Raw genomic sequence first — 57,273 nt, 5'->3', positions numbered from 1 at the left:
ACCCCTCCTGCCCCGGACCCCTCCTCCCCCGGACCGCGAAAGGTGAGTAGTGAGCAATGTTCGTTGGAAACATTGCTCACTACTCACCTTTCGCGGCGTCGGGGCGGGGCGGGGCGTGGCGTGGCAGTGCAGGGCGGGGTTAGATCAGCCCGGCCGAGAGGTTGTTGGGCGTACCGAAGCGGTGCGCCGTGATACTGACGGCCTGCTCGTGCAGGAACGGCAGCATCTCCACGCGCCCGGCCTCGGTGACCTCACCATGGTAAATGGCCAGGTCAGGACGGCCGTTGCTTGCCTCGTACACCGCTGCAGCGTCCCCACCAATGAGGCGGATGCGCCCGGCACCGAAGCGCTGCGCATGAGCCAGCCACTCGGAATCGTTCTCGGCGGTAACGGCAATGCGCAGGCTCAGCAGCAGCGCCTTCAAAGCGCTGGGAAGTTCGACGCCGGAGGAGACTTCCGGAGTGGCCCCGGCGAGGAGTCCTGCCGCGAGTACGCGCATGAGCTCGGCCATGGATCCGCCTTCGGCCAGACGAACCAAGGGGTTTAGCGGCAGGTAACGGAACACGTTGCGCTCGGCCGACAACGCCGAAACATCACGGGCTATGCCGAACTCCTGGGCCCATGCCGCGGCGTCGCTGTGGAGCGCGCGCGTCAAAAACCCCAGCTCGTCGGCGGACAAATCCGAGGCCGCGTTCAGCATCTTGCGGGCAGAGTCGCCCAACAGTGCGGTGGCCTTGGATTCGGCCGAGGTCCAGGAACCCAGGCCCACCAAATAGTTGGGTCCACCAGCCTTGGTACCCGCACCAACAGCGGACTTCTTCCAGCCCCCGAAGGGCTGACGCTGCACAATAGCGCCGGTGATACCGCGGTTCACGTACAGATTTCCGGCTTGGACGGTGTCCAACCAGAGGCCAATCTCAGCGGAATCCAGTGAGTGCAGACCAGAGGTGAGCCCGTAGTCAATGGCGTTGACCGCGGCAATGGCGTCTTCGAGCGTCGCGGCCTCCATGACACCCAGCACCGGGCCGAAGAACTCGGTCAGGTGGAAGTTGGAGCCAGTTTTGACACCTGTGCGAACACCAGGTGACCAAAGCTGGCCGGTTGCGTCCAGCTGACGCGGTTCAAGGGCCCAGCTCTCACCGGCGTCCAAAGTGGTCAGCGCGCCCAACAACTTGCCGGAGGCCGGTTCAATGATGGGCCCCATCTGAGTGGTGGCGGTTTCCGGATACCCAACAGCGAGGCTGGCGGCCGCGTCCATGAGCTGGTTGCGGAAGCGCTTGGACGTGGCTACGGAGCCCACCATGATGACCAATGATGCTGCCGAGCACTTCTGGCCCGCGTGGCCGAATGCCGACTGCACAACGTCCTTGGCGGCCAGATCCAGATCGGCGCTGGGGGTGACAATGATGGCGTTCTTGCCGGAGGTCTCGGCCAGCAGGGGAAGATCAGTGCGGAAACTCCGGAACAGTTCCGCTGTCTCATAACCACCTGTGAGGATAACCCGGTCGACGGCGGGGTGAGACACCAGGGCCTTGCCAAGATCGTTCTCGCCAAGCTGCACCAGGGCCAGCACCTCACGGGGCACACCGGCATCCCACAGGGCCTTGACCATGAGGGATCCGCTGCGCTGCGCCTGCGGTGCCGGCTTGATGACCACGGCGGAACCGGCGGCCAGCGCGGACAAAGTGGAGCCTGCCGGGATAGCCACGGGGAAGTTCCACGGCGGGGTCACCACGGTTAGTTTCGCTGGGACGAAGGACGCGCCGTCGACCATTTCCAAGTCTTTGGCCCTCTCCGCGTAGTAGTGGGCAAAGTCCACTGCTTCACTGATTTCGGGATCGGACTGGTCCAGGGTCTTGCCGGTCTCGGAGGCCATAACCTCCATGAAATCGGCGCGACGGGTGTTGATGAGATCCCCGGCGCGGTGCAAGATTTCTGCGCGCTGCGCACCGCTCATGGCACCCCAGGCTGCACCGTGCTCAAGTGCGGTGTCCACAATGGTGTTTAGCTGCTCCAGCTCGGTGACAGTGGTCTCGGCAACCACGTCATTGCCCAGCACCGAGCCGGGGATGCGGGCCAGGATCTCCTTACCCCAAGCCTGGTTAGGCACCAGCGAAGGGTCGGTATCCGGAGTATTGGCGAATCCGGCTGCCGCTGCAACAGCAGGGAGGTTGCGGTCCTGGATGCGGTTGGTTGGCGGAACCGTGGTGTCCAGATCGGCCAGAGAAGCCAGGAAACGCTCCTGCTCGCGCGTGAACAGGGCCTCATTCTCGGACAGTTCAAAGACGGCCGACATGAAGTTGTCCTGACTAGCCCCTTCCTCGAGGCGCCGGATCAGGTAAGCGATGGCGACGTCGAATTCGCCCGGGTGAACCACGGGTGTGTACAACAGCAGCGATCCGACATCCTTGCGGACGGCTTCGGCCTGGCCGGTGGCCATGCCCAGCAGCATTTCAAACTCGAGCGCTCCCATGGTGGTATCGATGCCGCGCTGCTTGGCGAGGAGCCAGGCGTGGGCCACATCGAAGAGGTTGTGCCCGGCAACGCCAACGTGGACGTTGTTGATGTGCTCGGGGGTCAGCGCGTAATTCACGATGCGCTTGTAGTTGGTGTCGGAATCCTGTTTGGTACCCCAGGTGGCCAGTGGCCAGCCAAAGACCGAAGCCTGAACCTGTTCCATGGGCAGGTTGGCGCCCTTGACGATGCGGACCTTGACGGCGGCACCGCCCTCGGCGCGGCGGGTGGCGGCCCACTCTTGCAGATCGATCATGGCGGCGAGGGTGTCCGGCAGATAGGCCTGGAGCACAATCCCGGCTTCGAGCTTCTTGAACGCGGGCTTGTCCAGGATGCGCTTGAACACCGCGATGGTCATGGTGAGATCCTTGTACTCCTCCATGTCCAGGTTGATGAACTTGGGCTTGGCGAAGGAGTTGGCCAGCGTGTAGAGCGGGGTGAGTTTCTCAACGATGTGATCGACGGCGTCGTCGAAGGCCCACGGAGAGTGGGGTGCCACGGTGGAAGATTCCTTGATGGAGACGTAGTCGACGTCGTCCCTCGCCAGGAGCTTCAATGTCCCCTCCAAGCGGCGGGCGGCTTCATTTTCGCCCAAGACGGCTTCACCGAGAAGGTTTACGTTTAAATCAACGCCATCCTTGCGGATCTTAGCGATGGCCGGGCCTAGCTTGGCGTCGGTGGCATCGACAATGAGGTGGCCCACCATCTCGCGGAGCACCCTGCGGGCAATGGGAATGACCAGCTGCGGGAGGATCGGGGCCATGACTCCACCGAGGCGGACGGCACTGCGCATATACCAGGGCAAAAAAGCCGGAACTTTGGGGGCCAGGATGGCCAGGTTGCGGGCTGCAACTGACAGATCCTCAGGACGGACCACGCCGTCAACAAAGCCAACCGTGAAGTCCAGCCCATTGGGGTCCTTCAGGACACCTGCCAGACGCTGGGCTGAAACATCAGCCGGGAACGTGGCGGCCTCGCTCAGCCAGTGCCGGACAAGAGCAACGGTTTCCTGAGCAAGATCATTGCTGGGAACCGGAATGGTCGCGGCGGTGGCCGCAGGGACAGTGCTTGTCATAGTTGTTGTGTGCTTCTTTTCTGCTGGTGTCCAATAAGCTCAGGTGGCCGCGCGCACCGCATCTTGCGGCTGTGATTCGCGTACCCTTCAGCTCCAGTATGAGACCAATGTTCAATTAGCAAAAGTGGTGTTTTATGATGATTACTCAACACTTTTTCTTAACAAATCCGGAGGGGCGATGCTCGAGCTAAAACGGCTCCGATTGCTGCGCGAATTGCATATTCGCGGAACCTTGGCCGACGTGGCCGCAGTGATGCAATACAGCCCCTCTGCCGTGTCCCAACAGCTGGCGCTGCTGGAGAAAGAGGTAGGTGTCCCACTGTTCCGCAAGGTGGGCCGCCGCGTGCAACTCACAGCACAAGCAGAAATTCTTGTGGAGCACACGGCCGAGCTTTTGGAAACGCTGGAACGCGCTGAGGCCGATATGTCCGCTTCTTTAACGACCGTGACGGGAACCGTGAAGCTGGCCGTTTTCCAGTCGGCGGCACTAGCCCTGATCCCGGCCATGCTCACCTCCATGGCGCACGCCTACCCGGATGTCCGCATTGAGATGGTTCAGCGGGAACCCGAAACTGCATTGCATGAGACCTGGGCTCGGGACTTTGATCTAGTGGTTGCCGAACAATATCCCGGCCATGCGGCGCCCCTGCATCCGGAACTGGACCGGGTGGTACTGACCACCGATGCCATCCGCCTGGCAGTCCCCGCCGAAGGTGTCAGCGGCGGCATGAGCCGCTTACACACCGGGCCCATCACCAGCATTGCGGACACCGCGCAGCTGCCATGGGTCATGGAACCACGCGGCGCGGCATCGCGACATTGGGCCGAACAAGCGTGCCGGCAGGCCGGTTTCGAGCCGGATGTACGGTTCGAAACGGCGGATCTGCAGGCTCAAATCAGGCTTATTGAATCGGGCAATGCTGTGGGACTCATGCCAGATTTGATGTGGACGGGGCGCCCTACACCCGTTGCCCTGATCGATTTGCCCCAAGCACCCCGACGCACCATTTTCACATCAGCCAGACGGTCCAGCCGCCGTCGTCCGGCCCTGCTGGCCTGCCGAGACTTACTCCAGCAGACAGCCGAAGAGCTCGCCGCCGAGAATCGAAGCTAACCGTGAAAAAACTGGTAGCCGCCTCGGGTCCGTCCGCGATGTTCCTTGCAGGACTACTTCTGCTCGTCACTGGGATATTGAGCCCGGCGTCAGCACTAGATCTGGCTTCCCGCACGGTGCCGATCTTGCTCTTTGTCGTTGCCATGACAATCGTGACGGAATTGGCGGAATTGGCAGGGCTCTTCCGATTCGTCACCGCCAGAATGGTCCGCTGGGGTGCCCAGTCAACATCGGCGAGGCCCTCCGGTGGGCGCGTCCTTGTCCTCTGGCTGCTGGTGGTTGCGCTGGCTACTCTCAGCACCGTCTTTTTGTCCCTAGATACGACGGCGGTGTTGGTCACCCCGGTGGTGGTGACACTGGCCCGGCATGCCCGCATCCACCCTCTGCCATTTGCGCTGACCACCGTGTGGCTGGCCAATACGGCGTCGTTGTTCCTGCCGGTATCAAACCTGACCAATCTGTTGGCCCAGCATCAGCTAGACCTTCGCCCACTCGGATTCATCGAGCTACTGTGGGCTCCGGCTGTGGCGGGAATTGTGGTGCCCATGCTTTTTCTGTGGCTGTTGTTCCGCAAAGATCTGCACGGCAAGTACCAGGCACCGACAGTTCCGCCGGTGACAGACAAGCGGATTTTGGTACTCAGTGCCATCACCGTGGCGCTCCTGTTGCCCGCGTTGGTGTCAGGTATTGCGGTGGCTATTCCGGCCAGCATTGCGGCGATTTTCCTGCTGATTGTCTTCATGACCCGGCGCCCCTCGGTTCTCCGGTGGTCCATGGTGCCGATCCAACCATTATTGCTGACAGTTGGCCTATTCATGGTGGTTGCTGCCTTCCACGATCATGGCTTGTCGCAGGCTCTGGGCCCGGTGGCTGGCACAGGGAACGGATTCCTGAGCCTGCTCCAGCTCGCTGGGACGGGTGCGTTGAGCGCTAACGGCGTCAACAACCTGCCCGCCTACCTGGCTTTGGAGCCACTAGCCGATACCCCGCTCCGACTCGCGGCGCTGCTGATCGGCGTCAATCTGGGTCCATTGATCTCTCCATGGGCATCGCTGGCAACCTTGTTGTGGCATAGCCGCCTCAAGGCCATGGGCGTCAACATCTCTTGGGGCTCCTACGCACTTGCCGGCCTGTGCTTGGTGCTGGTTCTGCTGCCCACGGCTGTCCTGGCGCTGTGGCTGAGCGCTGGTTTACCCAGCTAAACCGGGCCACGATGGCTAGGCCACCTCTAGTAGCTCCCCCACCTCACACTCGAGCGCACGACAAATAGCCACGAGCGTGGAGAAGCGAATAGCTTTGGCCCTGTCATTTTTCAGGACAGAGAGGTTCACAATGCTGATATCAACGAGCTCCGCAAGCCGCGTCAGTGTCATGCCGCGCTCGGCCAGCAGCTCATCGAGGCGGCAGTGGATCCCGGATTCTTCCTCGTCTGCCATCAGATGAGCCCTGCCGTATCCTTTTGGACCTTACTGCCCTGACGGAACAACTCAGCAAGCACCATGAGCACCAGGCCTATTCCAATGGGCCAGAAGTTGAATTCCCAGGAGTAGGCGATTTGTGGCAGGCCGACGATGTTGTGGATGTCGGTCCACTCGATGGTCTCTCCTGACATGCCCCACGCTGTGGCACCGAGGACCTCATTGGCAGCCATGGTGCCGCCAAAAAGCTGAGCAATCTGCCACACCATTCCACCGATCATGACGACGCCGGCAACCTGCTGAACGCCTCTGACGAGTTTTGCTCCAAAGAGTGTCTTGTTCATAACGGAGGAGCACATTCGAATAATGACAAGCCCGACGACGACAAACAACGCGGTTTGCGCCAGCCCTGCGACCATCAGCATGATGCGCGTCTGCATCGCCAGTCCGCTCAGGCTCACGTCGGCCCCTGTAAATCCGCCACCCTCCACCACGGCCAATGGATTTTGTACCTCCACGGATTCCGGCAGCGACGGCCAGAACTCTTGCACAGGTAACCGCACAGTGACGGCGTCTCCCCACACAATGGTTGCGGCAGTGCTCAGCCCACCCACCACACACGCGGCCACGTAAAGCCAGGCGATGCGCCGAGTGGCCCGAACCATCACGCCTCCCGCCACAGCCTCCGGGTCCTTTACGGTGCGCCTGCCCATGAACAGGATCATGGCCACGACTGCCAGAACCGCCACCACAATCAACCATGACCACCCTGTTGAAAAGACCACCAGAACACCCCAAACTTAACGTTGATCGATAATAACGATAAACGTTAAGCTATCAGTTGCTGCCCACATTACCAAGCCCTTCCCAGCACTGCATGCGACCATGGATCCATGACCACCACACACCAGGGCCCCATCGCGGTCTGGGATGCTGGCGCCCCGTATTCGCTGGCCCAGACGTTGGGCATCATTGGGCGCGGCCCTGGCGATCGGACCGTGCGGATCGCTCCGGACAACGCATGGCTGGCCTTCAATACCCCCGCCGGCCCTGCCACTTTAGGCATTTCTCAGCGAGGCACCGAGTTGCATGCGCGGGCTTGGGGTCCGGGCGCCGGCCATGCTCTGGATTCTGCCCCGGCGCTGCTGGGTGCCCAGGACGACTGGTCCACTTTTGACTCCCCTGCCGTTACCGAGACGCTCCCTCTCCGCGTTCGGGAAGCACGACGGTGGCACCCGGCACTGCGCCTGCCTGCCACTGGGCGCATGGTTGACGCCCTGGTGCCGGCCATTTTGGAGCAGAAAGTCACGGCACTTGAGGCCCGCCGCGGCTACGCGATCCTGTTGAAAAAGTTCGGCTCGGCAGCCCCCGGCACTGGAACAGATGCAGCGGTCCCCGCCGATTTGATCGTCGCGCCGACACCTGCCCAATGGGCCGCCATTCCATCCTGGGAATGGCACAAGGCTGGCGTTGGACCACAGCGTTCGGCCACGGTTCAGCGGATGCTACGGTCGTCGTCGGGCTTGGAGCGTTTGAGTGCCCTGCCGGCAGCAGAGGCTGGCAGCAAGCTGCAAAGCATTCCAGGCATTGGGGCTTGGACCGCAGCGGAAGTCACCCAGCGCACGCACGGCGATGCCGACCACGTGGCGGTGGGCGACTACCACCTTGCCGCTTATGTGGGCTGGGCACTGGCCGGAGAACCAGTGGACGACGCGGGCATGCTGGAACTTCTTGAACCGTGGCGCGGGCACCGCCAGCGCGTGGTGCGGCTGCTACAGCTCAGCGGTTTCCGCAAACCCACATTCGGGCCGCGGATGAGTATTCAGGACCATCGCGGACACTAACTCGCTGTTCGGAAACAGTACTGCGGGCGTTCATAGAGCGGAACAACTTCCCGCCCGAACCCTCGTATCGCCTAGGCTGGTTGCATGAGCGAGATCATCAACCTACAGGCCACTTTTATCCCCAACGAGGGCGAATTCTTCCGTGTGAAGCTTGCATTGGACATCGCTATTGAGCAGGTCGTCGAAGAGACTGGCTGCATCCAGTATGAAATCACCGAGGAATCGGAAGAGAAGATTGTTTTGACTGAGCAGTGGGCCTCCGAAGAGGACCTGACCAAGCACAGCAAGGGCATTGCCGTGCAGGACCTCAATGAATCCCTCAGCGCCCTGCTGGTAAAGCCGGTAGAGCTGGTTCGCACCTAGAGATACAGCCTTCAGAAACAGCATCGACCCGTGAGTTAAGGCTGCTTAGACGAATCTAAGCAGCCTTAACTCACGGGTCGATGCTGTTGATGGAGGTTTCAGGGCCCGACAGCGGACTGTTACTCGGCGGCGGTACCTTCGGCGGCCTTGGCGGCGACGGCTGCATGAACTTCGCTCATGTCCAGAGCCTTGACGGCGTCAATGACGGATTCCAGTTCGGTACCGTTCAAGGCGCCGGGCTGGGCGAACACCAGCACCTTTTCGCGGAACGCCATCAACGTGGGGATGGAGGTGATGTTGGCTTCGGCGGCGAGTTGCTGCTGCGCTTCCGTATCCACCTTGCCGAACACAACGTCGCTGTGCTTTTCGGAGGCAGCCTCAAAGGTGGGCGCAAAACGCACACAGGGCTGGCACCAAGAAGCCCAAAAATCAACGATCACAATGTCGTTGCCCTCAATGGTGGGGCCAAAAGATTCCGTGGTGATTTCTACTGTAGCCATGCCTTAACCGTACGGGATGAGCCTCCCGTTTGGCTGTGGTTTCGCTCACCGCGTGAGCACTAAGCGGTCATAGTCACACATCTGGGACCGTTCCGTGCGGGCAGATTCATGGAGCCGTGAACCGAAAGTCACACTCAGTTCACAGCTTATTCATCTGGCCCGTGCAAGCTTGCGGTATTGAGTAAGTAGATAAGGAAGCAGCGATGACTTTCACACCAGGAGAACCCATGACCCGCCGCATGCACCACCGAGCCTTTATTAATCCTGAGAACCACGATGTGTGGCCCGCGTTGCCCAAGGATGCACCGGTGGCCCTGATTAACGATCGCGGCTGGCGATTGTCGGGCCGCGTGGAGACCATTTCCCACGACCGCCAATGCCTGTGGATCCAGCTTGACGCCGGCATGGGCCGCCAATTGATTCACCATCAGGATGGTTTTGTGTTGGAAAGCGACAACGAGGCCCTCTGATCCTCACCGCTGACAGCAAAGTGCCCGGCCCCACAGGGACCGGGCACTTCTTTGATGCGCAGCGTTAGAGCGTGGCTCTAGACCTTTGACTTGCGGTAGCCGGCCTTCTTGGCGGCAGCCTCGGTGGTGAAGCAAATCTCAGGAGTGGTCTTCGCGTAGAACCGCTGGTTCTTGAGGTGGTAGATCTTGCTCGGCGCGTTGCCCTTGATGGGGGCCCATGACGGGCAGTTCCACTTGCTGGCGGGCTTAGACGACGTCGGTTTGGGAGCCGGCACCACCTTGACCACACGTACACTCGTGGACGATGTCTTGTAACTGCCCTGAGCCGGGAGAGTTACGGACCATTTGCCGGTAACCGTGGCCACTGCGGCCGCTTTGAATGAGCCCGATGAATTGGTCTTCAGCGTGCGGACCAGCTTCTTAGGGGCAGAACCATCAGCGTCAAAGTAAACCTTCACCGTAACGGCTCCGGTCTTGACCCAGGTCTTACCGGAGGGGCGCTGCACCAGGCCGGAATAGGTGATGCTCTTACCCTTGACAACTGTGGCAGGACCGGCCGTGAAGTTGGCAATGCGGGTGGTTGTCGTGGCAGCCGCATGAGCCGAAGTCGGCGCAACCAGCAAGGGCAGCACGACGGCCACCGCAGCCAGAACAGCGAACAGGAAATAGCGCAGCTTTCGCGAGCCGAGGCGCATGGAAATGTTCAAGCACTCCCCCAAGGGATATGGCCGGGAGAATACCCTTCCGGCAGATAATTTATAAGACGCTTGCCAAACATTATCCAAGACTGTCCGTTTGGTCATACTTGTGCGCACATATGACGCGCCGTCCCTGCTTTGAGACGAGATCCACGCCAACCAGTGCTTAGTCTTCTGGGCCAATCATCGAGATGAACTCCTGCGCATCCGCCACCCCAATGTCGGCGTGATCACGCAGGAGGCGAGCAGCGTCGTCGTACTTTCCGGATAGCGCGAGTTGGCGAATCTGGGCGTAAATCTCCGCATTCAGACGCGTGCTGACCACCTCACGGACCTCATCACCTTGCGAGACAATGGCGCGGTACCGGTAACTGCCCGCGGCAGCAATAGGCTTGGCACGTGATTCCGGCTTGAGCTCCGGGGATGAACTTGCCGGCGTCGCTTGCGTGGCGGGGCCTGCGTTGATGATGTCCTCCACGGTCAGCGGCCCTTCCTGAATGCTGGGCTCAGGCTGCGCGGCGGACCCGTTGTTGGGATGTTCGACGGCGGTCGCGGCGGCCGGGCGCTCGGGCGTGGGTTGCGGAAATTGGGCCAAGGCGGCCACAGCTTGCGCTGCGTCACTGAGGCCCAGACGGGTCGCCTTGCGGTATTCCTTGACGGCGTTAAGCACCTGATGCCTTGCGATCAGAGCGTAAACACTCCTGTGCTGTTCCGGGCTCAGCCTGGCACTGGCTTCCTGCGCGTCTTCCCGCGTGATTTCACGGCGCGATCGCTTGTTGGCGGCCACCTTGGGTGCAGTGCCAGCCCCAGTTGCCTCTACTGTGGCCCGTGGCGGCTGGTTGCGCCGTCCCACAAGCCGGGATCCAACAACCACAGCAATGACAATGGCAAGCACAATGAGCAGCGGCACGACGTATTCCATGCCTTAACTGTAGTTCGCCTTTGGCAGCCAAGCCGTACCGGATTGGCAGAGCCTGGTCCGAAATCGGCGCCACCGGAGCCCACTCCCGCTCAGTGAGGCTCAGGAAATGAAAAAACCCGGAACCTTGCGATTTTACTCGCGAGGTTCCGGGTTTCCCGTTTGGTGGCAGATACTGGATTCGAACCAGTGAAGGCGTTGCCAGCTGATTTACAGTCAGCCCCCTTTGGCCGCTCGGGTAATCTGCCATGGCCAAACCGGACCCAAACTTCGGGTCCGACTTTCGCTCCCAACAAGTGGAAGCAGTAAAACTGTACAAGGAATTTGCTCAAGAATCTAATCGAGAGCACCAAGGTGCCAAAATTGGCGTCAATCACACTACATTCGGTAGACAATTCGGCCCCAGCGGGACCCGCCTTGTCGCCCCAAGAAGGCCCGCCGGTGAACGCCTCAGACGTCGCGTTGGATCCGTTTGACTAACTGGCTTTCCAAGAACGCCGCCTGCTCAGCCGTAATCTGATGCAACTCCACGGCTCGGGCCATGTCTTCCTGAACGCCAGCAATCCGAGTCGGCGCGGAATTTGGCGGGGACCCGATGATGCTTCCGGGTTCAAAACTTGAGGATGATCCGCCAACCAGAGCGGGTCCGCTCAAGACAGTCACTGCGGCAAGAGTTACTGCTGCAACGGCACTTCCCACTGTTTTCCGGCTTGGCTTGTGCCTCGCGTCGGAATGACGGGAGGCTACTGAGCTGCCGGCCGGGGACTCAGCGGTAGGCGGTGGCACGGGGTCTTCATCTAGTTTCATGGGTCCTCCTCAAACTGACACTCTTTCCACCTTCTACAGTGCACAGCCCACATGTGCGCTTGCCGCGTGATCGCTCGGAGGACACTGTGAGCGGCACGATGCAGCGCAAAACGGGCACTCTGGTCACTGGCCAGCTAGGCTAGGAGGCAAATCAACCACTCAAGTTTCCAAGCCTATGGAGGAATCATGGCCAGCGAGTCAACGTTCGACGTCGTCAGTAAAGTCGATAAGCAAGAGGTCGCCAACGCCCTGCACCAGGCCCAGAAGGAAGTAGTCCAGCGCTACGACTTCAAGGGCGTGGGTGCCGAGATCGATTTCAGCGGCGAAAAGATCTTGCTGAAGGCCAACTCCGAGGAACGTGTCATGGCCATCATGGACGTCTTCGAATCCAAGCTGATCAAGCGCGGCATCTCCCTGAAGTCCCTCGACGCTGGTGAGCCCTTCGCCTCAGGCAAGGAATACCGTCTCGAAGCCGAGATCGTCGAAGGTATTGCTCAGGACATCGCGAAGAAGATCAACAAGCTCATCCGCGACGAGGGCCCCAAGGGCGTCAAGTCCACCATTCAGGGTGATGAACTGCGCGTGAGCTCCAAGAGCCGCGACGATCTTCAGGAAGTCATGGCCATGCTGCGCAAGTTCGAGGACGCCGATCTGCAGTTCGTCAACATGCGCTGATCCCCAGATCCTCCTCCGCAATCACAAGAGGCGCTGACCTGCGGAATGTTCCCAAGAGAGTATTGGAAACATTCCCCCGGTCAGCGCCTTTTTGCTCTTGTCCGCAGCCCTCTGACCGGCATAGTCTTCCCTTGACCCTAGATCTATCCCTTAGCAAGACAAGACGTATGGAGCTGCCATGAACTCTCAAGAAATTCCCGCCGGAGCACCGTGCTGGATTGATCTGATGACCTCCGACATCGCCAAGTCGCGAGATTTTTATGCTGCTTTGTTTGGCTGGTCCTACGAGGTTGGGGATCAGGAAATGTACGGCGGTTACACCATGGCCTTCAAGAACGGAAAGAGCGTTGCCGGGCTGATGCAGAGTCAGGAAAATGGCGAGGGATACCCTGATATGTGGACAACGTATCTGCGTGTTGATGACATCGAGGCCACCATGGCCGCAGCCAAGAACGCCGGTGCCATCGCCTACATGGAGCCCCTGAATGTCCCTGAACAGGGCAAAATGGCCATGCTCGGCGACCCTAGCGGTGCCTCAATCGGGTTGTGGGAGTTCGGCGGCCACACTGGTTTCCAATCGCACGAGGAAAACGGCGCCGCCGCTTGGCATGAGCTCCACAGCAAGGATTACCCGGCTGCTGTGAGCTTCTATCACGATGTGTTCGGCGTGGAAACCTCAGTCATGAGCGACACCCCCGAGTTCCGCTACACCAATCTGGTGGACGGCGACAAGGAGCTGGCGGGCATCATGGACGCTGCCGGGTTCCTGCCGGACCAGATGCCATCCAACTGGCAGATCTACTTCCAGACGGACGACGTCGATGCCACCATCGCCACGGCCCTCACCTTGGGTGCCACCATCATCAACGCAGCTGAGGATTCCCCTTACGGCAGGATTGCAGGTCTGAGCGACTGCACCGGCGCCATGTTCAAGCTGGTCCAGCCCCAGGCCTAGCTTCAGGCACACAAGCAAAACAGCCCGCAGCCACGGCCACACTCCTTGATGAAAAGGGATGGGGCCGCTGCTGCGGGCGCTCTTGCATGAGGGTCGGTTACAAGCCCAACTCGGCCATGGTCTCAATGGACGCCGCATCCATCAGGCCCATTGCCACGACAGGGCTGGTAGTCAAGCCCAACCATTTCTGGTTGCTGCCCGTGGAGGTGTTGTACAGAATCGGTAGCCGGGTTGACCGGTTAAGGTCAAGGGACCGGCTCGGCGTAGCCACCGACGTCAAATGTCCGTCGGTCAGGTACGTCCACCGCTGCGTGAGGTTTGAGGTCTCACACGCAGACGGGCGGCTGGGATTGCTGCTCGTCAAGCACAGCTCTGGATGGGCGCCGTTGTGGACTGCACCGCGTACATCCATGAACCATTTCTCATCCGCGGCCCCCGTGCACTCGGTGGCCACAGTGGCAGCTGTGGGGACGCGGGCTTCCAGCGATCCGTCGTCGTTCGTGAAGAGCTTGAGACAGTATCCATCCGCAACTCCAGAATTGCCACGATCAACCTTGATGACGGAGCCTTCCGGCACCACCTGGGTATCCACGGAAGCCAGCAGTCCTGAACTCTTCAGCAGCCCTTTGAAACGTGCCTGCGTGGCCTCCGTGGAAACCGTGTCCTGGTAGTAGCGCAGGAACTTACCCGCGTTGCCCGCAGCCGTCTGATGCTCCAGAATGGTCTCTGCCACGGTCTTGGCAGCCGGGCTCAGGAGATCTAGGCTGTCTTGCCAGGAGTCCAACGCCGTGTTCGAGGACTTACTCAGCAGCGGCAAGTCGCTTGACGCCAGTGCCTCCAGCTCGGTTTGCAGGGCAGGCAACTCAGCGTCGCGCACTGCCGTGTAACCGGCGTCCTGACCAATGGTCACGGCTGCCGCCATGGCGGGCAGATCCGTGGCAATCGTCATGCGATCACCGTACTGGGACACCACGCCGTCCTGCTTGCAGGAGAGCTGAGCCGCTGTGGGCTTGTCAGCTTGGGCAATATTGATGTTGAACTGCAGCGCGTTAGCCACGGGGACACCGGCTACGCCGCCGCTGAGCGCGAACTGCGTTGAGGTGCCATCAAGAAAGTCAACGTCCATCCAGCACACACGATTAGCCGGCGGCCCGTCGAGAACCGGCGCAGGGTAGTTGAAGGCGTTTCCGTAGTTGGAGCGGAATGCTGGGTAGAGCACTGCCTTCGAGGCATTAGCAGGGACGTAACCACCTAGTAATGTCACAACGGGCACCCCCACCGCAGTGGGACGGAGTGCGTTGAAGGACGCGTTGACCGCCTTGGCGTCAAGGTAACTCTGCGTTGCCGCATCCCAGTTGCGGTATCCGCTGGGGTAGTCCAAGTCTGGGACAACGGTCTTCCATGATTCCTGGATCCGGTCTGCGCTATAGCCGGTGTGGAAGGTGTAGTTGGAGTAGTTTCCCTCTTGCCAACCTCCGGACATGGCATCCTTCAAGTAGTTGTAGGATCCGGCAAAGGTCTCCTTGAACGTGACACCGTTGATGCCTATGCCATCCGGCTTGAAACTACCCATTTGGAGGTTGGTGCGCATAGCGTCGCGGTAGGCATTCCAGCCCCAGCCGGACTCGGAGTGGTGCGTGGTGTTGATGATCGCGGCGTCGCCCGTGAGTGAATTATTCTGTCCCGGGTAGTGCCCCAATCCGTAAGAGTGACCCAACTCGTGGCTGAGTTCATTTCCGCTGGATGCGTACAGCGTAGCCATGCCGTTGCCGCCCGAGAGGCCGTGTTCGGCTCGTCCATTGGCGTAGAGTCCGGCCGAGTGGTGGATGATCCGCTGGTTGTACAGGGACGGCTGCTGCTGGTTCATGGGCCCGGAGGTCTGGCCAAAGTTGGCCAGGTTGATGCCCGTGGAGACCTGGGCCTTGCCCACGTTTTCACGCATGTCCCCCGAATACACATCGCCGTTGCTCACGGAGGGGCTGCCCGGCGTGTAGATGTTTCCATTGGCCACAATGACCTTCTCCAGCTGGACACTTTCATACTTAGCCATGATCAGCTTGGACACCGGGATGGTCTGGAAGTAATCCGCTGCCGATTCTGCTGGCTTGTTAATGAAGGCATGGTCGCCGTTCATATTGGGCGTGGTCAGCATGCCCAATTCAATGTTGTTGATGACTAATTCTGCTGGCGGTGCCATGGTGATGTTCGACGCCGGAAGGGTGCCGTTTGCGCCGCTAGCGTCAGTGAAGCTCAGCTCAAGTCCGGGGACAACCACATCCCAGGGCAGGTCAACGCTCCACGCCCGCTTGGAGTACACCACAGCCGGGCGCCCGGCCGGGAAATTCGCATCGGTTTCGGGCAGGGCGTCGGGGGCATTCAGCACAAACACGCCCTTGGCGACGCCCTTAACACTGGCGGTGACGCTGACTGAGCTGGTGGCTGCGGTAGGCGTGAAGAGTAGCAAGGCTGCACGCTCAGCCACCAGATCCGGCATATCGGTGGCGTCGTTCCCGGCGGGATTGATGGTGTGACTCTGTGCGAACTCCGCCATTCCTGTGAGGGCTCCGGCAGACAGATCGTTGCGGATGACTCTCGGACCCCCAGTCTTATCAACATCGTGGAAGCCCAGCCCACGGTCGGGTCCGCCAGCGTTGAGGTATCCGGAGAAGGGATCAGCCAGCGGCGTACCCAGTTTGGCGGCGTCAGTGGTGATGGTGCCGCTGGTGGCCCCAGCTTTCCACGTGCTGATCGGCTGGAAGAACCCCGAATCCAACTCCTCACGAGTCACGGTGTGCCTGGTTGTGGTGCAGCTGTAGCTGGCACCGGCCTTGAGGTTAATGAAGCGGCAGTTTCCGGCACCGTCGGCCGGAACGAAGGGGGCAAATGGCCCTGATTCGGGGGTCACCGTAACAGTTGTGGTGCCATTATTTTTGACTGTGAAAGTGTAAGGCAACGCCTCAGCCGGAACGTACGGATTCGTCGCCGTGTTGCGCTGCGGGTTACTGGGCGTGCCGGAAATACTCACCTGCCCCACGGAGGTGTCGACCTTTGCGCGCAAAGCAACGGGCGCCGTCGAAAGCGTTTTGCTTTCATTGCCAACCCTCCACGTTGTGGCCGTCGCAAAGCTGCCGGCAGCCAGATCCGCTGCCGTCACAGTGTGTTTGGGTGTCGCGCAGGTATAGTTGGCTCCTGCGCTCAGCCCGGCCCAACGGCAGTTGCCAGCGCCGTCGGCAGGAACAAAGGGGGCAAAGCTACCCGAAACCGGCACCACTGTCACGGTTTGTGAGCGGTTGTTGGCAACCTTGAAGCTGTAGGATATTTCCTCCCCCACGGTGTAGGGGTTGATCAAGACGTCACGGCTCGCATCACCAACCTGGCCGCTGATGGTCAGTCCGCTGAAGTCGAGCTCAGCGGTTCCTGCGGCCAGCACGGACGCTGCCGCATCGAGGGGAATGGTAGGGGCGGCCAGTGCTGGTGTCGTCATGACGCCCACTCCTGCGAGCATAACGGCCAAAACCGCACCTGCCACGGCCGTACTTTTTCTATTTGCGCCGCCAAATGGCGAGGTTCTCTTCACGGAGTTCCTAGGTGTCGGGGGTACACAGTGCCCGTTGGCACGGCACCCGGCGTAGAAATCGTGGCCCAAAGGACACTGTCCAGATAGGACAAAAGGATCTGTCGCGAGCGCAAGGACACCGCCCACAGCTGCTGCCCCCGTTGCGCCACTGTGAAGAAATTAGCACTTTTGTAGCAAGGCCACCGCGAAATGTCGCCTAAAGTTATCGGTAACACAACAAATTGCACCTTTGGTGCAGTCCAACCGAGGAACACTGCCCAAAGAGACAGTCACGCAAGCCAGCATCAAACTCCGTGGCTCAACTGCCCGGTTCCACCAACCCGGTATCGTAGGCAAGCACCACGGCTTGAACCCTGTCGCGGAGATCAAGTTTGGCCAGGATCTTGCTGACGTGCGTTTTTACCGTCTGCTGGGCAATGAACAGTGCAGCGGCGATTTCCTGGTTTGATTGACCCCGGCCAATCAACGTCATGACCTCAAGCTCCCGTTCCGTGAGACCTTCGAGCCGCTCTTGGGAAAGCTCCGGCCGTGCCCGTGAAATGGCAAACTGCTCGATCAGCCGCTTCGTCACGGAAGGAGCGAGCAAAGCCTCCCCGGAGGCCACAATGCGGACAGCTGCCACCAACTCCTCCGCGAGCGCATCCTTGAGGAGAAAACCACTGGCCCCCAATTGCAGCGCATCGTAAACGTAGTCGTCCACATCGAAGGTTGTCAGCATCAGCACATGAGTGGCCTCTGATTCAGAGGCATCGGCGAGGATTCGGCGCGCGGCCTCTAATCCATCCATGACGGGCATGCGAACGTCCATTAGCACCACGTCGGGGCGGTGCGTGGCCGCCATCTCCACGGCCACAGCACCGTTCTCGGCCTGCCCCACAATCTCAATGTCGTCTTGGGCGCCAAGCAACGCGGCAAACCCTTCACGGACCATGGCCTGGTCATCCACTACTAACACTCTGATGCTGACGCTCATGCTCGGTTGCCTTCTCTGCCGTTAGTGGCGATGAGTGGCAGTTTCGCCGTGACGGAGAAGCCACCGTCGAGAGTTGGCACACACACCACCGCACCGCCCACAATGGCAGCACGCTCCCGCATTCCGATCAGGCCCTGCCCCACGTGGGGGCCCTTATCCAGCTGCGCCATGACGGCCCCTATGTCCGAGCTGGAGTTGATCACGGAGATGCTCAGGCTGCCGCTCTTCATGGAAAACCTCACCTGTACCTGAGCACCGGGTGCGTGCCTGATGACGTTGCTCAGCGCTTCCTGCACAATCCTGTAGGTGGTCAAGGCGATGACCTCGCCAATGTCGTGACCTTCGACGTCGGACAGCTCGGGTTCTGCGATGCGTATCCCCGCAGAACGGGCCGAGGCAAAGAGTTGGGGCAGATCGGAAAGGGTGGGCTGTGGCCCCAGCTCGCGCCCCGCTTCCATGTTGCGTAGCGAACCGAGCATGCTGCGCATCTCCGTCATGGCCCGGCGAGAGTTTGCGGCAATGTCATCGAACTCTTTCTTGAGTTCGTCGCTGAGTCCGGCGTGCCGGTAGCTGGCTGTGGTTGCCTGGACCACCACCACCGACATTCCATGGGCCACCACATCGTGGAGCTCGCGGGCAATGCGGGTGCGCTCCTCAGCCAATCTGCGCCGCGACTGTTCCTCAGCGCTGACCGTGCGTTCGGCGGCAAGCTCCGTGCGCAGATGTTGCCATTGCTGGGCAACCACGGCAGCCACCATGAGCCCACCGGATACAGCGGCGAAAATGACAACATTGTTTTGGGCGCCGTCCGACTGCCCATGGGGCATGGTCAGATAATTGGAAATAACACCCACCATCACACTGGCCAGCCACGCAGCCGATGGAACCATCCAATGCATGCGCAGCCCGGCAACGCCGATCACCAAAACTTGGGTGATCATGGCAACCACGCTGAAAGGCATGGGTGCTGCCCCCACGGGATCGGACACCAACGGCATAACAATCAGGGGCACCAGTGACACAATCACACCAGCCACGGGTCGGGCAGCAGTCAATCCCAGCGACGCCGAGTGCAAAATGGCCATCCCCAGCGCGAACGGCAGGGACATATGGTACAAACTCATATTCAGCGGCGCGCCCACGGCAAGCAGCGCGATGCAGACAACGGCCGTTCCCAGCCAGACCCAGCTAATCCCCTTCATGCGCCAAAGGTTCACTGTATTAAAGGGTATGAAAGCTTCAGCCCCGGCGCTAATCTGATGACCGGGCGCTGCGACTACAGGTGCAGTCCCGTGATGGTGCTCAGAAGTTTTGTCCGGATCGGAGCTCTTGGCCGGATCTGATCTTTTGTCCGGAGCGGAGTTATTAGTTTTCTTCATGCCCGGCGTCTATATTCTCCGTGGTCATTTCAGCTGTGGGTCCGTCGGCGTCCAAACCCTTCAATCCTCCGGCTGGTTCACCATGCCAGGCTTGAATGCGCCAGCCACCCGGCGCGGAACTGCCCGTGGGCTCGCCGTCCAGGATGACAATGCCGGTGTTGGACAGGTCGTGATATTTGGGGTCGGCCCAATCGATATTGACACCCCTGTGTCCCGCCCAGAATCGGATCATGGCGCCGTGGCTGACCATGGCGACGTTCTGGTGGGCAGCGGCGGCTTCTTCAACGACGGCGTCGAAGCGTGCCAAGATCTCAAATCCGGTGTCGGCTCCGGGCATGCGGACCGAGAGATCCCCCGTTAGCCAGGATTTAACGGCAAACAGATAGGCCTCTATCGAGGCTTTGTCGCCTTTCATTTCCAGATCGCCTGCGCTGATCTCCCGCAATCCGTCCCGAACCACCGGTTCAAGGGTGCGTGCGGCAGCCAGTGGAGCCGCCGTCAACGCCGTGCGGGTCAGATTTGAAATGTACAGGGCTCCAATGCTCTGCCCTCCAACAGCGTCGGGAATGGCGGCTGCCTGCAGTTCACCCAGGGGCGTCAGACCCGGTCCCGGGACAGCGGTATCCAGAACACCACGTACGTTGTTGGGGGTCTGGCCGTGCCTAATCAAGATCAATCGCATGATTCCATTCTGTCTTACTCCAGGACGTTACGTGCGGGGCTCAACTGCGTTGCGTTAGGCTGACAAGAAATTACACTGTCCGGGAGGTACACGTGCCAGTTGCACAAGAGCAATTGTTCACTTCGACATTTTGGAGTATTCGGCGGCCCAAAGCTCCTCTGACAGACGGTCATTTCGTGATCCGGCTCAATGATCCATCCATTGCGTTCGGCCCCGACTCCGCAGCCGACCTCCTGCGCTGCTACGGTGCACTGCGGCGAGCCCTGACCGAGCTGGTGGGCGCAACGGGAGCGCAGTTGTATATCTCGCGGAACTGGCAGCCCGTGGGCGACGCCATTGGCGAGCCGGTTGCCGAGACGTCCACCCCCTCGCTGCACACCTTTTTTGTGTGGCCGGGAAGCACGACGGCGGCTTCCGCGCTTGTCCGCCCAGCTCACCATCGTTCAGCGGTGCAGCGCACCGAAGACGTAGACGATGGCTTGCGCGAATGGCTGGCCAGCAACACGGAGACCAAGTCAGAGCCGGGCTCCGAGGGCCCTCTGCCGAGCGATTCACCAGCGCCGGAGGGACCGTCAGTACCCGCAGAATCGGCGCCTGAGGGGTGGGAGAACCGTGCGTTCCATGTCGAGCCAGCCCGCGCCATACCCGGCAACGATTTCAGGGTTGGACACTGGACGGCTCTTCCCCGTTCTCCCGTTGCTTCACTGGATCAGGTGGACACGGCGGCGCTGTTGGAACTAGTCCAGGGCATTGAAGACATTGCCTGGCATACCAGCCCCAGGCATGCTGGCATCTCTGTCTGGGCCACAGATCTGTGGGGTGCCTGGCCGAGCATTGAAATTTTCGCCCGCGAGCATGGCAACGATGACCGCCTTGCTAGCTTCGTTGAGGCTGGAGGCCTGGATCTGCCGCATCCGGATGGGACGGTCCCTGCTGGGGCTGTTCCGGCGGAGAATGCCGGGACAAGCGCCAAGCCATCGCCTACTGTAGAGAAATGAGCAACAACTCCTCCCTCAATGAAGACCAGACCACACAGGTTATAGCCCTCGCCATGGACCTGGCTCGCGACGACAAGGGCGCTGAACTGGCCGATTTCCTCGACCACGGGCTTGATGTGGACGTCCAGGACGCCGGCGGCAACACCCTGCTAATGCTGGCCGCTTACAAGGGCAACGCCGGCACTGTCTCCATGCTGCTGGCGCACGGAGCCAACGTGGATCTGCGCAACGAGCGGGACCAGTCGCCCCTCGCAGGCGCCCTGTTCAAGGGCGAAGACGCGGTGGTCGCGCTGCTCGTGGCAGCCGGCGCGGATCTCGATGCAGGAACACCCTCTGCTCGGGCCACAGCCGCCATGTTTGGCCGCGAACACCTCCTCGGCTAGCCTTCCTGGCTCTTCCTCCCTCTCCTCCACTCCCCCTCCTCGCTCCCCTGGCCCCCTCCCCACCCTCCGCGAAAGGTGAGTAGTTGCTAATGTTCGCGCCGAACATTAGCAACTACTGCATCCTCGAGGGACTGGGACACCCGGATACCTGCGTTAACTAACGACGGCGGCACCCACCTTCCGCAATAAGCGAAGGTGGGTGCCGCCGTCGTACGTCTTTAAGGACTATGCCTTGGACGCTTGGTGAGCCTCAATGGCCGCGCGTACTCCTGCCCCGTAAGCCGGATCGGCCTGGGTGCAGTTGTAGATGTGACGCTCGATGGTGGCCTGTGAGGCTCCATCGATGGCGCGGGCGGTGTTCTCGAAGAGCACCTGACGCTGCTCGTCGCTCATCTTTTCGCGGAACAGGATGCCGGGCTGCTCAAAGTAGTTGGCATCGTCTTCGCGGTAGTTGAACCGGTCAGCAATGGCGCCAATAGCCTGTGCCGGATCCGCGTAGGCGGGCTGCTCGGGCCAGCGGCCGTAGGAGTTCGGCTCAATGCCGGGGGTGCGGCCCTGGTTGCCATCCACGCGGCCCTGGCCATCGCGGTGGTAGGTGTTGACAGCGTTCTTCGCGGCGTTCACCGGGATCTGGTGGTGGTTGACACCGAGGCGGTAGCGGGCGGCGTCGCCGTAGGAGAAGAGGCGGGCCTGCAGCATGCGGTCCGGGGAGAAGCTGATGCCGGGAACAACGTTGGCCGGGGAGAAGGCAGCCTGCTCAACATCGGCGAAGTAGTTCTCGGCGTTGCGGTTCAGTTCCCACTCGCCAACCTCAATGAGCGGGTAGTCCTTCTTGGACCAGACCTTGGTGAGGTCGAACGGGTGGTACTTGTACGTGTCAGCGTCAGCCTCGGGCATGATCTGGACCATGAGCTTCCACTTCGGGAAGTCGCCGTTCTCGATCGAGTCGAAAAGATCGCGCTGGCTGGACTCGCGGTCGCCAGCAACGACTGCGGCGGCCTCGGCATCGCTGAGGTTCTTGATGCCCTGCTGCGTGACGTGGTGGAACTTGACCCAGAAACGCTCGCCCGCTGCGTTGATCAGGGAGAAGGTGTGTGAGCCGAAGCCGTGCATATGACGGTAGCCGTCGGGGATGCCGCGGTCAGACATGACGATCGTGACCTGGTGCAAGGACTCGGGGAGGTTGGTCCAGAAGTCCCAGTTGTTCTCGGCGCTGCGCAGGTTGGTGCGCGGATCGCGCTTGACAGCGCGGTTCAGATCGGGGAACTTCAGGCCATCACGGAAGAAGAAGACGGGGGTGTTGTTGCCAACCAGGTCCCAGTTGCCTTCCTCGGTGTAGAACTTCACGGAGAAGCCGCGGATGTCACGCTCGGCGTCGGCAGCGCCGCGCTCACCGGCAACCGTGGAGAAGCGAGTAAAGAGCTCGGTCTTCTTGCCCACCTCGGAGAAGATGTCTGCCTTGGTGTACTTGGTGATGTCGTTGGTGACCGTGAAGGTACCGAAGGCACCGGAGCCCTTGGCGTGCATGCGACGCTCGGGGATGACTTCGCGGCTAAAGTGAGCCAGCTTCTCTAGGAACCAAACGTCCTGCAGCAGCATGGGTCCGCGAGGACCGGCTGTGAGGCTGTCCTGGTTGTTGGCAACAGGCGCGCCTGCGGCTGTTGTCAGCGGGGAGGTGTTTTCGATAGTCATCTTTACTTATCGCTCCTAGTGATAGTTGGGTCTTGCTCGTTCAGAAGTCTCTTGGCGGTGCAGTCAGGACAGGTGCCCCAGTAGATAACCTCGGCCTCATCAATGCTGAAGCCATGGCTGTTGGAGGCATGCAAACAGGGTGCCTCGCCGAGGGCGCAGTCCACATCTGCAATGTCTGCGCAACTGCGGCAGACCACATGGTGGTGATTGTCCCCTACCCGTGTCTCGAACCGCGCAGGCGAGCCTGACGGTTCAATCCGGCGTACCAGATCTGCCTCTACCAGCGCCGCCAGCACGTCGTAGACGGCTTGCTTGGAGACGCTTCCCAGGTCGGTGCGAACAGCACCGATGATGGTGTCGGCATCGGCATGAGGGTGGGTGCTGACCGCACTGAGAACGGCAACGCGAGGACGAGTCACGCGCAGCGATGCTGCCCGCAATAAGTCCTCGATTGTTCGTTCCTTTTCCATGGCTCCCACACTATCCGCCTTTCTGGACCGAGTCCAGTAAAGCGGCCGCGGCGCGTCCCTTTTAATTCCTCCACAGCCATTGTTTAGGCCAGCTGTGTGCCCGTTCCCGGCATAGGTACTGGTGGGAGCCTCCCGCGCTCTTTAGGCTCAGTCCATGGATACATTCACCGGGTTTCCCGCGGCAGCCCTGGAGTTTTACGCCGCCCTTGAAAGCAATAACAACCGCAGTTGGTGGCTGGCGCACAAAGACACTTACGACGCCGATGTGCTGGCTCCGTTTTCCGCTCTCCGAAGCGGCTTGGAAGCTAGATTTGGTCCGGGCAAGATCTTCCGCCCTTACAAGGACATGAGATTTTCAACCACCCAAGAGCCGTACAAGAGCGCCCAGGGCATGTTCCTTTCACCCTATGAAGATGTTGGATACTATCTCCATCTGGATGCTGGCGGGCTGAGCGTGGGCGGCGGCTACAGGTCCGCGGCACCAGCTCAACTGGCCCGCTTTCGGGCTGCTGTGGATGCCACGTCCAGCGGGACGGCTCTGCTCGACATCCTCAATCAGCTAGCCGCAGACGGCTTCACTGTGGCCCCGCCAGACCTAAAAACCACACCCCGGGGATTTCCTCGGGATCACCCGCGGGCGCACCTGCTCCGCCACAAGACACTGAGTGCCTCATTACTGCTGGGGATACCGGACTGGCTCGACGATGGTAGCGCCCAACTGCATATCGCCGAACGCTGGGAACAACTACGCCCCCTGGTGGACTGGGTCATCCACTATGCCGCACCATGAACAAGGGCCACTGCCGGCAGGGTTGGCCGTCTCGAGCAAGCCCTAGTCCGGAATACGCCGGAGATAGAAACGCATGGGCGCGTGGCGGATAGCCTTTGGCGCGATGGTCACCAGCAGCGCCATTATCCGGAAACAGACATTCAAGAGCTGCTCCTTGCGAGGCGACCAGGCAAAGCCGTACATGTCCCGCACCGTGGGCGGCAGCTGACCCGCCGTCAGGAAGCGGGCCAGCGGCATGAGGACTCGAATCCCCCATGGCGCCTGCCTCGCTGCAAGCAGCTCCGCCGCCACTCCCCGAACCGTCAGATCAACACTGAGTTGATCCACTTGCTTCGCCCAGTACGCGGCGAAGTCAGCACGAGTGCGTGGCCAAAGATCTGCTGGCATGCCCAATGCTGTGCCCAGGATGGCGTAACTTTGGTACACCGATTCCGCTTCGGAGGCGGAAAGCGCCGGGAACACGGCGTCGTATATTTGCAACGCTGACTCATACAGCGTGGCCGCCACCCACAGCTGCAGCTGGGGATCGGAGGCGTCGTAGGCGGGTGTTCGCGGGGTTCCGGCTGCCTTGACGGGCAGATGAGCTCGCTGCACCTGCCGCTGCATGCTTCTGCGCTGGGCCGGGGTGCCGTTGCTCAGTGCATAGATATAGCTCAGAGTGCCGTGCAGTCGCTTGAGCGGGTCGGTGGCAAAGCTGGAATGGTCCGCCACGCCATGCCCCACGGCCGGGTTGGCCAGCTGCAGCAGAACGGCCCGGCCCGCCCCGGCCAGCAGCACAGCTTCAGGCGCTACATCCGCTAGCGTCCTTGGATGCATTTTTCTCATGCCTTCCAGCGTCGCACAGCTGTCCTACCTTGCATCGGCTCTACTTCAGTTTTGCTCAAACAGTTTTTGTGAGTGCCGCTTCTTCACGGCGCAATCTGGAATTCCAGTGTCCGTAACTGAAGTAGAACACCAAGCCCACAGCCACCCAGACGGCGAAGAAAACCCACGTCAAAGTGGCCAGGTTCAGCATCAGGTAAATGCACAGCAGGGCTGAGAGCACAGGAATGACGGGGCCAAACGGAACCCGGAAAGCGGGCTTGAGGTCTGGACGCTTTCGGCGAAGCACCAAAATGCCAATGCTGACCATGACGAAAGCACTGAGCGTGCCGATATTGATCATTTCGCTGAGCACCTCTACCGGCGTGAAGCCAGCCAGGACGGCAACAAGGACACCACTCAAGATCTGTGTTCTGGCGGGCGTGGCGTGCTTGTCGGAGGTCTTGCTCAGGGCTCGCGGCAGCAGCCCGTCACGGCTCATAGCCATCATGACGCGGGCAAGGCCCATCAGCAGCACCATGATGACAGTGGTCAGGCCAATGAGTGATCCGAGGGAAATAATGACCACGGCCCAGTCGGCACCAACCAGCGAGAACGCTGTTGACAATGAGGGGTCGGCCGCATTGGCAAGGTCCTCATAGGACACCATGCCGGTCACGGCCAGCGTGACCAAAATGTACAGGACAGTTGTGACAGCAAGTCCAGCAAATATGCCCCGAGGAAGGGTCTTGGCTGGGTTCTTGACCTCTTCAGCACTCGTGGCGACTACATCAAAGCCAATGAAGGCAAAGAAGACTAGGGCTGCACCTGAAATGATGCCGGCAAATCCGTACATCGACGGCTCGGCGCCTGTCAGCAAGGACAAGAACGGTTGGAGCTGCCATGAGCTCTCGGTGGCCGGGGCCGGCTGAGACGGCGGAACGAACGGCTTGTAGTTATCCATCTTGACGTAGAAGAAGCCAACCACGATCACGAAGAGGACAATGCCGATTTTAATCAGCGTGAAGACGTTGTTGATCCGCGCTGCCAGCTTGGTTCCCATAACCAGGATGAAAGTGAAGGCGGAAACAACAACCAGTGGTCCCCAGTAAACGGTGATAGGACCGAACGCCACATTGGAAGGGACGTTGAGATTGACGGCCTCGAAGAAGTTGCTGAGGTAGATGCCCCAATACTTGGCGATCACCGACGCTGCCATGAGCAATTCCAAAACCAAGTTCCAGCCGATAATCCAGGCCAAGAGCTCACCAACCGTGGCATAGGTGAAAACGTAGGCGCTGCCCGCAACGGGGATGGCCGTGGCAAATTCGGCATAACACATGATGGCCAGCGCGCAAGTGATTGCAGCCAGAATGAAGGAGATAGAGACAGCCGGGCCGGCGTGGTTTGCAGCGGCATTGGCCCCCACCGAGAAGATGCCGGCACCAACAGCAACGGCGATGCCCATGATCATCAGGTCCCAGGTGCTCAGCGAGCGCTTGAGGCCGTGGCCGGGCTCTTCAGCATCAGCAAGGGAGTGTTCAATTGATTTGATTCGGAATAACTTCATAATGACCGCTTAATCGTCGGGTATTTTGCAACTTCACCACATTAGCGAAGCACTACCAGAAGTCTTCAATTTCAAATACTTTATCTCAAATCATGAGACGTTGTGTCCGTCTTGGCGCGTCACCCAAGTTTCCTATTTGAACCAGATCCAGCCGTTGAAGCTCTCCGCACCACTGGCCGCCACACTGATTTTCACGGGATAGCCGTGCAGGATGCCAGGAGTGGGCACCCTGACCATGAACGTGCCCACCGTCCCAGCCCATTTCCGTCGGCGTGGAAGAGCTGACAGCCAAATGATTGTGGCCCCAAACCGGAGGTTTGGGGCCACAAAGTGCCTTACCCGCTGCAAGAGTTCGTCCTGCGGTTGGCGGCTGCTATTTCTTGGAAATGTTGACCATCTGTTCGCGGTCAACAACCTTGATCCGTTCGCGCACTACGGCAACGCCGTGAGCAGCGTTGTAGCTTTCACCCAGGTGCTTCTCGTGAGCGTCCAGCTTGTTCCAGCCTTCCCAGGTAGTGAATTCCACACCGCGAGATTCCAGCAAGTCGCTCACGTCCTGCTCCCCGGGGAACTGCGCCACGGGCAGGCTGAGTCGGTCCTCCAATAGGCAGCCAATGGTCTCCAAGGCATCACCCTTGGTGCTGCCAATCAGACCCACCGGTCCACGCTTGATCCAGCCCGTGGCATAGATGCCCGGCACATGGGTCCCGTCGGCACTCAGGACACGTCCGCCGTCGTTCGGAATGACGCCTCGGCGGGCATCAAAATCAATCTCGGCCAGCTCTGAACCCAAATAACCGACGGCCCGATACACGGCCTGGACCGGGTAGTCGATGAACTCGCCCGTGCCACGGACATTGCCCGTGCCATCCAATTCATTGCGCTCAAACTTAATGCCGCTAACGCGCCCATCGGTGCCGGTGATTTCCACGGGCGTATGGAGGAAGTGCAGGTGGAGGCGGCGCGACGCCGGAACCCGGGTTTCGTCGTGCTCTTCCGCAAGCCAATTAGTCAAAGTGTTGACCATGATCTTGACCTGGTTATTGCTCCTAATGGCGGCATCGGAGGCCTCGTCAAAATCGAAGTCCTCCTCGTAGAGCACAATGTCAACGTCGCGCGAGTGCGAAAGTTCGCGCAGTTCCAACGGTGTGAATTTCACTTGGGCGGGACCGCGGCGACCAAAGATGTGCACATCGGTGACAGGTGAAGTCTTCAGCCCCGCGTAGACGTTGTCCGGGATCTCCGTGACGAGCATGTCATCGGCATGCTTGGAGAGCACGCGGGCCACATCGAGGGCAACATTGCCGTTTCCGATGACGGCGATTTCCTTGGCCGTCAGGGGCCATTCGCGGGAGACATCGGGGTGACCGTCGTACCAGGAGACAAAGTCAGCACCGCCATAGGAGCCATCCAACTCGATCCCGGGGATGTCCATCACGGCATCCTTCGTGGCCCCCGTGGCGAAGATGATTGCGTCGTAGTGGGCCCGCAAATCCGTGAGCGTCAGATCCCGGCCGTACATGACATTGCCAAAGAAGCGGATATCCCCACGGTCCAGCACCTTATGCAGGGCGTTCATGATGCCCTTGATCCTGGGGTGATCTGGGGCGACGCCATAGCGGATCAGGCCGTACGGCGCGGGCTGCGATTCAAAGAGGTCAATACTCACCTGGATGTCCCCGCCAGCCACTTCCTGGGACTTCGTCAGAATGTCCGCCGCATACACGCCCGCCGGGCCAGAGCCGATGATGGCAACGCGGATGGGGCGGGTGGTGCTCAAGTTAGCCAAGACAGAAGTCCTTCCGAACCGAAGAATCGCAACATCAGCAGGGTCGCTGGTTAAACTGTTGCACAAGGAAGCGCGAATTAAGCGCTACTTTCTTAGTCTAATTGGCTACAACCGGCGCCCGAAAGAGTCCGTCTGAGAAAGTGATCAACTACTCACGGGCAACAACAGCAAATAACTGGCTGCTTCGCCCCGAAATTGTGGCGGTTTCCTTAGGGACGCCTTCTGACCGAGAAGCGGTTTCCGCAGGCCAACGGCCAGGTGGCGCCCGTGTTCTCAAACCCGCGCGAACAACTGACACGGACGTTGCCGTCCAGTCACTTCCAAGTGGACATGGCATTTAATTGCTATTGGTGTTGTTATGGGCTGTGTGACACAAAGCAAACCTCAAATAAGCGGCACTTCCGGTAAACAACAAAAGGCACTCAAACCTGCCCGGTCCGAGGGCGCAAAGGGTGCGCTCTACGGCGTAGGCGCCTACGGCTTGTGGGGCTTAATGCCGCTGTACTTCATCTTGCTCATTCCAGCCAACAGCATTGAAATTGTGGCCAACCGCGTGGTCTGGTCAGTGATCTTTTGCGCGATCATCATCACCGTGTCGCGCGGCTGGGGCAAGATTGGCGCCGCTCTGAGAAGCCGGCGCATCATGGGGACTCTGACCATTGCGGGTTTCCTCATCGTGATCAACTGGCTCACCTATGTCTTTGCGGTAACCACCGGCAACACCATTGAAGCCTCCCTGGGGTACTTCATCAATCCCCTCTTCTCCGTGCTACTAGGCGTCATTCTACTCAAAGAACGGCTACGCCCCTTGCAGTGGACGGCCGTCGGCATTGGCTTCGTGGCTGTGGTGGTCCTGACGTTCAGTTACGGCAAACTGCCTTGGATCGCCCTCATTCTGGCAGCTAGCTTTGGACTCTATGGCTTCGTCAAGAACCGCGTGGGCGGCAGGGTAGACGCCATCACCAGCCTCAGTATTGAAACCGCAGTACTGACGCCCTTCGCCATCGCAGCCATCGTGATAGTGACACTCATGGGTCAGGCCACGCTGACAGGGATGGGCGCAGGCCACTTCTGGTTGATGGCCTCCGCCGGCATTGTGACCGCCGTGCCCCTACTGTTCTTTGGCGCCTCAGCCCGGCGCCTGTCCATGACCGGCATCGGCCTGTTGCAGTTCATGACCCCAGTGGTGCAGTTCATCATCGCCATCACCCTTCTGGATGAACACATGAGCGTTGAACGGTGGATCGGCTTCGCGATCGTCTGGGTGGCCCTGATCATCCTTGTGACCGACATGCTCCTGCACTATCGCAAGTCATCCCGACTGCGAAGCTTAGCTCCAGCAAATTCCTGACCAAAGCTACGTAAGGAACACTTTTGACAACGGAAAACTTTGACCTTCTGGTAGTCGGAGGCGGCAAGGCAGGAAAATCCTTAGCGATGGATCTGGCAGCAGCTGGCCAACGCGTAGCAATGGTGGAACGTGGCATGATTGGCGGCACCTGTATCAATGTCGCCTGCATCCCCACAAAAACACTCGTCAACAGTGCCCGGTTGCTGGCGCTCACCCGGCGGGCTGCGGAATTCGGCATTGACGCCACCGACTCCCCCGCCATCAACATCAACCTGCTGCGCGCCCGCAAGGAGGATGTGGTGGGCACCATGGTTGCAGGACAGCGCAAGTCCTTCCTGGCGTCCGGCATGGATTTGGTGATTGGCGAAGCCCGCTTCACCGGCCCGCACACCATTGAAGTGAGCGACGACGCCGGCACGCGCCGCACGCTGTCCGGCACCAACGTGGTGGTCAACACCGGGATGGTGCCCTCCGTTCCAGACCTTCCCGGCCTACACGCGGCAGCCCCCTTGACCAGCACCAGCATCTTGACCCTGGCCGAACTGCCCGAGAGCATCATCATCCTGGGCGGCGGATATATCGGCTGCGAATTCGCTTCCATGCTGGCCATCATGGGCGTCGCCGTCACCATCATCCAGCGCGGGGATGCCCTGCTCCCCCGTGAAGACGCTGATGTCTCGTCGGCCGTTGCCAGCGCTCTAGAGTCCGACGGCGTGAGCGTGCGGTTGGGTGTCTCGGCCGAATCGGTCTCCCGTTCCAACGGCACCGTCACCGTTTCACTCTCTGACGGCACCACCGCAGAGGCAGCAGAGATCTTGGTAGCTCTGGGCCGCGAACCCGTCACGGCCCAGCTGGGACTTGAGGAGGCCGGCGTCGAACTTACAGACAAGGGACTGGTCCAGGTGGATGAATTCCTGCGGACCACGGCCCCTGGTGTGTGGGCTGCCGGAGATGTGGCAGGATCACCACAGTTCACCCATGCGTCATGGAACGATTACCGCATTCTGAAGGCGAATCTTGCGGCCACCTCAGAAGATTCGCTGCACAGCACCCGCGATCGGCTCATTCCGTACGGTGTTTTCACCACGCCGGAGCTGGGCCGCGTGGGCCTCTCCGAGGCGGACGCCCGAGCCGCCGGACACGACATTCGGGTGGCAAGCATGCCCGTGACAGCCATCCCCCGCGCACGCACAGTGGGTCATCTGGACGGCATCTGGAAAGCCGTGGTTGACCGCGCTACTGACCAGATCCTCGGTGTCAGCCTGCTGGGCCATGACTCCAGTGAAGTGATTGCCGTGGTGCAGATGGCCATGCTCGGCCAGCTGCCCTACCAGCGCCTGCGCGATGCCGTGATCGCACACCCCACCATGGCAGAGGGCCTGCAGCTCCTGTTCAGCGACGCTTTCCTGGAGAAGTAACGGCCCTCAAACGTCTCAGATTCCAGGTGATACGAAGTCGCGCGGGACAACCACCATGGGCACCGGCAGCGAGCGCAGGATCTTGTTGGCCGTGGAGCCGAGGAAGATCTTGCGGTTTTCGGCGAGACGGCTGGATCCGACCACCACCAGTTCACCGGATTTCCAGCCGATCCCGTCAATGGCTTCTTCAATGTTGCGGCCGTGCGCGAGCGTGACAGTAACCTTGTTGTCCGGGAGCTTGGCGGCGGCCGCGCTCAGCACCGTGTTTACATGCTGCTTAGCCGGGCTCAAGGCGTTGTCGAGATCAAAATCGGTTTGATTCAACTGGTCGATTTCCACTACAGAAACCAGCCGCAGTGGCACGTGGCGCCGGGAGGCTGCGGTGGTGCCGACGTCGAGCACTGCCTGCCATCCCGCACGCATTCCGGTCATGACAGTCAGTCGCGTCAGCGGAGCTTTGCGGTTATATCCGCGAGGGGCGAGTGCCACGGGAACAGGCGATGCATGGAGCAGCCCGTTGGCCACCGAGCCCAGGGTGAAACGCTTGAAGAGGCCGTTGCTAGCGGCACCCACCACAATGATGACGGCGTCATCCTCTTTGGCGGCATCGATCAGTCCGTGGACAAAGGAATCGGCAACGCGAGTAGAAAAGGTGGCCTCAACATCACTGGACACCATGCCCAACGCTTGTTTTTCTACATCGTCATCCACGTTCTTGTCGTCATGAACCACATGAACCAGATGCAGTTGCGCACCTTGAGTTCTGGCGATGACCGTGGCAAGAGCAACGGCATCAGCGCCACGCTCATCTGGCCGGTATCCCACTACATATTTCATGAAGCAACCTTTCGCGGTGCCCGACACGTCACTGTGCCGGAGTTCTAGCACTGACTGTACAACGGCGGGTGGCTTGGACAACAGCTTCCCCGCGGCTTACCCAGGCGCAATAAGTGTCTGGACTCATGGCGGGCCCTGGATATAGCTGCCTTCTGCGGTCTCGAGGGGACCGGCGTCATCGCTGCCAGTCTCCACCGGGGTTGTCTCCACCAGCACACGGTGACTGGTGGCCAGGATCAGGACCCACCAGAACAGCACAGCCGTCCCCACAAGGATGAGAGGGCCGCCGGTCTGGGACAGGTTGTACGTCCACGGCATGGTCTCTATCTGTTGGCCTTCCATAAGTTTCACGGTGGTGCCCCGCGCCAAAGGAAATAGTTGCGGGGTACACCACGCCCACACGCCAGCTGCGGTGATGCACGTGCCTGTCCAGAACGTCGTCTTAGGTGTGACTGTGCCCGGAGTCCCTTTTCTACCCGGGCGGAGGACCACAACGAGAGCCAGAATGATTGGTCCCAGAATCATCAGTTGCACAGCGGTCAAGGCGAACACCGTGTACCACTGTAGAGGGTTACTGTTCTCTTGGTAGTTGGGGAGTTTGTAGAGCAATTGGCTAAAAAGGTGTTCGCTGAACACCGCCATTAACCCGATTCCAAGCGTTACCAGCCCGCCCAAAGCCGCCACTGCTTGAAACCGCCACGCCAACGTTGGGTAATGGCGCGCGGCCAGCAAAAACATGGCCGCAAACATGCCCAGACCGGCCGCCAAGAAAGCCGGCCCACCAGGAAAAATCATGTTCCCCCAAGGAATCACCAGCACGTCGTGAAAGGCAGTTGCATTGGGGCTTGCAGAACTGGGAATGAGAAAGGTCGCAAAGAGGCAGAATGCTGATCCGGCAAAGACCACCAGAATAGCCAGGCTGGCTACAACCCACGATCTAGCGGACCAACGGCTCACACGCCGGGTGAGAGGTGAGGCGAAATGATGGTGCTCCTCGTGCTCGCCGTACTCATGTTCGTGTTCGTGTTCGTGGTCATGGTCATGGTCATGGTCATTGTCATTGGAGCTGAAGTGGCGTGTGTGACCTTCCCGAGCTTCGGGTTGGGGGCGGTGCGTCGATTCAATGGCGTGTTCAGATAGTTGTTCCCCACTGCCTGCCCGGGCGTCTGCCTCAGTTGCACGAGCTTCTCTGGCACGAACCGCCGTGGCACGAACGTCTCTGGGTGCTTGCGGCGCACGGAAGCTGGCGTGGTCCGAATTCTGCGGAGCAGCTTGCGGAATATCCACCCGAAAGTCGTGGTCCTCGCCGCCTGGCTGAAACATCGCCGGGTATCGCGCATCGAATTCATCCCGCTTCATTGCCGGCCACCTGTTCCCACTCGTCCTCGATTACCGGTTCCACGGCGGTTCGCCGTGTAGTCGCCAGCATAAACACCCACAAGAACAGGGCAGCGGAACCGACCAAAACAAGCGGTCCGCCTGCCTGGCTGATGATGTTTGTCCATGGCTGCACCATGTAGCTCTGCTGCTCGTCCACCGTGACCATCCGGCCCTCGACCAGCGGATACAGCTGCGAGGCAAACCAGGTCCACACCCCAGCACAGCTCATGAGGATGCCTGTCCACAAGGCCACCGGAATGGATGGCCTGCCGGGAACACCGCCCTTTCCCGGCCGGATGATTGCAACCAGCGCGAGGGCGCCTAGTCCCAATAGCAGTAGTTGCAAGGCTGCTTGCTGAAACACAATGAACCAGGGGATGTAATAGCTTTCTTGGAATGCGCCGGGATTGTAGAGGGTCTCGGCGAACAACATTTCGCTGAAAATCCCCACGAAACCGCCTGCCAAAGCCGCAATTCCCACGGCTGCCGCGGCACCCTGATGCCACCACGCCCTTGCGGTGTAGTGCCGTGCTGCTGCAATGAACAAACCGGCCAGCATACCCAAGGCCGCGGCAAGAAGCGCCGAAGCCCCCGGCAGGATTAGCACACCCCAGGGGGCCACAGGGATCCCTTGATGCTCTGCGGGGTCCACGCTGGCTGCATCGGGGATGATTTGCGTGGCAAGGAGACAGAATGCCGAACCGGCAAAGGTCAGCAGAATGACCGAAAGGCAGATGGCCCAGGTTTTGGCGTTCCACTGAATCTCCCGCCCTGAGCGGCCCGCCGCCTGGCTTTCATCCAGATCGTTGCTGTCTCCATCTTGCCACTCGGGATCGTTGCTGGCTGTCTCACGCTCGTCAGGATAGCGACCGTCTGGCTCTTGCCTCTCCGGATCGTTGTTGCCCTGCCCGTAGCCGCTAGGTCCAAGATCCCCCGAGTCGCGGGCGTCAACTACCAGTGGCCCCTGTCCGGCTACCAGGCCTCCCGTCGACAGACAGGGAACTTCCACCACGGACGGCGCGGACGGCCAGATGGCTGCGGCCGTACGTACCGCCGGCGGACCGGGGGGACGCACATCCCAGTGCGCCGTGTCTGGACTTTTCCGTGACGGCAGCGGCGACGGCACAAACAGCTCACCATCTTCGCCCTCGCCTCCCGGCTGGAACATCGCCGGATATCTCCTGTCAAACCCTTGACTGCCCATGCCACCCCAATGTGCCGTGCCTCGTGGAAAATATTCTTCCCAGCCTACCCATCACAGTTCAGGCCCACGCCCCATGACGCACAAAAGCGGCACCCGGGGTGAGCCAAGAGCTCATCCCAGGTGCCGCCGTCGAACGTCCTTTTCCCAACTACTGAGGGAGGGTTGCCGAATCTACCCCAATCGCTGATGCAGCGTCGCCGAATCCACCCCAATCGCTGATGCGGGGTGCTGCTTAGGCTGCGCGGATGGCGTCGGACAGGACGTCTAGGCCGTCGTTCAGGAGCTCGTCGCTGATGACCAGCGGCGGGAGCAGGCGGATGACGTTGCCGTAGGTGCCACAGGTCAGGATGATGACACCGGCCTGCAGGCAGGCCCCGGCGATGGCTTTGGCAGCGTCGGCGTTGACTTCCTTGGTGGTGTTGGCGGTGCCGGGCTTGACCAGTTCAATCGCCATCATGGCGCCGCGGCCACGGATTTCACCGATGATGCCGGACTCGCCCATTTCGGCAACGAGTGCCTCAAAACGCTCGGTGACGATGCGCTCAATGTTGGCAGCGCGAGCATTGAGGTCGTGCTCCTTCATGGTCTTGATAGCAGCGAGCGCGGCGGCGCAGGCGATCGGGTTTCCGCCGTAGGTGCCGCCGAGGCCGCCGGGGTGCACGGCGTCCATAAGATCGGCGCGGCCCGTGATGGCGGAGAGCGGCAAGCCCCCGGCAATGCCCTTGGCCATCGTGATGATGTCCGGGACAACACCTTCGTGCGCGGTGGCGAACCATTCGCCTGTACGGCAGAAGCCTGACTGGACCTCATCGGCAATGAAGACGACGCCGTTGTCCTTGGCCCAGGCGGCCAGAGTTGGCAGGAAGCCTTCGGCCGGTACAATGAAGCCGCCCTCACCCTGGATCGGCTCGATCAGGATGGCCGCAACAGAGCTGGCACCGATCTGCTTCTCGATCATGGTGATAGCGCGGCGCGCGGCCTCTTCACCCTTGATGTCGACTTCTTCGCGGTAGGGGTAGCTCATGGGCACGCGGTAGATCTCCGGTGCGAATGGGCCGAAGTTGGTCTTGTACGGCATGGCCTTGGCGGTCAGCGCCATGGTCAAGTTGGTACGGCCATGGTAGGCGTGATCGAAGGCAACGATGGCGTCGCGGCCGGTGGCCAGGCGGGCAACCTTGACGGCGTTTTCCACTGCCTCGGCGCCGGAGTTGAACAGCACGGTGCGCTTCTCATGCGTGCCGGGGGTCAGAGCGTTGAGCTCCTCGGCGACCGCAATGTAGCTCTCGTACGGGGTGACCATGAAACAGGTGTGCGTGAAGTGCCCAACTTGCTCGCGGACGGCCTCAACAACGTTGGCATCCGAGGCGCCCACGGAGGTCACGGCGATGCCTGAGCCGAGGTCAATGAAGGAGTTGCCGTCAACGTCGGTGATGATGCCGCCGTCGGCGTCCGCAACGTAAACGGGTACGCCTGAGGCAACGCCGGCTGCGACGACTGACTTGCGTCGAGCATCGAGGGCTTGCGACTTGGGACCGGGGAATGCTCCGAGAAGGTGGCGTTTTTGCTCAAGCCGGTAGCTAATTTCAGACATGGGTGTTCCTCTCAAAAGGTGCGTTCAATGTTGGTGGGAGGCGCGCACGAGGGGGTGCCGCCGTCGTGCTTCCTAGGCGTCTAGATTGCTCATGACGTGTTTGATCCGGGTGTAATCCTCCACGCCGTACATGGACAGATCCTTGCCGTAGCCGGACTGCTTGAAGCCGCCGTGTGGCATCTCGGCCGTGAGCATGATGTGGGTGTTGATCCACACGGCACCAAAGTCCAGGTCGCGGGAGACGCGCATGGCTACCCCGTGGTTGGAGGTCCACACGCTGGAAGCCAGGGCAAAGTCGACGTCGTTCGCCATCTCCACCGCTTCGTCTTCGGTCTTGAAGGTCTGCACCGTGATGACGGGGCCAAAGGTTTCCTGCTGGACAATGTCATCGCTTTGCTTCACGCCATCCACAACGGTGGGTGCAAAGAAGAAGCCCTTCTCCCCCACTTGCTTGCCGCCGGTAACAACGGTTGCGTAGTCCGGAATGTTCTCGACAACCTTGACCACCGCGTTGAAGTGGTTAATGTTGTTGAGCGGACCGAAATAGTTCTTGGACTCATCCGCGTTGCCTGTTTCCAGCCCTTGAGCGGCCGTGGCCAGAGCAGCGGTGAACTCATCGTGGGCAGACTCCTCGACCAGCACGCGTGTGATGGCCGTACAGTCCTGGCCTGCGTTGAAGAAGGAATATTCTGCGATCTCCTGGGCTGTCTTGCCCAGATTTGCATCGGCAAAGACGATGGCCGGGGCCTTGCCACCCAATTCCAGGTGAGCACGTTTGAGTCCCTTGGCAGCACCCGTGGCAACGGCGATGCCGGCCCGGACTGACCCGGTAATGGAGACCATGGCCGGAATCTTGTGGTCCACCATGGCTGCACCGGTTGCCCCGTTGCCCAGCACAAAGTTCAGCACGCCGGCAGGAACAATGTCCTTGGCGATGTCGGCAAACACCAGGGTGCTTTCCGGGGTGGTGTCGCTGGGCTTGAGGACCACCGTGTTGCCGGCTGCGAGTGCCGGACCAATCTTCCAGATGAGCATCAGGAAGGGGTAGTTCCAAGGCGTCACTTGAGCAATGACGCCCACGGGCTCGCGACGCACATAGGACGTGAAGTTTTCCATGTATTCACCTGCTGAGCGGCCCTCGAGCAGGCGGGCTGCACCGGCGAAGAAGCGGAGCTGATCCGCTCCCGCAGCGACTTCCTCGTCAGCGATCATTTGCTTAACCTGTCCGGTGTTCCGGTGCTGGGCTTCTACGATCTCGCTGCTGCGTGCCTCAATGGCGTCGGCGAGCTGGAGCAACACGCTCTGGCGCTGGCCCGGCGTGGCCCGCTTCCAGGTTTTGAAGGCAGTGGCCGCTGCCTCCATGGCGGCATCCACATCGGCTTGGCTGGAGACCGGTGCCGTGGCAACCACTTCGCCGTTGCTTGGGTTGACAATATCTAGGGATTCCGTGCCGGTGGCGGCGACGAACTCTCCATTGATGAAGTTCTGCAAGGTGTGGACCACGGTGTTCAACCTCTTTAACTCGAAGCGCATGAGCTCGATGTAGACGAGGCGGCAGATCTGCCGCATATGCGAAAGCCTAAGCCCCCAGCCAGCTTCAAGCGAATAGCCAAGTGCACCACATCAAACATTCGTCGTAGTGCGTTTGTATAGTTATGGCATGGCACTTTCCTTGGCTGACCTTTTGGGCATTTCCGGCCTGCACCTGAAAAACTTGGGCTCCACCCGCACTCCGCTGACCGCCGCGATCGATTGGGTCGCCGTGACGGAGCTGGAAAACCCTCAGTCGTTCCTCAGCGGCGGCGAGCTGGTTCTCACCACGGGAGCACGGCAGGGCACGGCCGACGCCCAGCGTTCCTTTGTTCGACAGATCAAGCGAGCGGGCGCCGTCGGAATTGGTTTTGGCATTGGATTTGAGCATGATTCGGTGCCGCCTGCCCTGTTGGCTGAGGCAAATCGCTGGGCCGTTCCGGTGGTGGAGGTGCCCTACAGTACGCCCTTCATTGCCATCGGAAAGTTGGTGGCGGATGCCCGCTCAGCAGACCACTACGCCAAGCTTGAACGCCTATTGCGAGAGCATCAGGTACTAGCCCGCTCGCTGCTGACCGGCGGAGGGCTACCGGCTCTGCTCAAGAAGCTTGGGTCCATGGTGGCCACGGATCTTTCTGTCACCCAGTACGGCGGCGAAGTTGCGGCCACCTCGCCCGGAACTACCCCGGACGACGCCGGTTGGCATGCTGTGGCGCTGTCCACGGGCAAACGGGATGCCAGCACGCTCTGGCTCCGGCAGCCATTTCATGATGACGGAATTGTTGACTATGCGCGCGGACTCATCAGTATTGAGTTAAACAACGTGGTGCAGCGACGCCACAGTGCACGCCAGATCGCCGGCCAAGTCATTTCTGACATTGTCCGGGGCACTCTTGAACCGGCCGATTCTGCTGCCCGGCTCGAGAACCTGGGCATCTCACCAACGGCTAAGAACTTTGTCCTGCTGGTCAGCACTGAGGAGAGCAAGTTCGCCTCCCTTGCCACCATCACGCTGCCGACTGAGTTGGAAACGTCCATTGCTGGCACCATCGATTCCGAGGGGAGGCAGGAACTGCTCTTGGTTGTGCCCACTGCGGCCGGTGATCCAGCAACGCTGGGCCGGGCCTTGAGCCATCAAATGCACAACCTTGGCATCACCGCCCCAGTGGGAATTGGTGGCGCGTATTCACAGGCCAATGGACTGCGCTGGAGCTACTTTGAAGCACGTGAAGCTGCCACCCGCGGCCTGGAAGTCAACGTCCCGGAGCGGCTGAGCCTGACCTCTCTTCTGCTCGCCAGCGAAGATGTCCCGATGGCTGACATGGCAGCTGAAGCGTTGGGGCCGCTGACAGCGTTCGACGACGCCCACGGCGCCGAACTCGTTGAAACCCTCGAAACGTATTTGCAGCTCAACGGCTCAGTGGCTGCCGTCGCCGAGACCCTTGCCCTGCACCGCAACACCGTGCGCTACCGGCTGACCCAGATCGCCGAGCTGACAGGTTACGACCCCGCCCTGACGCCTGACCGGGTGCAACTGTGGCTGGCACTTGCCGTACGCAGGCTTGCCCCGCAGAGCTGAGGTTTGCGGGCGCCCGTCTGAATGCTTCCAGCCCACCTGTGAAATGCCGAGAGTAACTCGCAGGGCGTGGGACGGAAAACGGAACGGCAAAGTGTCACGACCCCACGACGCAGCGAAGATATTTTCCAGCGTCAAACCAGATTTATATTTCTACCAAACGGCCCGCTTAGACCTTAAACGTCTAACGTCTTATGATTGACCCGATGACTCAATTCCTGCAGGACCCCGCCGCACCGCCGCCCACCAGCCAACCTCCCGCCCCGGGCCCAGCGCCGCGCACCAGAAAGCGGCTCACAGCCGCCTTCGGCATCCTTGCCATCGTGCTGATCGGCCTCAACCTCCGCGCAGGAATCTCCAGCGCCTCGGCCCTCTACCACGACCTCCAGCAGGTGCTCGGCTACGGTGCACTCACGGCGGCGCTGCTGCCTTCAATCCCCACGCTCTGCTTCGCTATCGCCGGGGCGGGAACGTCATGGCTGGTCCGCCGCTTTGGAGTTGAGAAGGCCATCGCGATCGCACTCGCCACCCTGACGGCGGGCCTCGCACTGCGGGCGGTGCCCAGCGTGGGGATGCTGCTTCTGGGCACGGTGGTGAGCATGTCCGGACTGGCCGTGTGCAACGTGGCGATGCCGTCCTTCATCCGCGAGCATTACGCACACAAGACTGCCGCCATGACGGGTGTTTACACGATCACCATGTCGTTTGGTGCCACTATCTCGGCCGCCGTCAGCGTGCCACTGGCCATGCAATTGGACTCGCCGTCGCTGGGCCTGGCCGCGTGGGCCCTCCTTTCGGTCGTGACGCTGCTGGCCTTCATCCCGATCGCCCTCGCTGCGCACCGCCGCCCAACGCCGGCACAGGGCAGCGCCATATCACCGTGGAAACTGCTGAAAACCCGCCAGGGCCTGCTCATCACGGCATTCTTCACGATCCAGGCCATCGCCGCGTACTCCATCATCAGCTGGCTGCCCCTGATCCTGATCGACGGCGGCCTGGACCCCGCCACAGCCGGCCTAATGCTTGGGCTGGCCCAGGTTGTCACTGTGGTCACGAACATCGGCCTGCTCGCAGTGGCCAGCCGACCCGGCGGTTTGCGCCTCGCGTTCATGCTCGCCAGCGGCTCCTACCTGCTCGGCGCAATCGCACTTTTACTGCTCCCGGCGCAGGCCGCCGTGGCACCCGCCCTGCTGCTCGGATTCGGCTTCGGCGTGTTTGCCCTGGTCCTGGTGGTCATCAGCAAAAGCGGAAGCACGACAGCGGAGGCCACCGCCATGTCCACCGCTGCCCAGTCTGTTGGTTACCTTGTGGGGACGATGGGCCCGTTCGGCATGGGCCTGGCGCACAGCCTCAGCGGCGGCTGGACTCTGCCTTTGATCTTGCTGGTGGCCGTGGCCGCGGCGCAGGCGGTGCTGGCATGGATGCTCACGGCACCCGGGCGGGACGGTGCTTCCCGGGACAGGGGCGGGCGGAACACCGGCGCCATGACCATTGTGCCGCTCCCGGAAGGAAAGCCAGTATGAGCCTGACAACCTCGCACCGCGAGCCTCTCGCCCAGGAAGTCACGAGCAAGTTGCGGCACGCCATCAGCTCCGGGCTGTGGGCTGTCAACGCGCGCATCCCGTCCGAGCAGGAGCTCATGAAGGAACTCGGTGTTTCCCGCGGCACGCTCCGGGAAGCCATTAAGTCGCTGGCCCACGTGGGCATGCTTGAAGTCCTGCGCGGCGATGGCACCTATGTGCGCGCCACGAGCGAGATCGCCGGGGCAACCCAGAAATTTATTGGCCGGTACGGCAACAAGCACGTGGTAGAGGTCCGGCTGGCCCTGGACACCCAGGCCGCCCGGCTGGCCGCGCACAACGCCACCGCCGCGCAGAAATGTGAGATGCGCACCTTGCTGGCAGACCGGCGTCGCGCATGGGACACCAATGACACCGCCGGTTGGGTCGCGAACGACTGGGCATTCCACCTGGCCGTGGCCCGGGCATCAGCCAATCCGCTGCTGGCCGAGCTGTACGAGTCATTCGGAGGTGTTTTCCGCACCGATCTGGAAGCCCATAGCGGCGGCCAGGGCATTGGCTGCCCGCAAGAAGGCCACGAGGACCTGCTCGCAGCTATTGAGGCCCGCGACCCCGACGCCGCGTTTGAGACGGTGGCGGAGAACCTGAACTTCTAACCCGCTCAGGACGGACGTCCGACTCCCCGGAGCGAGGATGGCGTGATTTCCTTCCCTCGCTTCGCAAGCTCAGCGGGGAACCCTCGGAAATCTCTTAGCGTCCCCAGCAGCGGAAAATCTTACTGCTCGCGAGGGAAGTCGGACGTCCGGACAGCGCCGGCTTAGCCGACGATGGAGGCGCCGCGGGAAACAGCGACCATCTCGTCGCGCGGCACCACCTTGACGCGCTCGCGCTGCACGGTGCCGTCCGCGGATGCGGCAGCGCCGAGCGCCTTCTCGTGGGCATCCAGTTCAAGCCAACCTTCCCAGGTGGTGAATTCCACGCCGCGGGAATCGAGCAGCTCAACCACGGATTCCGGGGCGGCCTCGGCAGCGAGCGGTAGCCCTTCGCGGTCAGCGAGCAGGTGCGTGATGGTTTCGAGGGCGTCACCCTTGGTGTGGCCAATCAAACCGACCGGTCCGCGCTTGATCCAGCCCGTCGCATAGATGCCCGGCACGTGGGTGCCGTCCGCGGCCAGGACGCGTCCGCCGTCGTTCGTGACAACGCCGCGCTGGTGGTCAAACTCAACATCCGGCACAGCAGATCCGAAGTAGCCCACGGAGCGGTACACGGCCTGGACCGGGTAGTCGATGAACTCGCCGGTGCCGCGCGCGTTGCCAGTGCCGTCAAGCTCGGTGCGTTCAAACGTGATGCCCGTGACCTTGCCGTCTGCGCCCGTGATCTCGACCGGGTTGTGCAGGAAGTGCAGGTGCAGGCGGCGCGAGGCACCCGTGGTGGGGTCCGCGGCGTCATCGTCCTGCTCAACAAGCCAGTTAGTGAGCGTGTTGACCATGGTCTTAATCTGGTTGTTGCTCTTCACGGCAACGTCGGAGGCCTCGTCGAAGTCGAAGTCCTCCTCGTAGAGCACAATGTCCACGTCCTTGGAGTGGCTGAGTTCGCGCAGCTCCATAGGCGTGAACTTCACCTGTGCGGGGCCGCGGCGGCCGAAGATGTGAACGTCGGTGACGGGCGATGCCTTCAGACCGGCATAGACATTCTCCGGGATCTCAGTGACAAGCATGTCATCAGCATGCTTGGAGAGCACGCGGGCTACATCGAGGGCCACGTTGCCGTTTCCGATGACAGCAATCTCCTTCGCGGTCAGCGGCCATTCGCGGGAAACATCGGGGTGACCGTCATACCAGGACACGAAGTCAGCACCGCCATAGGAGCCATCCAGCTCAATACCGGGGATGTTCAGATCCGCGTCCTTGATGGCCCCGGTGGCGAAAATGACGGCGTCGTAGTGCTTTTGCAGATCCTCCAGCGAGAGGTCCGTTCCGTAATCCACATTGCCGAAGAAGCGGATATCCCCGCGGTCCAACACCTTGTAGAGGGCATTGATGATGCCCTTGATGCGGGGATGATCGGGGGCAACGCCGTAGCGAATCAGGCCATACGGTGCCGGATAGCGGTCAAAAAGGTCAATGCTGACAACCAATCCGTCACGCACCTGCTCGCTCTTGGTCAGCATGTCGGCGGCATAAACGCCGGCCGGACCTGAGCCGATCACGGCGATGCGTAGCGGGCGATCCTGCGTACCGGGCGCTACTGAAGTGTGTGAAGACACGGCTGTGCTCATTTCTTTGTGATTCAAAGGGGCTTATGGATAAGTCTAAGAGAGAGAACTGAGCGTTTCCCGCGTGCCGTAGTAGGCAGTGGCGATTTCGGCAGGTGCCAGCGGGCTAACCCTCACCACATCACCAACGACGACGACAGCTGGGTTACGCACCTGGCCCGCCTGAGCGAGGCTCACGATGGTGCCAAGCGTGCCGATGGTTACGCGCTGATTCATGGCGAAACCATTTTCGATGATGGCCACTGGGCAGTCGCTGCCGCGGCCAGCCGCCTCAAGGATGGGCATGGAGCGGTTCAGCGTGCCCACGCCCATGAGCAGCACCACTGTGTGATCGCTGCCGTGCGGGACGTTTTCAAGTTCTTCATGGCCGCTAATCATGGTGAATGCCTTGGCCAAGCCACGGTGGGTGACGGGGATTCCAGCGGCTGCAGGAACACTGACAGCGCTGGTAACGCCGGGGACAACTTCTACATCCACCCCGTTTTCGCGGCAGGCAATGGCCTCTTCGCCGCCTCTTCCCAGGACGTACGGGTCACCGCCCTTGAGCCTGACCACGCGGTTCCCCTTTTTGGCCTCGCGGACCAAGATGGCGTTGATTTCAGTTTGCGGCACAGGATGGTGGCCGGGGGTCTTGCCGACCTCAATAACTCTGACGTTTGCGCCCAGAGTTTCCAGCAGTCCGCGCGGGCCGAGCCTGTCGGCAACAACCACATCGGCCTCAGCCAGAAGCCTGCGCCCGCGCACAGTAATAAGGTCTTCGGCGCCGGGCCCGCCACCAACCAGGGCTACCTGGCCGCGTAGTTCGGTCGGCGAGTTGGCATTATTGCGGTAGCGCTGCAGTGGCAGGTCACCGGTTTCAAGGGCCGCGGCAATAGCATTCCGGATGGCCACCGCTCGCAGCGGGTCTCCCCCGGCATTGACAGCCACCTTGACGTCTTCAACGGTGGCCACAGCAGGTGTCCAGGCCGCAGATTCCTGCGCGCTGGAGTGGTTGACACACCAGACGCGGTTTGCTTCGGCATCAGCAGCAACATGGTTGTCCACGTCCTTGTTGTCCGAGGCCGCCACGGCGTACCAGGCATCGGACATGTCACTGGATTCGTAGCCGCGGGCGTGCCAGCGCACCAAGCCGGCATCCGCCAATTCCCGTGCCGGGGCGCACAGAACCGGAGCCACCAGGGTGACTTGAGCTCCGGCGTCGAGCAATGCCTTGGCACGGCGCGCCGCAACAGTGCCGCCGCCCACCACCAGAACGGGGCGGCCCAGGAGCCGGAGCGAGGTTGGGTACAGATCCACAATTGCCATGAAACAAAACCTTAGAGAAGTGAAATATCGGTGAACAAGGATTGCGTTACACCCGTTCACGCGGCGTAATCAGAGGACACATACGGTGCCACCACCCAAAGCCCCGTGATGTGGGCGAAATCGGATTCGAATTTGCAGATAAGGGGGGTGCTGATCCCCATAGGGATTCCAAACAGCAGCTAAAGGGGGTGATGATCCTCAGCGGGATTCCAAACAGCAGCTAAAGGGGGTGCAAGCCTTCGGCACCCCGGTTAGCTGCTGTTTGGAATCGGAGCGGGCCCCGGCACCCCTGTTTGCTGCTGTTTGGAATCACCGCGAGTGCAGCTGCCGGGCAACAGCAGCACGGGCGCGGGTGGACCAGCTGCTACCGCGTGCTCCCGGCCAGTAAGCCGCGCCCGCGCAGCAGCCGCTTTTCCACGGGTGCAAAGACCACCAGCTCCACGGCGATGCCCACGAACAAGATGACCAGAATTGCCGACATGACGATCCCCATGTCTGAGAGCTGGCGGCCCTGCTCGAGCAGGGAACCCAGCCCGAACCCCAAAGAGCCTCCCATGGCAATGATTTCGGCGGCCATGAGGGATCGCCAGGAGAATGCCCAACCCTGTTTGAGCCCGCCAACATAGCCAGGGAGCGCGGCCGGGAGCACCACATTGACTGCCATCTCCCACCGCGAAGCGCCCAGGATCTGGCCAACACGGCGGTACTGCGGCGGGATCTGGTCCACGCCGGCAATCAGGCCGTTGATGATGGAGGGGATGGCGCCCATGAACATGACGAAGTACACCGTGGCGTCGGTCAGGCCGAACCAGATGATGGCGGCCGGAACCCAAGCCACGGACGGCAGCACCTGCAGCCCCGAAATCAGCGGGCCAAAGGCCCGGCGCAGGAGCCGGACTTGAGAAAGCAGCAAACCAATAGGCGTGCCAACCACAATGCTGACAGTGAAGCCGATGATGCCGCGTTGCAGCGAGGTCCAGACCGCTTCTTGGGCGGTACCGGCCTGCCACAGCGCCCCCAGCGATCCCAGTACGTCCAGCGGTCCGGGCACCAGATCACGGCGCCGCAGCCCCAACGAAACATAGAACTGCCAGGCCAGCAACAGCACAATGAACGCGGCGAGTGGCAGGAGCACGCGAGAGAAATCGATCCTCCGACGTTCCACGGCGTCCGATTGCAGCGAATCGAGCCCTGCTTCGAGGGAGCGCATATCGTCTTCCGTGCCACTCTTGAGCATCGGCGACGTTACTGTTTCAGGCATGTTTGCGAATCTCCTGGCGCAATCGGGTGGTGATGTCGGCGGTGAGCGCACCGGCCGCGCCGGCATCCGTGCGGTGTTCCTCGGAGACATTCCATTCGGCCACAACGCGTCCCGGCCGGGAGGACAACAACAGCACGCGCTGGCCCAAGCGAACGGCTTCGCGGACATTGTGGGTGACAAAAATAATGGTTCGGCCGGTCTCTTTCCACACACGTTCCAGCTCGTTGTGGAGCAGGTCCCGGGTGATGGCATCGAGCGCGGCAAACGGCTCATCCATGAGCAGCAACGGCCTGTCCTGAGCCAGCGATCTAGCGAGCGCCACGCGTTGGCGCATTCCGCCGGAAAGCTCATGCGGGCGCTTGTCCATCGAGTGGCCAAGGTTCACCAGCTCCAGCAGCTCGACGGAGCGCGCCTTGCGTTCGGCCCGGCCCACGCCCCGCAGTTTGAGCGCTAGTTCCACGTTCCTGCGTGCCGTGAGCCAAGGGAAGAGCGATGCATCCTGGAACATGAACGCGGCGCCATCGGCCGGCACTTCCAAGGCACCCGAGGATGGCCCATCCAGGCCGGAAATAATATTCAGAAGCGTCGATTTCCCACAACCCGAGGCGCCGAGCAGGGCTACGAACTCGCCCTGGCGAATGGTGGCATTGATGTCCTCCAGCACGGGGGCGCCGGAGCCAAAGCTCTTGCCAAGGTTTTCAAGGACGACGACGGGTGCCCGGCCGGCGCTCTCGGCGCCCGTGCCGGCGTCTGCGCTGGGGACAGTGCCTGTGCCACCGTGCTCACTCAGCAGCTGCGTCATGATGCTCTCACTCCTATTGCCGTGGTGGTGTACTCAGACGTGGTGGTCTGCTCAGCAGACGTGGCTTGTGCAGCCGTCTTGTGTGATCCGGCGGCAACGGCCCCGGCCCCGATCAGGGCCAGGAGAATTGCCAAGATCAGGCTCTCCACACCGCGCCAGCGTCGCTGAGTTCGACTTTTTTCCATGTCTAAACCGTAAGGAATTGAGCTGCGCCGCTTCAATGAAAGCGACGCTCGAGGTCACGCTGGTTCACGCAACGTCACATTCTTAGAATCAGTCCAGCCCTGCAGCGGAAACCTCGGGCTTCTTGTTCTTGGTGAGGACCTTATTTAGAGGTGCCAAGTCAAAGATTCCGGACAGATCTGCCTGTGTACCAACGCCCGCAGTGACGCCGGCCTGCAAGAGTTTGGGAAAGGTTGCGGCTAGCGGATCGGCGGAAAATGTCAGCTCGCTCAGGGACCTGTCTATGACATCGTCGGCAAGGGCTTTTCCGGTCTGGGCCTTGAGCGCGGCGTTGACAGCTTTGGCAGCCTCGGAGTGGTGCCCATTGAGCCAGCCGATGGACTCCGCGTTGCCTGCCAGCAGAGATTCAACCGTCTCGGGGTGCTTCTCGAGGTAGCTCTTGTTGACAATCAAAATGGTGGTGGCAAACTCACCCTTATCCCAGAGATCTGCTTCATTGACCAGGACCTTGGCCCCTGCTTCTAGCACCAGACGCGAGGCCCAGGGCTCGGGCAGCCAAGCGCCGTCGATCTTTCCCTCTTGGAAGAGCTTGAGGGTGCTGGCATTGTCGGTGGGGTTGATTGTGACGTCGCCACCGCCGCTGGGAGTCGTGGCAAATCCTTCTCCGGCGAGCCATGACCTCAGGGCCACATCTTGGGTGCCGCCCAGTTGTGGTGTGGCCAGGACCTTGCCCTTGAGCGCTGCGGCTGTGGTAATTCCCGGCTTGACCACCAATTGCGCGCCGCCGCTCGTGGCACCGGCGATGATGCGGATGGATTCGCCGCCGCTCTTGACGAATGAATTGATGGCTGGGTTGGGGCCAAGATAGGCGGCATCGATGGCCCCGGCGTTGAGGGCCTCAATGGCCGCGGGACCGGCATTGAATACTTGGGTTTCCAATGCTGTGGATCCCAGATTCTTGGCCAGGATGCCGTTATTGACGCCAATAAGTGCCGGGGCGTGGGTGACATTGGCAAAGTAGCCCAATTTCAACGTTTCGGCTTGAGTCGGCGCGGCTACCGATGTTTCGACGTTGCGGGACGCCGACGACGCAACGGCTGCACCCGCGCCAATCAAGCCAATCAAGGTGGCTATGGCCGCAATCTCGATGCCGCGAATTTTGCGTCGGGTTTTTTGCCCGGCCACAATGCGGATGGTTTTTACTTCATTCGTCCCGGGCAAGTTTTCAGACATGGCTCAACGGTAGGGAAATTCCCGGAGCCGCTCAACGACTCTGACGCGCAGGGTCACAGGAATTCACGCCGCGTCACAAAAGCTTCCTAGTTACTTTCCCGCTCAACCGCACGGCGGTAGTTTCCCGGTGTCAGCCCCAGAACGTTCTGAAAATCGTGGGTGAGATGCGCCTGATCCACGTAGCCGAATTCAACGGCAATGCTTGCCAGGTCTGCCTCCGGTTGGGTGCGGGTCCTCTCGGCGGCTTCCTGCAGCCGACGCCGTCGGATGAGGGCTGAGGGACTGAGGCCCACGTACTTTTGCGACAGGCGCTGAAGGGTTCTCGCGGACATGGACAGCCTGGCTGCCGCGTCCTCGATCCGCACCACACTGGGATCGCTGGCGATCAACTCGGCCATAGCATTGGCGAGCCGAGCTTCCGGCGAAATTTCCGTAAAGGTGTTGGAAAGCCACGCAGAAAAAGCGGCTGCGGCGTTTTCACGCCGGGTCTCAGGAAGCGTCCCCGCAGCTGGAGGCTCCATGGCGTGAACCACGGCGTCTTGGAGATCGGGCAGCTCCAAGTCAACTTTTACATCCCGCAGCATGGCAGGATTCCCCGTGAAGAACGGAACGGCCGCGGGGCGCAACAGCGCGCCCACAGCCCATCCGCGTCCTGTCAGGTCCTGGTGGGAAAGTCGGGTTGTTGGTCCGGCGATCTCAACGTGATCCGCTTGGACCACCATATTGCAGGCCGCAAAAGCAATCACCTGCTGGCGTGAGCTCCGGCCAGGTTCAATGTCCCATTCCGGAATCCAAAACCACTGAACCAGGTGTTCGAGGTGTTGGGGCGCGGGCAGGCGATGGAAGGTTGGCAGGTTGGCGGGATACAGGATCCCTTTGAAGGAACTGGGCACTTCGCCAGTCTATGGAGCATGAAGTCGCGAATCTACAAGCACCTTCGAGTGCGGCTGCGTAGCCTCAAGTGCATGACTACTTCACAAGAAACAACCACCGCCGCCCATGGACAGAACACGACTCATGGGGTGCCCCATGGCCTCACCAGCCTGACCCCGTTCCTGAGCATCCCTCGAGCGGCCGAGGCCATCGAGTTTTACAAAGACGTTTTCGGGGCCCGGGCCGTCTCGGTCACCGAGTTCAACGGCGTGGTGGCCCATGCCGAGCTCGAGTTCAGCAACGGGCGTCTGCAACTTGGCGAACCGAGCCCCGCGTACCACTTGGTTCCCGCTCCCGCAGGTGAGGACGATTGCTATTCGCTGGGTCTGTACTGCCCCGATGTCGATGCCGTGCTGGAGCGGGCGGTCACGGCTGGCGCCACGGTGCGAGAACCCGCCACCAACTTTGTCTCGGGTGACCGCTTTGCCAGTATCCGGGACCCGTTTGGCGTCCGGTGGTCCATCCTGACCCGCGTAGAGGATATTTCCGAAGCGGAAAGTGCCTCGCGGGTTGCCGAATGGGCGGCCAACCAAGGCTAACCACGACGGCGGCACTTCAGCCGCGCCGTTTCGCTCGGTCGCGCGGGCCCCCGATCACCCCTCACACACACCTGAAGGGACGTTGCCGTTCAGTCTTCTTGCTGGCTGTCCCACTCGGTGCGGAGCCGGCGGAGTCTCGATCGCAGCTTGGATTCGCGATTCCTATCGCTGCCCACCGACTTCGTGGCGTCCACATAAGATTCCCCAAAAGACTGCAGCAGCAGATCGTCGGCGATGCGCACCTGCCCCGGGTTGAACCGGTATTCCATCAGCTTGGCCACACTACGCGGGTCAATGGAGCGGAACCACTCCTCGGCCGCACTGACGGTATCGATCCCGTTGGCAGCCAAGACGTTCACCATCCAGTCGTACTGGTTTTCCTTGCTGCTGCGGTACTGCGGGAAGGCCCGTGTCAACACACCCTGAAGGGATCCGGCGTCGAGAGTTTCAGTCTGTGGAACAGCCTCAATGGCACCCTCGGACTGCAGCCGCTTGAGGGTGTCGGAAATGTTGACGAACTGCTGATCCGCCAGTTCAATCAGCGTTGAGGCCATGGTGAATGCACGGCTGATCTCGGCATTGTCGCCGCTGGATCCCTTGAACCGGATGTCATGTTCAAATTCGGCCCAGGCGTGCTGAAGAACGGTGCGGATTTGAACCTCGAAGCGGTATCCGGTGTAGTCCTTGCAGTTGGTGGGCGGATGGTTCGTGGGCACTTCCAGCGTCAGATGCCGTCCTGCATAGCCAATGCCACCGTTTTTACGCATCATGGCCGTTTTGTCTTCATCGTCGTGGCAGATGAACTGGCTGCTCAGGGCGATGGCCACGGCTTCAATGTCCGATTCCACGTACAGGATGACGCGCACGCCAATCAAGTCATCGAGTTTGGCGAGGCCACCGGGGTATTTCAATTCGCCATCGGGACCACGGCGCATCAATTTCTCGGCCGCAGACTCCGGCTTCTTCACGCGGAACTGCACGTCGTGGTGGTTCAGTCCGTCATCATGAAGCCTGCCCACAATGGTGTTGCGGATGGCCTGTGCGGCGTCCTTGAGCGTCTGTTCCCGAAATCGTGATTCATCCACTGCAATTCCCGCGACTTCCACGGCCTGACCTTCGATGGTGTCCCCCCTTGCCAATCCAGGCCGCATGTTACATCCGGCCCTCCTTCAAATTCTCCCAGCTTTACCGGGCTTGTCCAGCTCAACGGGGTGGTTCGCCGAAAGGTTCCTCCGCCCGATCCTGTGCCCGCCCGCAAAAGAGCGGGTCGGGTTCTTGCGACGGAACCCGACCCTTCAGCCACTCATTGCGTGACGCCAGCACGGCGCTCTAGATATTCGGCAGGCCGTTCGCCTTGGCCACGTTACCCAACCACCCGAGGCTCGGCTTCGGGGTCCGCACGAACGTCTCTCGATCGACGGCGATGAGCCCGAAGGTCGGCCGGAAGCCGCTGGCCCACTCGTAATTGTCCAAGGCACTCCAGTGCTGATAACCGAGCACTTCAACACCATCGGAGATTGCGGCGTGAAGGCCGCGTAGGGCGCCGTCGGTGTAGGCGATGCGACGGGTATCGTCGGCAGTTGCGATGCCGTTCTCAGTCACGATCACGGGTACGCCCCCACTCAGCTCCCACGCGCTACGCACACCGAGCTCGAGCGCCTGGGGAAAAAACTCCCAGCCCGTGAGCGTAGTTTCGACATCGTCTGCCACGGGCAGCGGACCATTTGGCCCGATGAAGGTTCGTGTGTAGGCCTGCACGCCCACAAAATCATCCCCTGCAGACTGCTCGAGATACCAGTCATCGCGGGAATATCCGTACTCGTGTAGCTTTTCGTCAGCACCCGGCTCGCCAGTGGAGTGGAATGCCTGTGTTGCAACTGTCCATCCCGTTTTGAGACCTGCAACGCTTGAAAGAACCTCTCGGGAGCGCTTGTGTGACTCGAGCAGCGCATCCGCAACCCCAAGATCCGGGTTCGGAAGGCCGTAGGCAACCAGGTTTGCTGCGTCCTCTCCCCCGGCCAGCATCGCAGCGATGTTCGGCTCATTGATGGTGCAGACGTAGTCAACGCCATCGGAAACAATCGGCAGGACCGATTCCGTGTAGCGGGCAAAGAGGTCTGCGGCATCTTCGGCGCGCCAGAAGCCGTCGTTGTGCATCCATCGAGGCACGGTGAAGTGCATGAGCGTCACTGTCGGGTTGAGCCCAAACTCGTGGGCGGCGTCAACCATGCGGCGATAGTGGTCGATCTCCGCCCGCGAAATAAACCCGCGTTCCGGTTCGATGCGCGCCCACTCAATGCTGAAGCGGTAGGAGTTGAGCCCGGCATCGGCCAGCAGCCGCATGTCCTCCCGGTAGCGGTGGTAACTGTCCATCGCGTCGCCGCTTGGTTCCACGATGTTTGTGCCTGCGGCGTGCTCCATCATCCACCAGTTGCTGTTGACGTTGTTGCCCTCGATTTGGTGGGCCGCGGTTGCAGCACCCCATAGGAAGCCGTTGGGAAAGCTGAGCATGTTACTCCTTGTGTTGCTGTTAAAAGGTCAGGAATTTCTGGCGAGCGGCGGGTGCTGCGCCCAAAACTGATCAAGCACGACGGCGGTTGCCCCCGACGCTTCCAGCTGCGGTGAGTGCGCCCCAGCGGCAATCACCTGATAGTCCGCGCCGATGCGCCCGGCCATGGCCTGCTGCCACTCAACCGGCCACGCGTCGTCGTGCTCGCCGTGCGCAATGAGCACAGGCAACCCCGTGGCGGTGATCTCGGCGCTCCTGTCGACGTGCGTTCGTAGTATCTCGGCACCCGAGACCAGATTCTCATTTGAGGTGCGCGCCGCGCGCAGCCGAAGGAATGCCTCCTCCGGCGTCAACGAATCGTCGGCCAGCCCGAGCGTGTGCGGGTTGTCCCGGTTCCAGAGCCCGATGCTGCCCCCTTGTGCAAGCGTCTCGCTCGTGTCGGAGTGCCGGCCTGGCCACCCGTGGGGACCGGAACAGAGCACGGTGAGGCTCAGGAAGCCCCCGGGCCGGGCGATCGCGGCTTCCGGTGCAACAATCCCGCCAAAGCTGTGTCCGAGCAGATGTACCGGATCACCGTGGCCGATGATCGCGGCTACCTCGAGCACATCAGCGGCGAAGAGCTCCAAAGTGTAGTTCTCCAAACCCGGCGGCCCCACGGAATCACCCTGGCCGCGCTGGCTGTAGGCCCAGACGTCCCAGCCCAGCGCGGACAGCCGTGGCAAGAACTCGCGGAAGTCCTCCTTGGACCCGGTGAAACCGGGAACAATGAGAACGGTTCCCCGCGACTCCCCCGCCGGCTCGGCGTGGTAGGCGGTGAGCTGGCCGACGCCGGCCTGTATGCCGACCACCGACACGCCGTCGGGCACGGCGGGCGCCCCGAAGGCCTCGATCCGGGTCAGGCTCATACGGCGGCACCCCTGGCCCGGGCAGGATTGGGCACGGCGTCGAGCAAGCGGATGGTGTACTCATCCTCGGGATGCTGCAGCACTTGGGCCGTGTTGCCGCGCTCCACCACCCTGCCGCCGTTGAGCACCATGATGTTGTCGGTCACGAGTCGCGCGCTGAGCAGGTCATGGGTGATGTACAGCATGCTGACGCCCCACTGCTCGCGCAGATCCTCCAGCAGTGCCAGCACGCCGGCACGCAGCGACACATCCAGCATTGACACTGGCTCGTCTGCGATGAGCACCTGCGGGTTGCTGGCGAGTGCACGCGCAATGACCACGCGCTGGCGCTGTCCGCCGGAGAGCTGGTGAGGCAGCTTGGCGGCAAACTGTTCCACGGGCGCGAGTCCCACGGTCTCGAGCAGCTCAAGGACCCGCTTTCTGGCTGCTGGCCCGCGAAGACCGCCAAAGTTCACCACCGGACGGGTCAGCGTGTATTCCACGGTGTGCAGTGGGTTCAGTGCGGAGTAGGGGTCCTGGAAGATCATCTGCACGTTTTTGTGCAGCTCGCGAATCTGGCGTCTGCCAAGTTGCGCAACATCGAGCTGACCAAACGTGACAGTGCCAGCAGTTGGCTTCTCTATGCCTGTGATCAGCTTGGCGATGGTCGATTTTCCGCTGCCCGAGGCGCCCACGAGCGCAAGCGACTGGCCTGGCTCGAGCGTGAAGGAGACATCATCGACGGCTGTGACGGCTTGTTCGCCCCTGCGCGGCGGCGGGTAGACCTTTGACACGTGGTCGACGACGATCGCGGAGTCGGACGATCGACCATCCCTCGCGGTGGCGCCCGACGTCCTGGCGGCGGCGCCCGTGTCGCGCCTGGCCCGATCGGGGAAGCCGGGCAGCTCGACCACCTCGGCACGCGGGTCGGCGTAGTGGCTCAGCAGCATCCGCGTGTACTCGTCTTGCGGGTTTTCAAGAATGTCTCGGCTCGGCGCATCTTCGACGATGCGGCCCTCGTGCATGACCAAGACCCGCTGCGTCGATTCCAGCACAACCCCCAGGTCATGGCTGACAAGGACGGCGGTGAATCCCTCGGATTTCTGCAACGATTTGATGGTGTCCATGATGGCCTGCTGCACCAGCACGTCCAGGGCGGTGGTGGGCTCGTCAAAAACCATCAGCTGCGGTTCAAGCGAGAGTGCAAGGGCTATGGACACCCGCTGGCGCATTCCGCCGGAGAGTTCGCCCGGGAACCGGGCGAGGGTCTCCTTCGGGAGCCCCACCTTCTCCATGAGATCGATTTGGCGAGCGTCCCAACCGGACTTCCCGACGTGCCCGTGGGCACGGAAGATGTCAATGAAATGATTGCGGATGGTGCGCACCGGGTTGAGCGCGTTCATGCCCGACTGCAACACCATCGCGAAGCCGCCCTGGCGCTGCTGGCGCAACGTCTCGGCGTCGAGCTCACGAATGTCTTTTCCCCGGAAGAAGATCTCTCCGCCGTTGGTGCGGGCGGGCGACTTCTGCAGCCGAGTGATTGCCAGCCCTAGCGTTGATTTACCGGAGCCTGACTCGCCAACCAGGCCGACGAACTCGCCGGCCTCGAGCGCAAATGACACGTGGTCCACGGCCTGCAAAGCATTGAATCCGCTTGACTCATAGACCACCGAGAGATTCTTGACCTCAAGAATAGGGTTCATCGTGACTTCCCTTCACGTAGGCGTGGGTTGCTGATCGCGTCAACACCGAAGTTGATGAGCGTGAGGCTCAGTGCGAGCAGGGCGATGCAGAGGCCGGGAGCGAACAGGAGTATCCATTGCCCGGTCAGGAGGGCGTTGGAGTTCTGTGCCCAGTACAGGATGGTGCCCCAGCTGACGATGCTGGAGTCGCCCAGGCCGAGAAATTCGAGCCCGGCCTCTGCGAGGATGGCGCTTGTTGCTGCGCCAAAGAATCCGCCGGCGATGATCGAGGTCATGTTGGGCAGGATCTCCTTGAACACGATCCGCCAAGCCGGCTCCCCCGAGAAGCGGGCCGCCGTGACAAAGTCGCGTGATCGCAGCGTCTGCGTTTGGGCACGCAGCACGCGCGCGCCCCACGCCCACCCGGTGATGACGATGACGGCGACGATCATGACGAGTCCGCCGTTTTGCAGATAGGCAGCGATCACGATCATGAGCGGCAGCCCGGGGATGACCAGGAACAGGTTGACAATGAAGTTGATGACATCGGCACCAAATCCGCGGATGTAGCCCCAGCTCAGGCCGATGACCATGGCAACAATGGTGGAGAGCAGCCCGGCAATGAAGCCGACGGCAACGCTGATCTGCGATCCGTAGATCAGTTGGCTGAGCACGTCCTCTCCGGCCGCCGTCGTCCCAAACCAATGCGCCGCGCTTGCGTCCGCATTGCGTTCGAAGCCGTCTTGTGAGGCACCATAGGGAGCCAGCAGGGGCGCGAAGATTGCCACGAGGATGAAGCAGGCGAGAATAATGAGCCCAAGCCGTGACTTCCAGTTAGCCCACAGGGTCGCGGTGGATCGGGTGATGAAGGTGAACCTGCGCGGTGGTTTCGTCACTCCTGGCGCGGCTGTCGAGATGTTCTGTGTAGTTGTCATCGTCGTGTCCTTGGGTCGAGTACCCCGTACATGATGTCCACGAGGAAGTTTGCGATGAGCACGCTGACTGTGATCATCAGAAACAATGCCTGCATCAACGGATAGTCCTGGCCGATGACGGCATTGAAGAGGAGGTACCCGATGCCCGGATAGCCAAACACCTGCTCAACGAGCACCGAGCCGCCAACGACACCGCCAAGGGCGAGGCCGAAGCCGGTGAGATTTGGCAAGATCGCGTTGCGTGCCGCGTAGCGAATGGCGACAGTGCGTCCCTTAAGTCCGTTGGCCTCGGCAAACGTCACGTAGTCGTCACCGAGCGTGTTGATCATCGCATTGCGCATTCCGATGATCCACCCGCCGAGCGAGGTAATCAGGATTGTGAGTGCCGGAAGGGCCGCGTGATACAAGACATCCATGAAGAAGTCCCATGTAAATGCCGGGGTGGCGGTTGGGCCGAAGGCGCCGGATGTAGGGAACAGGTGCAGGACGTACCCGGCGAAGAACAGCAGCAAAAGCGCCGTCCAGAAGTAAGGGAACGTGCTGGCAAAGCTGCCACTCAGTGTCGGCAGTGCGTCGAGCCAGGTGTTGCGCTTCCATGCAGTGAGGACACCAATGAGGGTTCCCAGAATGAACGCGATGATCGTCACGAACCCGACCAGCACGATCGTGTACGGGAAAGCCTGCCAGATCATCTCGGAAACCGACTGCGGGTAGAAAGTGTACGAAACACCAAAGTCGAGGGTGAGGACCTGATGCAAGTATCCGAAATATTGCTCGAGTATGTTTCCATCCGGCACGCCGAGTTGGGCCTCGATGGCCTTGCGGGTGGCGTCAGTGACCGGCCCGTTCTGGGCCAGCTTGGCAATCGCAGCATCGGTTGGTGAACCCGGCATCATGCGCGGAAGCAGGAAGTTCAGGGTGACGGCCGCCCATAGTGTGAGCAGGAAGAATCCTATGCGCCGAAGTACATACACCATGGACTACTCACCGTCCTTGTTTGCGAGTTTGAGCTTGGTGAAGATGAGCAGGGGGCTCGAGTCATAGGTTTGCGGTGGCGCGTAGGGGTCTTCCGCGGTTGGCCAGCCGGTGAACTTGGAGGTGTTGTACAGCCCCCAAAGCCCCCCATAGTAGAGGCCTATGACTGGAAGCTGGTCGTAAACAATTTTCTGTAGCTGGTGGCTGATCTGAAGTTGCTTGGCGGGATCGATGGTTTCCTTGTACTGCGTGAGCAGGGCATCTGTCTTGGGGTCGCTGTAGCGCTGGAAGTTGCTGGGCGCCAGCTCGCCGTTCTTTACGTAGAACTCGCTGGAGAGCAGGCTGTTGTAGGCCTGGAAGACGTTGCCGCCACCCATGCCGCCCATGGCAACCTCGTAGTCGCCGTTCTGGATGGCCTGCTGGTAGCCGGCCGGTTGGGGCTGCTTGATCGTGATGTCGATGCCGATCGCGGCGAGCTGCTTGCGGACTTCCTGGATGGCGCGGAGCCAGTCGGCGTAGCCGTTGGCCGTGGTCACGGAAAAAGTGAACGGCTTTCCGCTTGCGTCAACCATTGTGCCGTTGACAAGCGTGTACCCGGCTTTCTTGAAGGCTGCCAGCGCGGCATCGGCGTCTTGCTTGACGATGCCGTCGTTTGGAATCTCCGGGTTGAGTTCAGCCTCCTGGTTGGGCAGCATGAGGCCGGTCTGGCCGGCCTTGCCCATGTATCCTTCAGTTGCGGCATCGGCAATCTTGTCGCGATCAAGTGCCAGGGCGAGGCCCTTCCGTAGATCGACGTTGTCCCAGGGGGCCTTGGCAAGATTGGGCACCAGGCTGATCACCCCACCCGGTGGAAACCAGTTCTTGTTGTCTGGATTGGCCGCACCCCACGTGCCC

General features: G+C 61.0%; 51 protein-coding genes and 1 tRNA gene (1 of these 52 only partly in view). 16 read left to right on the top strand and 36 right to left on the bottom strand.

What is annotated here, in order from left to right:
- Positions 1-139 precede the first annotated feature (139 nt).
- On the bottom strand, positions 140-3,589 hold the full coding sequence (locus CXQ93_RS09035; protein ID WP_104110102.1) for a bifunctional proline dehydrogenase/L-glutamate gamma-semialdehyde dehydrogenase: 3,450 nt from the start codon (positions 3,587-3,589) through the stop codon (positions 140-142).
- 178 nt (positions 3,590-3,767) lie between these two features.
- Between CXQ93_RS09035 and CXQ93_RS09030 the strand changes: the two genes are divergently transcribed.
- A complete protein-coding gene (locus CXQ93_RS09030; protein WP_104110101.1) occupies positions 3,768-4,703 on the top strand; it encodes a LysR substrate-binding domain-containing protein in 936 nt (311 codons plus the stop codon).
- Between the two features lie 2 nt (positions 4,704-4,705).
- Positions 4,706-5,905: an SLC13 family permease gene (locus CXQ93_RS09025; RefSeq protein ID WP_308470613.1), complete on the top strand. Its 1,200-nt coding sequence runs from the start codon at positions 4,706-4,708 to the stop codon at positions 5,903-5,905.
- A gap of 15 nt (positions 5,906-5,920) precedes the next feature.
- Here CXQ93_RS09025 and CXQ93_RS09020 read toward each other — a convergent pair whose 3' ends face one another.
- A complete protein-coding gene (locus CXQ93_RS09020; RefSeq protein WP_104110100.1) occupies positions 5,921-6,139 on the bottom strand; it encodes a helix-turn-helix transcriptional regulator in 219 nt (72 codons plus the stop codon).
- Complete coding sequence (locus CXQ93_RS09015) at positions 6,139-6,906, bottom strand: DUF2975 domain-containing protein (RefSeq protein WP_104110099.1); 768 nt, start codon at positions 6,904-6,906, stop codon at positions 6,139-6,141. Before CXQ93_RS09015 ends, CXQ93_RS09020 begins: the two co-directional genes overlap by 1 nt.
- A 108-nt stretch (positions 6,907-7,014) precedes the next feature.
- Between CXQ93_RS09015 and CXQ93_RS09010 the strand changes: the two genes are divergently transcribed.
- Entirely contained in the window at positions 7,015-7,965 is a 951-nt protein-coding gene (locus CXQ93_RS09010) for a DNA-3-methyladenine glycosylase (RefSeq protein WP_104110098.1), read from the top strand.
- 84 nt (positions 7,966-8,049) lie between these two features.
- The gene (locus CXQ93_RS09005; protein ID WP_104110097.1) at positions 8,050-8,328 is read left to right on the top strand and encodes a putative quinol monooxygenase; all 279 of its coding nucleotides are present in this window, start codon (positions 8,050-8,052) and stop codon (positions 8,326-8,328) included.
- Positions 8,329-8,447: 119 nt separating this feature from the next.
- Here the strand turns inward: CXQ93_RS09005 and CXQ93_RS09000 are convergent, their stop codons facing one another.
- Positions 8,448-8,828, bottom strand: a complete 381-nt coding sequence (locus tag CXQ93_RS09000; RefSeq protein WP_104110096.1) for a co-chaperone YbbN — start codon at positions 8,826-8,828, stop codon at positions 8,448-8,450.
- Between the two features lie 203 nt (positions 8,829-9,031).
- On the opposite strand from CXQ93_RS09000, the gene CXQ93_RS08995 reads away from it, so the two are divergent.
- Complete coding sequence (locus CXQ93_RS08995) at positions 9,032-9,298, top strand: hypothetical protein (RefSeq protein ID WP_062286548.1); 267 nt, start codon at positions 9,032-9,034, stop codon at positions 9,296-9,298.
- Between the two features lie 77 nt (positions 9,299-9,375).
- Here CXQ93_RS08995 and CXQ93_RS08990 read toward each other — a convergent pair whose 3' ends face one another.
- The 4 genes from CXQ93_RS08990 to CXQ93_RS08975 form a co-directional block, all read right to left on the bottom strand.
- Positions 9,376-10,005: a hypothetical protein gene (locus tag CXQ93_RS08990; protein WP_146073201.1), complete on the bottom strand. Its 630-nt coding sequence runs from the start codon at positions 10,003-10,005 to the stop codon at positions 9,376-9,378.
- Positions 10,006-10,162: 157 nt separating this feature from the next.
- Positions 10,163-10,918 carry a hypothetical protein gene (locus CXQ93_RS08985; RefSeq protein WP_146073200.1) on the bottom strand — a complete coding sequence of 252 codons (756 nt, stop codon included), beginning with the start codon at positions 10,916-10,918 and terminating at the stop codon, positions 10,163-10,165.
- 160 nt (positions 10,919-11,078) lie between these two features.
- Positions 11,079-11,163 (bottom strand) — tRNA-Tyr (locus CXQ93_RS08980).
- A 202-nt stretch (positions 11,164-11,365) separates the two neighbouring features.
- Positions 11,366-11,722 carry a hypothetical protein gene (locus CXQ93_RS08975; protein WP_104110093.1) on the bottom strand — a complete coding sequence of 119 codons (357 nt, stop codon included), beginning with the start codon at positions 11,720-11,722 and terminating at the stop codon, positions 11,366-11,368.
- 186 nt (positions 11,723-11,908) lie between these two features.
- Here CXQ93_RS08975 and CXQ93_RS08970 point away from each other — a divergent pair, with 186 nt between their 5' ends.
- The gene (locus CXQ93_RS08970; RefSeq protein ID WP_062286543.1) at positions 11,909-12,397 is read left to right on the top strand and encodes a YajQ family cyclic di-GMP-binding protein; all 489 of its coding nucleotides are present in this window, start codon (positions 11,909-11,911) and stop codon (positions 12,395-12,397) included.
- A 178-nt stretch (positions 12,398-12,575) separates the two neighbouring features.
- Entirely contained in the window at positions 12,576-13,352 is a 777-nt protein-coding gene (locus CXQ93_RS08965) for a VOC family protein (RefSeq protein WP_104110092.1), read from the top strand.
- A 97-nt stretch (positions 13,353-13,449) separates the two neighbouring features.
- Here the strand turns inward: CXQ93_RS08965 and CXQ93_RS08960 are convergent, their stop codons facing one another.
- The 4 genes from CXQ93_RS08960 to CXQ93_RS08945 form a co-directional block, all read right to left on the bottom strand.
- Complete coding sequence (locus tag CXQ93_RS08960) at positions 13,450-16,836, bottom strand: M66 family metalloprotease (RefSeq protein ID WP_181036099.1); 3,387 nt, start codon at positions 16,834-16,836, stop codon at positions 13,450-13,452.
- Positions 16,837-17,227: 391 nt separating this feature from the next.
- Complete coding sequence (locus tag CXQ93_RS08955; RefSeq protein ID WP_104110090.1) at positions 17,228-17,902, bottom strand: response regulator transcription factor; 675 nt, start codon at positions 17,900-17,902, stop codon at positions 17,228-17,230.
- Complete coding sequence (locus CXQ93_RS08950) at positions 17,899-19,104, bottom strand: sensor histidine kinase (protein WP_181036098.1); 1,206 nt, start codon at positions 19,102-19,104, stop codon at positions 17,899-17,901. The genes CXQ93_RS08955 and CXQ93_RS08950 overlap by 4 nt, the downstream gene beginning before the upstream one ends.
- A gap of 163 nt (positions 19,105-19,267) precedes the next feature.
- A complete protein-coding gene (locus tag CXQ93_RS08945) occupies positions 19,268-19,963 on the bottom strand; it encodes a histidine phosphatase family protein (protein WP_104110088.1) in 696 nt (231 codons plus the stop codon).
- Between the two features lie 176 nt (positions 19,964-20,139).
- Between CXQ93_RS08945 and CXQ93_RS08940 the strand changes: the two genes are divergently transcribed.
- Both CXQ93_RS08940 and CXQ93_RS08935 read left to right on the top strand, forming a co-directional pair.
- Complete coding sequence (locus tag CXQ93_RS08940) at positions 20,140-20,961, top strand: hypothetical protein (RefSeq protein WP_104110087.1); 822 nt, start codon at positions 20,140-20,142, stop codon at positions 20,959-20,961.
- Positions 20,958-21,344 (top strand): ankyrin repeat domain-containing protein, encoded by a 387-nt coding sequence (locus CXQ93_RS08935; protein WP_104110086.1) that lies wholly within the window; start codon positions 20,958-20,960, stop codon positions 21,342-21,344. The genes CXQ93_RS08940 and CXQ93_RS08935 overlap by 4 nt, the downstream gene beginning before the upstream one ends.
- Positions 21,345-21,569: 225 nt before the next feature.
- Here the strand turns inward: CXQ93_RS08935 and CXQ93_RS08930 are convergent, their stop codons facing one another.
- Positions 21,570-23,036, bottom strand: a complete 1,467-nt coding sequence (locus tag CXQ93_RS08930) for a catalase (protein ID WP_104110085.1) — start codon at positions 23,034-23,036, stop codon at positions 21,570-21,572.
- 2 nt (positions 23,037-23,038) lie between these two features.
- The gene (locus CXQ93_RS08925) at positions 23,039-23,506 is read right to left on the bottom strand and encodes a Fur family transcriptional regulator (RefSeq protein ID WP_104110311.1); all 468 of its coding nucleotides are present in this window, start codon (positions 23,504-23,506) and stop codon (positions 23,039-23,041) included.
- A 154-nt stretch (positions 23,507-23,660) separates the two neighbouring features.
- Here CXQ93_RS08925 and CXQ93_RS08920 point away from each other — a divergent pair, with 154 nt between their 5' ends.
- Positions 23,661-24,296 (top strand): DUF2461 domain-containing protein, encoded by a 636-nt coding sequence (locus CXQ93_RS08920; protein WP_104110084.1) that lies wholly within the window; start codon positions 23,661-23,663, stop codon positions 24,294-24,296.
- Between the two features lie 42 nt (positions 24,297-24,338).
- Here the strand turns inward: CXQ93_RS08920 and CXQ93_RS08915 are convergent, their stop codons facing one another.
- From CXQ93_RS08915 to CXQ93_RS08905, 3 genes are all read right to left on the bottom strand, one after another.
- A complete protein-coding gene (locus tag CXQ93_RS08915; RefSeq protein ID WP_104110083.1) occupies positions 24,339-25,121 on the bottom strand; it encodes an oxygenase MpaB family protein in 783 nt (260 codons plus the stop codon).
- Positions 25,122-25,176: 55 nt separating this feature from the next.
- Positions 25,177-26,667 (bottom strand): amino acid permease, encoded by a 1,491-nt coding sequence (locus tag CXQ93_RS08910; protein ID WP_104110082.1) that lies wholly within the window; start codon positions 26,665-26,667, stop codon positions 25,177-25,179.
- A 373-nt stretch (positions 26,668-27,040) separates the two neighbouring features.
- Complete coding sequence (locus tag CXQ93_RS08905) at positions 27,041-28,456, bottom strand: FAD-dependent oxidoreductase (RefSeq protein WP_104110081.1); 1,416 nt, start codon at positions 28,454-28,456, stop codon at positions 27,041-27,043.
- Positions 28,457-28,814: 358 nt separating this feature from the next.
- Between CXQ93_RS08905 and rarD the strand changes: the two genes are divergently transcribed.
- Together rarD and CXQ93_RS08895 are read left to right on the top strand one after the other, a co-directional pair.
- Positions 28,815-29,807 carry an EamA family transporter RarD gene (gene rarD, locus CXQ93_RS08900; protein WP_104110080.1) on the top strand — a complete coding sequence of 331 codons (993 nt, stop codon included), beginning with the start codon at positions 28,815-28,817 and terminating at the stop codon, positions 29,805-29,807.
- A gap of 23 nt (positions 29,808-29,830) precedes the next feature.
- Positions 29,831-31,225, top strand: coding sequence for an NAD(P)/FAD-dependent oxidoreductase (locus CXQ93_RS08895; RefSeq protein ID WP_104110079.1), 1,395 nt, complete (start codon positions 29,831-29,833; stop codon positions 31,223-31,225).
- Positions 31,226-31,240: 15 nt separating this feature from the next.
- Here the strand turns inward: CXQ93_RS08895 and CXQ93_RS08890 are convergent, their stop codons facing one another.
- The 5 genes from CXQ93_RS08890 to CXQ93_RS08870 all read right to left on the bottom strand — a co-directional run bounded on the left by CXQ93_RS08890 (position 31,241) and on the right by CXQ93_RS08870 (position 37,770).
- Entirely contained in the window at positions 31,241-32,062 is an 822-nt protein-coding gene (locus CXQ93_RS08890) for a universal stress protein (protein ID WP_104110078.1), read from the bottom strand.
- A 123-nt stretch (positions 32,063-32,185) separates the two neighbouring features.
- Positions 32,186-33,421, bottom strand: coding sequence for a cytochrome d ubiquinol oxidase subunit II (locus tag CXQ93_RS08885; RefSeq protein ID WP_146073198.1), 1,236 nt, complete (start codon positions 33,419-33,421; stop codon positions 32,186-32,188).
- Positions 33,408-34,610, bottom strand: a complete 1,203-nt coding sequence (locus CXQ93_RS08880) for a hypothetical protein (RefSeq protein WP_104110076.1) — start codon at positions 34,608-34,610, stop codon at positions 33,408-33,410. Before CXQ93_RS08880 ends, CXQ93_RS08885 begins: the two co-directional genes overlap by 14 nt.
- Before the next feature lie 268 nt (positions 34,611-34,878).
- On the bottom strand, positions 34,879-36,237 hold the full coding sequence (gabT, locus tag CXQ93_RS08875) for a 4-aminobutyrate--2-oxoglutarate transaminase (protein ID WP_104110075.1): 1,359 nt from the start codon (positions 36,235-36,237) through the stop codon (positions 34,879-34,881).
- A 72-nt stretch (positions 36,238-36,309) separates the two neighbouring features.
- Positions 36,310-37,770, bottom strand: a complete 1,461-nt coding sequence (locus tag CXQ93_RS08870; RefSeq protein ID WP_181036117.1) for a gamma-aminobutyraldehyde dehydrogenase — start codon at positions 37,768-37,770, stop codon at positions 36,310-36,312.
- A 127-nt stretch (positions 37,771-37,897) separates the two neighbouring features.
- On the opposite strand from CXQ93_RS08870, the gene CXQ93_RS08865 reads away from it, so the two are divergent.
- The 3 genes from CXQ93_RS08865 (at position 37,898) to CXQ93_RS08855 (ending at position 41,519) form a co-directional block, all read left to right on the top strand.
- Positions 37,898-39,346, top strand: coding sequence for a PucR family transcriptional regulator (locus CXQ93_RS08865; RefSeq protein WP_104110074.1), 1,449 nt, complete (start codon positions 37,898-37,900; stop codon positions 39,344-39,346).
- A gap of 203 nt (positions 39,347-39,549) precedes the next feature.
- The gene (locus tag CXQ93_RS08860; RefSeq protein ID WP_258068776.1) at positions 39,550-40,866 is read left to right on the top strand and encodes a CynX/NimT family MFS transporter; all 1,317 of its coding nucleotides are present in this window, start codon (positions 39,550-39,552) and stop codon (positions 40,864-40,866) included.
- Positions 40,863-41,519 (top strand): FadR/GntR family transcriptional regulator, encoded by a 657-nt coding sequence (locus CXQ93_RS08855; RefSeq protein ID WP_104110072.1) that lies wholly within the window; start codon positions 40,863-40,865, stop codon positions 41,517-41,519. Before CXQ93_RS08860 ends, CXQ93_RS08855 begins: the two co-directional genes overlap by 4 nt.
- Before the next feature lie 161 nt (positions 41,520-41,680).
- On the opposite strand, the gene CXQ93_RS08850 is transcribed toward CXQ93_RS08855, so the two are convergent.
- The 7 genes from CXQ93_RS08850 to CXQ93_RS08825 form a co-directional block, all read right to left on the bottom strand.
- On the bottom strand, positions 41,681-43,141 hold the full coding sequence (locus CXQ93_RS08850; RefSeq protein ID WP_181036097.1) for an FAD-dependent oxidoreductase: 1,461 nt from the start codon (positions 43,139-43,141) through the stop codon (positions 41,681-41,683).
- 33 nt (positions 43,142-43,174) lie between these two features.
- Positions 43,175-44,443 (bottom strand): uroporphyrinogen-III C-methyltransferase, encoded by a 1,269-nt coding sequence (gene cobA, locus CXQ93_RS08845; protein WP_104110071.1) that lies wholly within the window; start codon positions 44,441-44,443, stop codon positions 43,175-43,177.
- Positions 44,444-44,807: 364 nt separating this feature from the next.
- Entirely contained in the window at positions 44,808-45,704 is an 897-nt protein-coding gene (locus tag CXQ93_RS08840; RefSeq protein ID WP_104110070.1) for an ABC transporter permease, read from the bottom strand.
- Positions 45,697-46,506 carry an ABC transporter ATP-binding protein gene (locus tag CXQ93_RS08835; RefSeq protein WP_104110069.1) on the bottom strand — a complete coding sequence of 270 codons (810 nt, stop codon included), beginning with the start codon at positions 46,504-46,506 and terminating at the stop codon, positions 45,697-45,699. The genes CXQ93_RS08840 and CXQ93_RS08835 overlap by 8 nt, the downstream gene beginning before the upstream one ends.
- Positions 46,503-46,691, bottom strand: coding sequence for a hypothetical protein (locus tag CXQ93_RS20385; protein WP_146073197.1), 189 nt, complete (start codon positions 46,689-46,691; stop codon positions 46,503-46,505). The genes CXQ93_RS08835 and CXQ93_RS20385 overlap by 4 nt, the downstream gene beginning before the upstream one ends.
- 88 nt (positions 46,692-46,779) lie before the next feature.
- The gene (locus tag CXQ93_RS08830) at positions 46,780-47,922 is read right to left on the bottom strand and encodes an ABC transporter substrate-binding protein (RefSeq protein ID WP_104110068.1); all 1,143 of its coding nucleotides are present in this window, start codon (positions 47,920-47,922) and stop codon (positions 46,780-46,782) included.
- Positions 47,923-48,008: 86 nt separating this feature from the next.
- Positions 48,009-48,815: a helix-turn-helix domain-containing protein gene (locus CXQ93_RS08825; RefSeq protein WP_104110067.1), complete on the bottom strand. Its 807-nt coding sequence runs from the start codon at positions 48,813-48,815 to the stop codon at positions 48,009-48,011.
- Between the two features lie 72 nt (positions 48,816-48,887).
- On the opposite strand from CXQ93_RS08825, the gene CXQ93_RS08820 reads away from it, so the two are divergent.
- A complete protein-coding gene (locus CXQ93_RS08820; protein WP_104110308.1) occupies positions 48,888-49,394 on the top strand; it encodes a glyoxalase/bleomycin resistance/extradiol dioxygenase family protein in 507 nt (168 codons plus the stop codon).
- Between the two features lie 89 nt (positions 49,395-49,483).
- On the opposite strand, the gene CXQ93_RS08815 is transcribed toward CXQ93_RS08820, so the two are convergent.
- From CXQ93_RS08815 to CXQ93_RS08785, 7 genes are all read right to left on the bottom strand, one after another.
- The gene (locus CXQ93_RS08815) at positions 49,484-50,545 is read right to left on the bottom strand and encodes a GTP pyrophosphokinase family protein (RefSeq protein WP_104110066.1); all 1,062 of its coding nucleotides are present in this window, start codon (positions 50,543-50,545) and stop codon (positions 49,484-49,486) included.
- 178 nt (positions 50,546-50,723) lie between these two features.
- Positions 50,724-51,905: a glycoside hydrolase family 1 protein gene (locus CXQ93_RS08810; RefSeq protein WP_104110065.1), complete on the bottom strand. Its 1,182-nt coding sequence runs from the start codon at positions 51,903-51,905 to the stop codon at positions 50,724-50,726.
- A 27-nt stretch (positions 51,906-51,932) separates the two neighbouring features.
- Positions 51,933-52,808 (bottom strand): alpha/beta fold hydrolase, encoded by an 876-nt coding sequence (locus tag CXQ93_RS08805; protein ID WP_104110064.1) that lies wholly within the window; start codon positions 52,806-52,808, stop codon positions 51,933-51,935.
- Complete coding sequence (locus CXQ93_RS08800; protein ID WP_104110063.1) at positions 52,805-54,490, bottom strand: ABC transporter ATP-binding protein; 1,686 nt, start codon at positions 54,488-54,490, stop codon at positions 52,805-52,807. The genes CXQ93_RS08805 and CXQ93_RS08800 overlap by 4 nt, the downstream gene beginning before the upstream one ends.
- Positions 54,487-55,404, bottom strand: coding sequence for an ABC transporter permease (locus CXQ93_RS08795; protein WP_104110062.1), 918 nt, complete (start codon positions 55,402-55,404; stop codon positions 54,487-54,489). Before CXQ93_RS08795 ends, CXQ93_RS08800 begins: the two co-directional genes overlap by 4 nt.
- The gene (locus tag CXQ93_RS08790) at positions 55,401-56,381 is read right to left on the bottom strand and encodes an ABC transporter permease (protein WP_104110061.1); all 981 of its coding nucleotides are present in this window, start codon (positions 56,379-56,381) and stop codon (positions 55,401-55,403) included. The genes CXQ93_RS08795 and CXQ93_RS08790 overlap by 4 nt, the downstream gene beginning before the upstream one ends.
- A 3-nt stretch (positions 56,382-56,384) precedes the next feature.
- A protein-coding gene (locus CXQ93_RS08785; RefSeq protein ID WP_104110060.1) for an ABC transporter substrate-binding protein crosses the window boundary here: on the bottom strand, positions 56,385-57,273 show its 3' portion. The gene runs 773 nt beyond the window's last position; only the last 889 of its 1,662 coding nucleotides appear in the window; its start codon lies beyond the right edge, outside the window; it ends in the stop codon at positions 56,385-56,387.

It is taken from the genome of Arthrobacter sp. N199823 (assembly GCF_002929705.1).
Lineage (GTDB): Bacteria > Actinomycetota > Actinomycetes > Actinomycetales > Micrococcaceae > Specibacter.
This window is presented reverse-complemented; position numbering and strand designations above follow the sequence as displayed.

Coding starts and splice junctions, on each gene's coding strand:
- CXQ93_RS09035 (WP_104110102.1), bottom strand. CDS start 3,589: ATGACAAGCACTGTCCCTGCGGCCACCGCCGCGACCATTCCGGTTCCC.
- CXQ93_RS09030 (WP_104110101.1), top strand. CDS start 3,768: ATGCTCGAGCTAAAACGGCTCCGATTGCTGCGCGAATTGCATATTCGC.
- CXQ93_RS09020 (WP_104110100.1), bottom strand. CDS start 6,139: ATGGCAGACGAGGAAGAATCCGGGATCCACTGCCGCCTCGATGAGCTG.
- CXQ93_RS09010 (WP_104110098.1), top strand. CDS start 7,015: ATGACCACCACACACCAGGGCCCCATCGCGGTCTGGGATGCTGGCGCC.
- CXQ93_RS09005 (WP_104110097.1), top strand. CDS start 8,050: ATGAGCGAGATCATCAACCTACAGGCCACTTTTATCCCCAACGAGGGC.
- CXQ93_RS09000 (WP_104110096.1), bottom strand. CDS start 8,828: ATGGCTACAGTAGAAATCACCACGGAATCTTTTGGCCCCACCATTGAG.
- CXQ93_RS08995 (WP_062286548.1), top strand. CDS start 9,032: ATGACTTTCACACCAGGAGAACCCATGACCCGCCGCATGCACCACCGA.
- CXQ93_RS08985 (WP_146073200.1), bottom strand. CDS start 10,918: ATGGAATACGTCGTGCCGCTGCTCATTGTGCTTGCCATTGTCATTGCT.
- CXQ93_RS08975 (WP_104110093.1), bottom strand. CDS start 11,722: ATGAAACTAGATGAAGACCCCGTGCCACCGCCTACCGCTGAGTCCCCG.
- CXQ93_RS08970 (WP_062286543.1), top strand. CDS start 11,909: ATGGCCAGCGAGTCAACGTTCGACGTCGTCAGTAAAGTCGATAAGCAA.
- CXQ93_RS08965 (WP_104110092.1), top strand. CDS start 12,576: ATGAACTCTCAAGAAATTCCCGCCGGAGCACCGTGCTGGATTGATCTG.
- CXQ93_RS08960 (WP_181036099.1), bottom strand. CDS start 16,836: ATGACGACACCAGCACTGGCCGCCCCTACCATTCCCCTCGATGCGGCA.
- CXQ93_RS08955 (WP_104110090.1), bottom strand. CDS start 17,902: ATGAGCGTCAGCATCAGAGTGTTAGTAGTGGATGACCAGGCCATGGTC.
- CXQ93_RS08950 (WP_181036098.1), bottom strand. CDS start 19,104: ATGAAGGGGATTAGCTGGGTCTGGCTGGGAACGGCCGTTGTCTGCATC.
- CXQ93_RS08945 (WP_104110088.1), bottom strand. CDS start 19,963: ATGCGATTGATCTTGATTAGGCACGGCCAGACCCCCAACAACGTACGT.
- CXQ93_RS08935 (WP_104110086.1), top strand. CDS start 20,958: ATGAGCAACAACTCCTCCCTCAATGAAGACCAGACCACACAGGTTATA.
- CXQ93_RS08930 (WP_104110085.1), bottom strand. CDS start 23,036: ATGACTATCGAAAACACCTCCCCGCTGACAACAGCCGCAGGCGCGCCT.
- CXQ93_RS08925 (WP_104110311.1), bottom strand. CDS start 23,506: ATGGAAAAGGAACGAACAATCGAGGACTTATTGCGGGCAGCATCGCTG.
- CXQ93_RS08920 (WP_104110084.1), top strand. CDS start 23,661: ATGGATACATTCACCGGGTTTCCCGCGGCAGCCCTGGAGTTTTACGCC.
- CXQ93_RS08915 (WP_104110083.1), bottom strand. CDS start 25,121: ATGAGAAAAATGCATCCAAGGACGCTAGCGGATGTAGCGCCTGAAGCT.
- CXQ93_RS08910 (WP_104110082.1), bottom strand. CDS start 26,667: ATGAAGTTATTCCGAATCAAATCAATTGAACACTCCCTTGCTGATGCT.
- rarD (WP_104110080.1), top strand. CDS start 28,815: ATGGGCTGTGTGACACAAAGCAAACCTCAAATAAGCGGCACTTCCGGT.
- CXQ93_RS08890 (WP_104110078.1), bottom strand. CDS start 32,062: ATGAAATATGTAGTGGGATACCGGCCAGATGAGCGTGGCGCTGATGCC.
- CXQ93_RS08885 (WP_146073198.1), bottom strand. CDS start 33,421: ATGAAGCGGGATGAATTCGATGCGCGATACCCGGCGATGTTTCAGCCA.
- CXQ93_RS08880 (WP_104110076.1), bottom strand. CDS start 34,610: ATGTTCCAGCCGGGAGGCGAGGGCGAAGATGGTGAGCTGTTTGTGCCG.
- gabT (WP_104110075.1), bottom strand. CDS start 36,237: ATGTCTGAAATTAGCTACCGGCTTGAGCAAAAACGCCACCTTCTCGGA.
- CXQ93_RS08870 (WP_181036117.1), bottom strand. CDS start 37,770: ATGCGCTTCGAGTTAAAGAGGTTGAACACCGTGGTCCACACCTTGCAG.
- CXQ93_RS08865 (WP_104110074.1), top strand. CDS start 37,898: ATGGCACTTTCCTTGGCTGACCTTTTGGGCATTTCCGGCCTGCACCTG.
- CXQ93_RS08860 (WP_258068776.1), top strand. CDS start 39,550: ATGACTCAATTCCTGCAGGACCCCGCCGCACCGCCGCCCACCAGCCAA.
- CXQ93_RS08855 (WP_104110072.1), top strand. CDS start 40,863: ATGAGCCTGACAACCTCGCACCGCGAGCCTCTCGCCCAGGAAGTCACG.
- CXQ93_RS08850 (WP_181036097.1), bottom strand. CDS start 43,141: ATGAGCACAGCCGTGTCTTCACACACTTCAGTAGCGCCCGGTACGCAG.
- cobA (WP_104110071.1), bottom strand. CDS start 44,443: ATGGCAATTGTGGATCTGTACCCAACCTCGCTCCGGCTCCTGGGCCGC.
- CXQ93_RS08840 (WP_104110070.1), bottom strand. CDS start 45,704: ATGCCTGAAACAGTAACGTCGCCGATGCTCAAGAGTGGCACGGAAGAC.
- CXQ93_RS08835 (WP_104110069.1), bottom strand. CDS start 46,506: ATGACGCAGCTGCTGAGTGAGCACGGTGGCACAGGCACTGTCCCCAGC.
- CXQ93_RS20385 (WP_146073197.1), bottom strand. CDS start 46,691: ATGGAAAAAAGTCGAACTCAGCGACGCTGGCGCGGTGTGGAGAGCCTG.
- CXQ93_RS08830 (WP_104110068.1), bottom strand. CDS start 47,922: ATGTCTGAAAACTTGCCCGGGACGAATGAAGTAAAAACCATCCGCATT.
- CXQ93_RS08820 (WP_104110308.1), top strand. CDS start 48,888: ATGACTACTTCACAAGAAACAACCACCGCCGCCCATGGACAGAACACG.
- CXQ93_RS08815 (WP_104110066.1), bottom strand. CDS start 50,545: ATGCGGCCTGGATTGGCAAGGGGGGACACCATCGAAGGTCAGGCCGTG.
- CXQ93_RS08810 (WP_104110065.1), bottom strand. CDS start 51,905: ATGCTCAGCTTTCCCAACGGCTTCCTATGGGGTGCTGCAACCGCGGCC.
- CXQ93_RS08805 (WP_104110064.1), bottom strand. CDS start 52,808: ATGAGCCTGACCCGGATCGAGGCCTTCGGGGCGCCCGCCGTGCCCGAC.
- CXQ93_RS08800 (WP_104110063.1), bottom strand. CDS start 54,490: ATGAACCCTATTCTTGAGGTCAAGAATCTCTCGGTGGTCTATGAGTCA.
- CXQ93_RS08795 (WP_104110062.1), bottom strand. CDS start 55,404: ATGACAACTACACAGAACATCTCGACAGCCGCGCCAGGAGTGACGAAA.
- CXQ93_RS08790 (WP_104110061.1), bottom strand. CDS start 56,381: ATGGTGTATGTACTTCGGCGCATAGGATTCTTCCTGCTCACACTATGG.